The following is a 57,671-nucleotide window of genomic DNA, read 5'->3' as shown; positions in this document are numbered from 1 at the left end:
ACGAGACGGTTTCATGTCCGGTTCGTGATGGTCAGACCATTGGACTTTGGACAGACGAGCGACCCGGGACGTGGAGGCAGGCTCCATCAATCGAGTCCAATTTGACACCCGGGTAGTGCAGAGACAGTCGTTTCCGGCCGTTTTATGCCCGGGTAACCGACATTGTCAGCAGTCGAAACCGCGCTTATTGCGCTTGTCGAATGTTGCCCCGCTGTCTTCCGCCGTTTCTCAGTCAACCGGCTCGTCGGTGGCGTGCGGGCTCTGTGGGAAGGTTCACGCTCATCGCTGGAGGCGTGGCGTCGGTGTCACCAAACAGCCGCGGAATCCCAAGGGGTTCGAGGTAGTCCCGGGCCAACGCCTCCTCCAGTCGATAGAAATCGTCGTTGAAATACCGAAACTCCCGAACGTCGCGCCGAGCATTGATCAGCTTTTCTTCCATGCCGTCATCAATTCGGTAGCGGCAAAACCCCCTGGAGAACTGGCCAACTGCGCTTTCCAGCCTTTTGTGATCAATCTCCACCTGTCCGCCTGTCAGAAAGGAAATGGCCTTCTCGGCTTCTCCGACCGTATTGGAATAGAGAGCATCGTATTGCACCCGGTGAACGCGGTCATTGGCACGCATACCGGGGTCCAGGCACCATTTGCGCACGAAGGCTTTCCAAAACCTCAGCCTCTGCGGCAGGAATCCGGCCCATTTCTCCGGACTGTCCTCAAGCTTGCCGCGGCAGACAATGAACTCGAAGTAAGATTGGATGCTCTCAAGCGGGTGACGGTATTGCACGAGATATCGGGCATCTGACGTAATCTGGCGATCGGACTTGCCGGACAGAAGGCCAGTGTCGTGGTCCTTGATGTAGTTCGTGTCCTCCGTGACCTTTCTTTCGGCCGCATTGTGTACGGATCCAAATACGAACTGGTCGTCGAAATAGGCCTCGAAGATGTTCCGCAGAAAACGGTGCCCCGATCGCGGGAAGCAGGGGTTCACGGTCTTGAGAATTGGGGACATCCGGCCACACGCTCTGGTTTCGGTTCTGGTCATCTTGCTCCAGTGCGTGTTTGCGTCAAGCTGTGCACCATAGGCGTATTGCTTGTGTATCCGCTCAGCCACGCCGGGCCCTGTGACCAAACCAACAGTCAAAACCTATGGACCTTGCCGGAGGGCCTCCAAAACCTGCCTCATGGTGGGGCGGTGGCTTGCGCCAGCCGCACGCCGTCCGTGCGGCTGGGCGCGGCTACAAGGCTGGCGCCACAGTGCGGCCAACCTGTTCGGCGGATTCACCGGGAAATGTGCCGGAAGCGCCAGTGTCGTCCTGCCGCGTCACATCCTTCGGCCTCCGGGTGGTCAGTGCAAAGGCGGCGACTGGGCGCCTATCGATGGTTCGCCTGTGAAACGAACAGGGCTCGCCCTCGACGTAGGGGGGTATGCTCCAAGCGCCCGCGTGGTGTGTACTCGTGTCCTTCGCGCAGGGAACTCCGCATTGCTCATCGCGTCCGCGGGCATTGCTTCCCCGGATGTCTTGGCTCTAGACGGGGCAAATTCCCGCAGGATTCCGTCACGATTCACGATGCGCTGTGGATTTCACGGCATGATAACGGTGGGCTCACGCGTGCCAGATGCCGCTTTCACGGCCGGGCGCAAAAAAGGTGGTGCCAGACGGTCGGATCCCTCCCCTCCTAGGAAAGCCTCCCTTCCGAGGGGCGACCGCTGGCTCGGGGAGATGCCCTCTCCCCGATTTTCAACTCTGCACGGAAGGTCTAGTCATGAAACACTTTATCATCGTAGCACTGCTCGCTTCCTACGCCGGAGATGCCTCGGCCAACGATCAACTCGCCCGCTCGCTCGGCGTCGAACCCGGACAGTTCACAACTGCCGAACTGACCCGCCTGAAGGCGGCGATCGACGAGGACGACGACGTCCGGATCCGGTTCATCACCAGCGATGGCATCGACGCCCGAGTGTCGAGCCAGACCGGCGGGAACTCCAGCGGCCACAATCAGCTTGCCGCGTCACTCGGGGTTGATCCCGATCGCTATACCACTGCGCAGCTGGTCCAGATCCGGCAGGCGGTGAACGACGACCAGTATCCGCAGGTCCGGTTCCTAAAGGCCAATGATCGGCTCAAGGTGGCGACCCTCTCGACCACGAATGTCCGCGCCAACGGTGGACACGTCCAGATGGCCCGGTCGCTCGGCGTGGATCCGTCCCGCTACACCACCGCAGAACTGACACAGATGCGTGGTGATCAGTGGTCGGAAAACTGAGACGCGTACCCACGGGGTGGCCCCGGGGGGGGCTGATGACCCTGCTCCAATCGTCCAGGGTCCAGGAAGGAGCATCTTCGGGTGCTCCTTCTTGTCTGTTTCGGCATGCAGTTCCGGTACTGCCGCCCGCTGACGGCAGACTGGTGCCATGTTCAAGCCACGACAGGCACGCCGTTGGTGCACCAGCACGGCAGGCGCCCTCTCCATCAGAATGGTTCTTTCGCGGCCAAAACCACCGACGGGTCCGGACCGATAGGCCACTCCGCGCTCCTGCGCGGAATGATGTGCATCACGCCCTGTGCGGTGAGCGCAAATCAACGGTCCACATCGTTGCGGCGCAGCAGATCAGCCGGCAGGTTCAGGCATCCTGCACCGACGCGGGTACGGGGCGGCGGCCCATCATATCTGTCGAAACGCAGGTCCAGCCGGTCGTTTGCGGGGTGGGTCCGCGGGTCATCAAGGGCAGCGCGCGCTGCGACCTCGGCGCGGGTCGGTTTTTGTCCCTTCTGCGCAAGGGTTGCCGCGATCCGGCCCACAACAGCGCAGGCGGTACTGGTCCCGCCCATCGGATAGGTGCTGCCGCTGAAAAAACCTGCGCCAAGCAGGCCCGGGCGGGCCGGGCTGAATTCGCAGCCCGCGGAAGCCGTGGGCCGGGCACGCGGCTTCGGCACGAAACCTTCGCTGGAGTAGGACGCCGGCTGGCGGTCGACGAGACTGTGGCCCGCCGCGACGAGAGTCCGTTTGCCCGTCGCAATGTCCGAGATCGTGCCCGCGTTGCCGACCACGGGTGACTTCGGCGCCTCCTGTGGCCAGACGGGACGCGGCGCAGTGAAGTAGGATTGCCGTGCCCCTGTCCGGGCCCGCCCGAGCGGATCGTCTCGCTCGATCCAGACATCGACCGTATCTCCATCTGGCAGGTCGATCGCACTGAATTCGAGGGCCCAGTCGCCGGCCAACTCCGGCTTCCCGCCGCGATGGCCGAAATGCGAACGGCCGAGCGCCGTATGACGCACCGCCAGCAACATCAGCGGCCGTTTTCTCCCGCCAAGGATCGGATGTGTGCAGATGATGTACAACCGCGCGACCACGTCCCCCCCGTCGAGGAGTTCATGCACACCGTAGTCTAGATCCGTGAAGCTCCGCCCGCCTCCACACGGTGGCGTCACCGTGAGCGAGATGGTGGCCTTGTCGTCGGGCTGGCCATCGCCGCGCCTGTGGCGACATCGGGGCAACCATATTTCAAGGAAACTCGGGGTTCCGTCGTCGGGCTGGATGTTCCACACGAGCTCTCGCGGCGTGGCAAGATCCGCATGGGTGAACTGGGCATGAGTCTGTGTGGCGAAACTGTTGCCCGCCGGCAGGGTGATGGCGGAGGCGGTGCCGTTCTTCACCGCGAGATCGAAAAGCGATTCCAGCAATCCCTCGCCATCGTGCCGCCCCGCGATACCGCCGAAACTGTAGTTGAGCATCGGCGGTGGCGTCAGGTTCCACGTGTTCATCCACTGCAAGGTGAGCAGGACGGAGGGCGCCAGCATCCCGCCGTGGGTGGCATCGACAGACGCCTGCGGCAACTCCACCGCCACGATCTGCGACGCCTCCGAGGGCCCGCCGCACAAAGTGTCCAGCACATGAGTTCCGTGCCCGGTTGCCGCAGGTAGCCGGCGCTCGGAGCCCGGACCGTAGGCCATGGCGTCATAGGCCGCATAGAGCCCCCAGTCGTCGACATTGCCGGCCTGGCTATGGTCCTTTCGCATGGCATCGATTTCCCGGCCCGAGGTCAGGCGCCCGAGAAACCGCGGGTCGCCCTTGTCCGGCAGGGCGCTCTGATCCCAGAATTCGACGATCCGCGTTTTTCCGTCCGCGTCAAGGAACCGCGCGTTGGCGAATGCGATCGCGGTGTCCAGCAGGACATGCACTGGCCTGCCTTGTCCGAGCGCCGGACGCGGTGGCACGACGGCCTCCAGCGCGGAAATGATCCCGGAGAGCGGCGGTGCCGGAACCGGCAGGCCGGCCAGCAACATGTCACCCCAACCCTTGTCCTTGAGCGCGTCGTGCATGGCTCTTGCCTCGTCGAAACGGGCGAAACCAGTGGTCAGCAGCTGTTCGTCGGGCAGAAGCATCGGGCCAACCTCCGGAAACACAGCGCCCGAGGCGAGCCTGCTTGTGCCACCCGTGGGCACGCTGTCCTCGCGCGGGGGGAACGCGGCCTTGAATGCAAACATGTCCCGTGAAGAGTTGAAACGGAACACATGGGCCAGCACCGTCCCATCCGCCTCCGCCCCGGAGCCAGACGTTGCCGGAAGCGGATCCGGGGCCAGGATCCAGTGCTGAATCGGGTGCTGCACCCCTTCCAGACCGTTCTGGGATCGAGGGCCTTGCCAGGTCAGGGTCATGGCTCAGGTCCACTCTTCCACGACGCCGTTCCAGAGAACGCCGAGTTCCCTGGACCCATCGGCCGAAATCGGCAGCGGGTTGTCGTCGGCGACCGGCGCGCGGCCGTAGGCCTCGTTCTCGGCCTTCTTGGAGGCATCTCCATCAAAGGCCAGTTCCGCCAGCCAGGGGTTGAAGTCCGGCGAGACCTTGTCCCTTTGCCCGGTTGCATGGAAACCGCGCCCGTCGAAGCTCCATCGCCAGACCGCCGGTATGGCGGATGCCTTTGCCGCGGGGCCGTTGGCCGGGGCACCGTCGGGGGAAGGATCGGTGGCGGCATCGGTGCCGCTGGCGGTGTTGCCCAGTGGCGCCGAACCTGAAAGCACCCGTGCGGCCGCCATCATCCGGGCCGTGAAATAGGTCCCCAACGCCATCCCGAGGTAGGCACCAGCAGCCGAGTCGACGGGGAAATGCACCCCGGCAACCGTGCGGTTGGCGGCAATCCGGAAGGCCAGCCGGCGCAATTGAACCTGCGTTTGCGCGGCCGGCGGTGCCGATGCGCCTGAACTGCCAGACCGCAACACCGCCAGGTGGGACAACACTGTCGCGATCGCAAAGGCCTCCGTTGCGTGGCCACTAGGATAGGCGGAGTGGCCGGGAGTCTGGATCATCGGCTGCACCTGTGGCGAGTATTCGTCGGGGCGGCGACAGGCCATGGCGTTCTTGAACTGCATCTCGATCGCAATCGTCGCGTCGTGCACCGCGCCGAGCATCTCCAGCGTCCTGGCGGTCCGACGCAGGCCGATATCCATGATCGAGCTGAAGAACGGCATGAAATCATCGACCTGGGCAAAGATCTCTCCGGCCCGGTCCACTCGCAGGTCTGCATAGCGGCGCAGCCAGTCCATCTGCGCGGCGAATTGCTCCGGCGTTGGCCGCCGCATGGCAAAGAAGATGTCGGGGGCGCCCGGGGTGCCGGGCATGTTCGAAAGCTGTGCCGGAAGGATCGGCTGGCGTTGGGCAAGCACGGCCCAGTTGTGATCGGCGTCCGGCGATTGCTGTGTCGCACTGAGCGCAAAGACCAGCGGCTGCACCAGTTCCTGCAGGAAGACGATGGATCGCGCCCGTTCCGACCAAAGCTCGATATTGGCGGGGGCTCCAAAGCCGTGCGGGGTCGGGATCCAGGCTGGCGCGCCGGATTGGTACTGCCAGTCTCCCACGATGCCGTCGCGGCTGCTGATCAGCGCCCCCGACGTGTAGGGGGAAAGGGTCTCCCCACCTGCGCCACCAGCGCCACCGGCTCCGCCCGCGCCGCCGGCTCCCCCGGCACCACCCGCTCCACCGGCGCCAAAGGGGCCACCTGCCCCCCCTGCTCCGCCCGCACCGCCGGCACCAAACTGACTTCTGACGATGATCTTTTGCGAAAACACAGGCATATTGCCCTCCGTCCTTGAAATACCGACGAAAACGGGTTGAAAACTTTACCCAACGGAAAGACAGATACCAGAATCACGCTTTTTTTGCTACGTTTCCGAAACTCCGACCCCGGCCGCCTCTCATTTCTCAATGCAAGGCCGGTGTCGGATCGGCACGTACAAGGACGTTTTGGGGTCAATTTTCATGACCACGTCGGCCAGGCTGAGTTTTCGGGTCATGGGCGTTTTCCGCGTCACAGGCCCGCACGGAACCGACCGCACCCCGCATTCGATGAAATCTCGCGGGCTCCTTGCCCTGTTGCTTGAAGCGCACGAGTTTTGCCGGGCACGAAGCTACCTTCAGGATCACCTCTGGAGCGATCGGCAACAGGAACAGGGCGCCAGCAGCCTGCGCCAGGCCCTCAGCGAAATCCGGCGCGCGTTCGGTCCTCACCGCGAGTTGCTGGAGACCGAGGGAAACCTTGTGCGGCTGCGGCGGGACGGTGTTGTAACCGACGCGGAGGATCGACCGCCCGGAGACCTGGACGCCGTCGAGTATCTGGAGGGTCTCGATATTCGCGATCCGGAGTTCGAGCGATGGCTGCGCGACCGGCGCCAACAGCGTGCGGCCGCGTACGAGAGTGATCTGGCTGCACCCGATATCCTCGCGCCTGTAGGTGCATCACGGCCTTGGCTCGTGGTCGAGAAGCCGACAGGTGGCACGGTTGTGGCCGAACACCTTGGGCAAGCCATTGCGCAGGGTGTCAGCGATCGCGGGCCGGTCGAGATGGTCCCGGATGGGCATGCGCCGCCGTCGATCCCTGAAGACAAGGCGGGATGCATCCTGTCGGTGGGCGAGCGCAACGATGCCTTTGGGAACTCGGTGTCGGTGCAGCTGCGGTCGCTCGACAACCGACGGGTATTGTGGACGACAATGGCCCCCCTCGATCCCGAAACCGGCGAAGGGCTGCTGCCGCAGATTGCACCGTTGATCGGCCTGGGGATCGACCGGATCGCGGCAGAATTGGCGGCGCCGCCCAGCCCGGCTCCCGGCCATGGTGCAGCAGCCGCGCCTGCAAGCCTGTTTGCGACCGTCGATGACATGTTGCGAACCCGGGGACGTGACTTCAAGGCGCTCGACACCCGGTTGCAGCTTTGTTTCGAGGAGGAACCGCGCGGCATCGTGTTGGCCTGGAAGGCCCTTCTGCGGTGCCTGGCCTTTGGCGAACGCCGCCGCGAGGATATCGGGTTGCTGCGGGACGAGGCCAAGTCGCTGGTCGCCCGCGCGGTCGAGATGGAACCGCAGAACCCGCAGGTCCTCGCCCTGGCCTCCCATGTCTACACCTTCGTGCTCGACAAGCCCCCGGTGGCGCACGAACTTGCTGCGCGCGCGCTGCGGATTGACCCGGTCAACGTCTATGGCTGGGCGAGCACCGGCTATGCACATCTCTCTGCCGGGCATGTCGAACGCGCCTACGAGGCGCTTCTGCGGGCACGGCGCTTCACCGGCGAGGGACCGCATCGACCGATGATTGACCTTCTCTTCGGGATGTCCGCGATCATTTCCGGACGGATCGCCGAGGGAACAGCGACGCTCGAAACGGTCAACGCGCTGCTTCCCGACTTTCAACCACCGCTGCGATTCCTGTTGGCCGGCTACCTTGCCCAGGGCGATTTTCCCCGGGCGGAGGATGCGAAACTGCGCCTGAGCGTGCTTGAAACCGGTTTCGAGCTCCGGGATTTCGCCGAACCGGACTACCCGACGCCATCGCTGCGCAACAACACGTTGTTGGACCTGAAGAACCTTCCAAGGCTTCTGTAGCGGCCCAGTGCAGACCCTTCAGATGTCCGTCGCGCCGCAGATCATGGCTTCCGACCATCACCGCGCGCCCGGCCGGGATGATCGGGCGCTTTCGATTGCCGTGCAAGGAAGTCCGTCACGACAGCCTGCGCCTCGGACAGGGCGTCGGGCGAAAACTCCAACCTGCTGAACGCGCTCTTTTCGACTTGATCGAATCCATGTGTCGTGCCCCGGAGCAGGTGTACGTCCACCTCTGCACCCCGCGCCGCCATCGATTCGGCAAGGACGTGGCAGGCTTCCTCGTCCACGATCGTGTCCCCCTCCACCAGCAGGAACAGCGCCGGCAAGTCGCCTCGCCACCCCGCCCGCCTGACCTGGCTTGCCACACCGCAATAGGGATAGAGGAGGATCGCACCGGCGAAGCCCTCCAGCGTCGGAGCCGAAAGGCTGTCCGGCCAGCGGCTCAGGTTGTAGGGTGTGCGACCGCGCGCATGCAAGGCGAGCATGTCGAGAATGGCCCAACCGCCATGGGAGGCGCCCATCAGCAGGATACGGTCCGGATCCACGAACTCCAGCTTGCGCGCATCCTCAATGGCGACGGCGATGTCGCCTGCACGCTCGCCGCCGGTCAGGATTTGCCCTGCACAGACCAGCCGCCAACGCTGCGCCGCGTCGTAGCCGCGCGGGCCATGGCTGTCGACGATCAGGGCGGCCCAGCCGCGCTCGACCAGCATCGTCGCCCAGCGATCCAAGTTGTCCTTCGGCCCGTCGCAACCCGACGCGAGGATGGCCGTCGGAAAGGGGCCGGGTCCTGACGGCCGGAAACTCCGGTAGGCCGGTTTCAACATCGCGGAGAGGCTGTCAGGGTCCCGCCGTTCGACCGACGCCCCCTGAACCTCAAGGTAGGTGCTGCACCCAGCCAGCGCCAACAGACAAGCTGCCGGGATACCAACTCTAAAGACCGCCGCGCCCACAGCCCGACACACCGCAGGCATCCCACGGAGCAATTCTGAACGATCGATCATCGCGGCCCGCCCCTGTCCCATACGACTCCAACAACGAATAGCTTGTACTGAACGGGCGGGGAACAAAATGCCGCCACGCTGCCCGAGGACAGTGCAAGGTTTCCCCTATCAGCAGCCGGACTTCCGAATGGAACGGTCGAGACAGCGGAGCTTGCGCGTAGGGACCCAATTCCCTTGTCTCAGGCAATAACGTGATCCCAGGCAGCAGGTTGTTCAAAACCTCAGATTGATGATCGTGTTATCTTGCATTCGCTCCAACCTTTCATGTCATTTTCAACGTTGGGCCGCCATTTTGCTGCCAGAATACCTTGCGAAAGCCTGTGAATGGCAACCTGCAATCCAGAAAAACTTCGCCAATCCGCAACCGACCGCGCCACCATTGTGGCCTGCGCCATCGTCTTTCTTGGCCTATGCGCCATGATCTGGGGGTTTGTAGCAGACGACGCCTACATCGTTGGTCGGTACGCGCGAAACGCTGCCGCCGGACACGGACTTGTCTATAATCTCGGTGAACGAGTATCTGCGCTCACCTCGCCACTCCATGCGCTGCTGGAAACGTCGTTGGCACACTTGGGTGTGGACCCGGTTGAGGGATACCGCGTTCTCGCACCAGTGTTGGTGCTTGGTAGTTGGCTTGCAGTATGCCGTGAAACAAAAATCCACGGTCCTGCGCTGATTGCTTTCACAGCGCTTACGCTCTTCTCGCCGTTCTTCGTGTTCTGGACCGTTGGCGGGCTGGAGACAGCGATGTTGGCGTGTTTCACCATTCTGTTCGTGTCGCGCCTGGTCGTGGTGAATCGCAACGGCACTGCAGAAACCTGTGACTTTGTTTGGCTGGGATTTCTGGCGGCGCTGATGTTCCTGACACGGCACGACAGCGTTCTTGTCTCGGCACCGATCTTGCTCGCAATCTTCCTGATCGAGTTTCACCGTCCAGCACTGTGGATCGGAGCCGCACTTTGCATTGCAATGTCGTCTAGCTGGCTTCTGTTTGCCACACTGTACTATGGCGATATTTTCCCGACGTCCTACTATCTGAAGCTCGCTCGCGGCGGACGCGCGCCGATAGACAGCCTTTCAGCGCTGATCAACTTCGGATTGCTCTCGGGGCTGGTGCCGGTCGCTCTGTTTGTCCGCCCTACTTCGATGAAAACCGCTCCGCCGTTGTCAAAAGCGATCCTTCGTGGCGGTGCAATCAGCGCCATTCTGTTTGCGCTTTATGCCAGTCACGCATCGGGCCAGCACATGATGTTTGGTTTTAGGTTTTTCATGCCATATCTGATGGGTGCGGGGCTTGTTCTGTCACTTTCACTTGTCAATCCGCGCCCGGTTCTGGCGGCACTCCTTGTGGGATGGCAGTTGGCAATGTGTATCGTGGTTACCCAGATCGGTGTAAACCCTGCGCCGCTGTCGCGCCTGCCTGGTCTTGATCGCGCATACATTGAGTACGAGTTCATTGTGCCGTCGAGTTTTCAGGCTTGGAGAAAGATGCTCGAACAGGATGCCGCTGAGATCGCGGAGCACTGGGCGGCACAAGAACTCGACGCCTCCCCAACGATCTATCTTCGAACAGGGGGTACAGCCTATTTCTTACCCGAGTTCTACGTGTTTGAGTCGCTGGTCTCCTACCGGCACGAATGCGGCGTGCCGATCGCAGAAATGATTGACGCGTCTCACTACATGCAGCAGCTCGGCCTTAGTGTCACCGGAAGTATGGTAGAGGATCGCGGTCGCGCTCGCTCCGATGTCGCCGACGACGCGGCATTGCTCTTTCCGACCGTCATCGAGGGAATGGGCCCCAATGTCACAGGGTATCTGTTCGGCGCAAAGCCCACACCATTGATACTGGGTCCGCAAATCGGATCGGCCTGCCATTTCTCGGCCCTAAACCTCGGCAAAGATAGTGACAATGAAGGCGGCGGGTAGCCCTGGCGCCCCACGGCAGCCAAGTAGTTCCTCGAAGAAAAGGAACCAGATGGGTTTCGATGCTTTGGCCGAAACGTCATTTGGTTCTTACGGGTTTGGCACTTGTGCACCCGATCTGCCGGCAACGAGCCAGAGCCAGTTTCTCAAGCGGCTCACTGAACGGAGGACCCGCAGAATTCAAGGTGTACGCCAACTCTCACTTGCTGGCCTGCGTTAGAATTGGGTGGCGCACCCGAGAGGATTCGAACCTCTGGCCTCTGCCTTCGGAGGGCAGCGCTCTATCCAGCTGAGCTACGGGTGCGTGCCGAAGGCGTATATCCGCTCCAACATCGGGCCGCAACATGCAATTGGCCTGTTGGACGCCGGAGCATGGGGCGAAATGGTCATTGCCACGGCGGAGCCTGGTCCGAACGATCTTTCGTCCCGGGAAGCGACACCGGACATGGTCATGGCCCTTGCTCTTGCCAGAGCACACATCCCTCCGACGAAGCAACTGCGTGGCCGCCTACGCCGTCCTCGACTGCAGCCAGCGACAGGCGTTGGGTCGCGTGAAGATCAAACTCCAGATCGCTGTCTTCTCACGAAAAAAGATCGTGGCAGAGTTCCAGCGCCTCGACCAGTTTGTCGACTTCGTCCCGCGTGTTGTACAGCCCGAAGGATGCACGGCAGGTCGCGCTGACGCCAAGGTGATCCATCAGCGGGCCGGCGCAATGGTGCCCCGCGCGCACCGCGACCCCCTTCTTGTCGAGCACGGTCGAGATGTCGTGGGGATGGGCGCCGCCATCCAGCGTGAAGGAGAAGATCGCCCCCTTGCCCGCCGAGCGCCCCTGCACGTTGAGCCAGTTCAACCCGTCGAGCCGGTCCCGAGTGTAGTCTCGCAGCGCCCGTTCATGGGCGGCGATGTTCTCCATCCCGAGGTCCATGAGGTATTCCAACGCCACGCCAAGGCCGATCTGCTGCACGATGTTCGGCGTCCCGGCCTCGAACTTCATCGGCGGATCGGCATATTCCACCGCGTCCTTGTGGACGTGGCGAATCATGTCCCCACCCCCGAAAAAGGGCCGCATTTCGTCCATCCGCTCCCGGCGGATGTGGATGGCGCCCGAACCGGACGGACCGTAGAGCTTGTGCCCGGTGATCGCATAGAAATCGGCGCCGATATCGTCGAGATCGACCGGCCCGTGCACGGTGGCCTGCGAGCCATCGACCACAACCGGCACCCCCCTGGCATGGGCGCCCGCGACAATGGCTTTCACATCGACAACCGTGCCAAGGACGTTGGACATGTGCGTGACCGCCACCAGCTTCGTCTTCGGCCCGATGGCGTCGATCACCGCCTGCGGGTCGAGATCGCCGTTCACGTCGACATCGACCCACTTCAGCACCACGCCCTGGCGTTCCCGCAGGAGATGCCATGGCACGATGTTTGCGTGGTGTTCCATGACGGAAAGCACGATCTCGTCGCCCGCCTGCAGGTGCGGCATGGCCCAACCATAGGCCACGAGGTTCAGCCCTTCCGTGGATCCGGAGGTCATCACGATCTCCTCGACGTCCTTCACGCCGAGAAACCGTGCGATGATCTCCCGGACACCTTCGTATTTCTCGGTGGCGAGATTGGAAAGGTAGTGCAACCCACGGTGAACGTTGGAATATTCTTCTGCGTAGCCACGGGTCACGGCATCGATGACGACCTGCGGCTTCTGCGCCGAGGCACCGTTGTCGAGGTAGACCAGCGGCTTGCCGTTCACCTCCCGCGCGAGGATCGGGAAATCCTTGCGGATATCCTGGACATCATATGGCACATCAGACACCGGTCGGACCTCCTTCCAGCCCGACGCCCAGCACGGCGAGCACAATCGACATGAGGACAATCAACCCCATCATGGTGAACAGAATGCCGACGAAAACCACGCCGGCGTTTCGAAATCCGTGCAACGCGCAGACGAATTGCGTGAGCAGGTAAAAGAACAGGCCGATGGAGGCGAGCCCGATCAGGCTGGCCATGAACGGCATCACGAACAGCGTGACGTTCTGCACCAATTGCAGGCAGACCAGCAGGAACTGAAGCCAGGCCACGATTGCGAGCGCGCCCGGCAAGGTCCCCTGCCCGCCGGCCAACCGACCGACGCCATGCACCGCCAGCACCACCAGCACCAAGAGGATACCCATCACGACCGTCAGCAAGACCGGGCTGAAGAAGAACCCCGGCAGCATCATGCCGCTGGTGTCGTCATAGGCGGCGGTGAGGAAGGCCGGCCCCTGCCCGACGATCACGCTCAGGATCACCACCAGCGCCAACACCTCCCAGAGCACGCCGGGGGCGATCTGGTAGCCGATGATCCGGCGAGCGGCGCCTTTCGGGTCCTTGAAGCTCTCCCGGACGAGGTCTTTGATTGGGAAGGAGAATTGAGTCATCTGGGGTCTTTCAGCCGGGCTGCGGACGTTCTGCCTCGAGAAGCGATATGGCCCAGAGGGCACAGAACGCAACCCCTACGAGCGTGTCGGCCACCATCAGTTGGGGTCCGGGGCCGATCATGGTCTCTACCATGCCGCGAAACAGCATCAGCGGGCTGACCGCAAGCACAGTCCAGAACAGTGCCATCCGGGCCGTGGCGAAACTGCCCTTGCCGCGGAACAGGCGTGCCATCACATGTCCGAGGGCCGCGAGCAGGTAGAACAGCAGCGGCCAGATGAACATCCAGCTGAAAAAGGTGATGCCCACCAGCGCCTCGCGCGGGGGCGCGTCCGCAGCCGTCAGCGGCACAGCCAGCAAACCGGGCAGTTGGCCGACGAAGATGATGAAACACCCCGCCAGCAGGTAGACGAGCGCCCGCGCTTCCGGCCGGTCGTCGCCGGCCATGCTACCCAGCAGGCGCCGCATGACAACACGCGGCGCCCGGTAGGTGTGCAGGATCTCTGTCGTGACGGACAAGGGCTCAGTCCCGCCGCCGCTCCAGCCAGCCCTCAAGCCGGCCCAGAACGTCCGCGGCAATCTCCTCATCCTCGATTTCCTCGATGGCCTCGGCCACGAAGGCAATGACCATGAGATCGGTGGCGAGGTCCCGGGGCACCCCACGGGAGCGAAGGTAGAACAACCCCTCCTCGTCGATGGCGCCAGAGGTCGAACCATGCGAACAGGCAACGTCGTCGGCATAGATCTCCAGTTCCGGCTTTGCCAGGAAGACACTGTCGTCATCCAGAAGCAACGATTGCGAGATCTGGTAGCCGTCGGTTTTCTGCGCCCCGTCCTTCACCAGGATCTTGCCCTGGAACACGCCGGTGGCGCCATTGCGCAGCACCTTCTTGAACACCTGGCGGCTTTCGCAGTTCTCCGCGTCATGGGTGACAAAGACCGTGTCATCGTGCAGGAAATCGCCATCGCCAAGCGCGGCACCGGCCACGTGGGCCACGGCGTCGTTCCCGGTCAGCTCGATCACGCATTCATTGCGCGTCAACACGCCATTGGCCGTCAGCGTGAAGGACTTGAAAGTGCTTTCACGGCCAAGACGGGCGAAGGTGTGCGTGACCGCGCGGCGTTCGTGGTCGCGGCCCTGCGTGCGGACATGATGGAACGCGGCGGTGTCGGCCACTTCCACCTCCATCACCTTGTTGAACCGCGCGGCGGCGGGGCCGTTTTCCAGGATTGTCAGTTCGGCACCGTCCTCGACCTTGATGACGTGGTGCAGCACCGCATCAGAGGTCGTGTTCCGGTGCAGGTAGATCAGGTTGACCGGCTTCTCGGCCTTGCCCGTCGCCCGGATCACCACGCCATCCGTGGCCACGGCGGTGTTGAGCGCCGCGAGCGGCCGTTCCACCGGATCCTGCCCGCGGGTTTCCAGAACCCCGTAAACGTCCTTGGCCCAGTGGATATCGGCGCTGGCAACATCGGCCAGGCGTTCGATCTCCACGCCGCCGACCGCCGGATCGTCGGATGCCTCGGGGTCGAAGACACCATCGACGAAGTAAAGCTTCACCCGGTCGATATCGCCAAAGGACACCTCACCCTCGGCATCGAAAAGCGCGGCTTCGGGCACGTCAGCCTGAACCAGCGTGTCGGGACGGGTGTACTTCCAGTATTCGTCGCGGGCGTGCGGCAAGCCCATCGCCTGCACCCGGGCCAGCGCGGCCTCGCGCGCCTCCCGCAGCCACGCCCCGCTCTCCGGCAGGCTCAGACTGGCCAGCCGTGCCTCCGTGGCCTCCAGTTTCACTTGCGGCAGAGCCATGTCACGCAACCTCCGCAAGGATATCGGCATATCCGTTCGTCTCGACCTCAAGGGCCAGCTCCGGGCCACCAGTCTTCACGATGCGGCCATCGGCCATGATATGCACGACGTCGGGTTTGATGTGATCAAGCAGGCGCTGGTAGTGCGTGATGACCAGGAAACCCCGGCCCGCATCGCGCAAGGCGTTCACACCTTCGGCCACGAGCTTCATCGCGTCCACGTCGAGGCCGGAGTCGGTCTCGTCCAGGATGCACATCTTTGGCTCCAGAAGGGCCATCTGAAGGATTTCGTTGCGCTTCTTCTCGCCACCGGAAAAGCCCACGTTAACCGGGCGCTTCAGCATGTCGGCGTCAATCTTCAGCGATTTCGCCTTCTCGCGGATCAGCTTCAGGAAGTCACCGGCGGAGATTTCCTCCTCGCCGCGTGCCTTGCGCTGCGCATTCACGGCAGTCCGCAGGAAGGTCATGTTGCCGACCCCGGGGATTTCCACCGGGTACTGGAACGCAAGGAACAGGCCGGCGGCGGCGCGTTCTTCCGGCTCCAGATCGAGCAGGTCCTCACCATCGAGCGACGCGGCACCCTCGGTGACCTCGTAGCCGTCACGGCCCGACAGGACGTAGGACAAGGTCGACTTCCCCGAGCCGTTCGGCCCCATGATCGCATGCACCTTCCCGGTTTCGACCGTCAGGTCCACACCCTTGAGGATCTGCTTGTCCTCTTCTTCAAGTTTCACGTGCAGGTTCTTGATTTCCAGCATTTTTCATCCTTGCATGCAAAGCAGGCCGAAACCCTCGCGGGTCCGGCCGTCTGTTTCGATAAAGCGTTTGTTCGGGGTCGGTGTCGGGTCCGGCGTCAGCCGCCGATCGCACCGGTCAGTGAAGCGAGCGCCGTCTCCGGCCCTCCCTGTAGAAACCATTCCGCAATCTGCGGCTGCGAATTCAGGGTAACCTTGTAGAGCACGAACAGGATCAGGGTGGAGGCTGCCACGGTGAACAGCTTTTCGCGCGTGAGCGGACGCCGCTTGCGGCCCTTGGTCTTGCCCTCGGACACGCAGATTCCGTCGGGCACCCACTGCTTGCCCTGCTCGATGCGGTGAATCCTGTCCATGAATGCCTGGTCCGCTGCCATGCCCTTTTCCTCGCTGCAGTATCCTTGCAGCGGAACGTGGCCTCGAAACCGGGCAATATTGGGACAGAAACAGCACGTTAAGAGATCATTACTGCGGTGCCGGAGGCCGAGACCATCAGCATGTTGTTGACCACCTCGTAGTCGAGATCCACGCCGACCACCGCATTCGCCCCGAGCTCTGCGGCCCGCTCCTCAAGCTCCCGCAAGGCCGTGTCCCGCGCCTCGCCAAGGCTTGTTTCATAGGCGTTGGAACGCCCTCCGATGATGTCGGTGATCCCTGCGAAAACGTCCCGGAACACGTTGGCGCCGATGATGGCCTCGCCCACGACGATGCCCTTGTAGTCGGTGATCTGGTGGCCCTGAATGGCAGGCGTGGTCGTCACAATCATGCCATTTCTCCTTCCCAGTAATCCCGGCCATCCTCACGCCGCCCGACATGTTTGAGATGCGCGGACATGAAGTCGGCTCCGGGCGCCACGGCGATGGCGGCGAACTTTCCACTGTCCGGGTATTCGACGACCTCCGGATCCTGGGTGGTCGAGATCCCGATGTATCGCAGGGGTGTGGTGCCGGAGTTGATCAGCTGGTGCGCTGTCTCCGGTCCGCCCTTTGGAGCGCCACACACGGATCCGGCCCGCACCGGATGCTCGGTCTCGCCAAGGCGAAAGGTTCCCTCGCCCTCCAGGATCACGAACATCTCGTCATTGCCGAGGTGATTGTGAAAGGGGAAAGCCCGCTTACCCGGCTGGACCGTGACAAGCATTGCACCAAGCCCGGACAGGCCAAGCGGCCCGCCAAGCGGGGAAACGGTGGCACCAAAGGTTGCGGAGCCCCCTTGCGGCTCCATAGGGAAACCATCGAGCCCGTCGGTATCGATCACCGGTCCGTTCATGTTGTCCTCCTCGGGTTCAGCTGTCCCAGCCCGCGCGCCGGGCCAGGTGCCGCAGGACCAGCGCCAGCAGCCAGCCGGCCACGGCACCGAGCGCCACCCCGAACACCGGATTGCCATTCTGGGTGCCGAAGGTGATGTAGAAGACACCCGTGGCGCCGCCCAGAACGGTCAGCCCGAACGGCAGAAAGGACCAGAAACCGCCCGTATTGCGTTCCGGATCAGCCAACGGAGCCTTCCAGGGAAATCGCCACGAGTTGCTGCGCTTCCATGGCAAACTCCATTGGCAGCGCTTGCAGCACCTCCTTGCAGAAACCGTTCACGACAAGCGCAACGGCCTCTTCCTCGTCCATGCCGCGCTGACGGCAGTAGAACAACTGGTCGTCATCGACCTTGGAGGTCGTTGCCTCATGCTCGCAGCGGCTCGAATTGTTCTTCACCTCGATGTAGGGCACCGTGTGCGCCCCGCAGTCGCTTCCGATCAGCAGGCTGTCGCATTGCGTGTAGTTGCGTGCTTCCTTCGCCTTCGGATGCACCGAGACCAGCCCACGGTAGACGTTCTGCGACTTGCCGGCGCTGATGCCCTTCGACACGATCCGGCTCTTCGAGTTCTTGCCGAGGTGGATCATCTTGGTCCCGGTATCGGCCTGCTGGTGGTTGTTGGTGATGGCGATGGAGTAGAACTCGCCCTGGCTGTCGTCGCCGCGCAGGATACAGGACGGGTACTTCCACGTGATCGCCGAGCCGGTCTCGACCTGGGTCCACATCACTTTCGACCGGGCACCACGGCAATCCGCACGCTTGGTCACGAAATTGTAGATGCCGCCCTTGCCGTTTTCGTCGCCGGGGAACCAGTTCTGGACCGTCGAGTATTTCACCTCGGCATCGTCCAGCAGCACGATCTCCACCACGGCCGCATGCAACTGCGCGGTGTCGCGCTGCGGCGCGGTGCAGCCTTCAAGGTAGCTCACGTAGGCCCCCTTGTCGGCGATGATCAGCGTGCGCTCGAACTGTCCGGTGTTCTCGGCATTGATGCGGAAATAGGTGCTGAGCTCCATCGGGCACCGGACGCCCTCGGGGATGTAGACGAAGGATCCGTCGGAGAAGACCGCGGAATTCAGCGTGGCATAGAAATTGTCGGTCTGCGGCACCACGGAGCCGAGGTATTTCTTCACCAGTTCAGGATGCTCCTGGATCGCCTCGGAGATGGAGCAGAAGATCACGCCTGCCTTGGCAAGCTCTTCCTTGAAGGTCGTGCCAACGGAAACGGAATCGAACACGGCGTCCACGGCGACCTTGCGGCCCTCCTCCGGCGCGTTTTCCGCGCCTTCGACGCCTGCCAGAATGGCTTGTTCCTTCAGCGGAATTCCAAGCTTGGCATAGGTTTCCAGCAGCTTCGGATCAACATCGTCGAGCGACTTCGGCTTTTCCTGCATGGAGGCCGGCTTGGCGTAGTAGTACTGGTCCTGGAAGTCGATCTCGGGGATATTGAGCATCGCCCACTTGGGCAGGTCCATCTGCTCCCAGCGGCGGAACGCCTGCAGGCGCCATTCGAGCATCCACTCCGGCTCGTTGTTGCGCTCCGAGATCAGCCGCACGATGTCCTCGTTCACGCCCTTGGGCGCGTATTCCATCTCGATCTCGGTTTCCCAGCCGTACTTGTAGGTCCCCATGTTCTGGACGGCCTCGACGGTCTCCCGATCCACGCCCTCTCGAACTTCCAGCTCCTGATCTACAACCGTGTCCATGCATCCATCCTGTCATGAGTGTCGCGGCCTGTTCGCCGCGCGGGCCGCGGTCAGGCCGCCCTTGCCTTGTGCTTGTGGTATTGCGCCAGCCAGGTCTCGGCGAAGCGCAACACCTCCTCTTCCGTCGTTTCCGGCCCGATGGACACGCGGATCGCGCAGCCAGCAGCCGTCTCGTCAAATCCCATCGCGCGCAGCACGCGGCTCGCCTTCACCTTGCCCGAGGAGCAGGCCGAACCGGCCGAGATCGCATACCCCGCCAGATCCATCTGCATCACCTGGGTCTCCCCGCGCCACCCCGGTACAACGATGTTGGAGGTGTTGGGGAGTCGCTCCGCCGATTTCCCGACAAAAATAATATCTTGGGCGGAAGATTCCAGCGCTTTTTCTAGAATGTTTCTAAGTTTCTCGACCCGCTCCCAGATTCCGTCAGCCAAATCGCGCTGCGCCGCCTCGGCTGCGGCCCCGAACCCCGCGATTCCAATGAGGTTTTCAGTTCCGGAGCGTCGCCCCATCTCCTGACCGCCTCCCTTGATCCTCGCCGCGACGTCCAGCCCGCGCCTGAGCACCAGCGCACCGATCCCCTTCGGTCCGCCCAGTTTGTGCGCGGAGATCAGGGCCATGTCGCAGCCCGACCAGTTGAACGCCACCGGGATCTTGCCGAAGGCCTGCGTCATGTCGGACACGGCCAGCCCCTCGGGCAGGGACTGGATGATACCGGTTTCCGAGTTCGCCAGCTGCATGGCTGACTGCGACGGCTGCGCGACCTGGACGGCCCCGTCGGCGGAAACGGCAAGGCTTTCCTCGCACCATGCGGAGACTGCGTCGTGCTCGGTCCCCGCGCAGGCGAGACCACGCCCCTCCAGCGCGAGGGCGGCCGCCTCGGTTGCCCCCGACGTAAAGACAATGTCGGCACCATCGGCTCCGAAGGCTGTCGCAACCTGGGCCCGCGCACGCTCCAGCAGCGCCTTGGCCGCACGCCCCTCGCCATGAACAGAGGACGGGTTGCCCACGATATCCATCGCCGCAACCATCGCATCGCGCGCCTCGGGCCGCAGCGGTGCCGTCGCGTTCCAATCCAGGTAGCAGCGCGTCTTCATGTCATGCAGCCCTGTTTTTCTTGTCCGAAGTGCCCTCCGGGCACGCCGCGCGGGCGCCCGAAGGGGGTCCGCGCCCCACCGCGACGCCAAAGGCGGCGCAAATCCTCAGGCGTCTTCGTCGACCACCTGGAACAATGTCGGGACGGCGGGACAGGGCGCAAGGTCATTGGCCACGATATCCGACAGCCGCGACTGGTGCAGAAACACGTAGACATGGGCCGACAGCCCTTCCCACAGCCGGTTGTTCAGCGATTGCGCGCGACTGCCGGAGACCCCGCCCTTCGCGCCGGCCCCCATATGCAGTGCATTCACGGTCTCGTCCACCGCTTCCAGCACTTCGGACACACGAATGCTCTCCGCCGGTCGCGCCAGCCGGTAGCCACCCCCCGGCCCCCGCACGGAATCGACCAGCCCCGCACGCCGCAGCTTGACGAAAAGCTGCTCAAGGTAGGGAAGTGAAATGTCCTGCCGCTCGCTGATCTCGGAAAGCGTCACAAGCTCTCCCTCCTGCGCCAGCGCGAGATCCGTCAGCGCCACCATCGCGTAGCGGCCCTTGGTGCTCAGTTTCATGCTCCGGTCCCCCGAAAGGTTGACGCCACCGGCAGGTGGGCTTAACTGCCTCACGCTGCGGATTTTCCCGCCGCCGCACAAGTTAGAACTGTTCTAGAATATCCGACCCAAATCGTCAATTGGCAGCGGTCGGACCAGAGAGAAGAAAGAGGCTGCATGCCCGAGGTGATCTTCCCCGGACCCGAAGGACGGCTCGAAGGCCGGTACCATCCCCAGAAGGAGAAGGACGCCCCCATCGCGATCATCCTGCACCCGCATCCGCAATTCGGCGGCACGATGAACAACAAGGTGGTCTACAACCTTCACTATACGTTCCACAAAATGGGCTTCACCGTCCTGCGGTTCAATTTCCGTGGCGTCGGACGCAGCCAGGGCGAATACGACCAGGGGGTGGGCGAATTGTCCGATGCCGCATCGGCGCTCGACTACCTGCAATCGATGAACCAGAACGCCAAGCATTGCTGGGTCGCCGGTTTCTCCTTCGGGGCGTGGATCGGCATGCAGTTGCTCATGCGCCGCCCTGAGATCACGGGCTTCATCTCGGTTTCGCCGCCCGCAAACATGTACGACTTCTCCTTTCTTGCGCCATGCCCCTCTTCCGGGCTGATCATCAACGGTGCCGCGGACCGCGTGGCCCCTCCGAAGGACACCCAGACGCTTGTCGGCAAGTTGCACGAACAGAAGGGCATCACCGTCACCCACGAGGAGATGGAAGGCGCGGGCCACTTCTTCGAAGAGCCTCACATGCAGCCGATGCTCGATCACGTGGAGACCTACGTGCGCCGCCGGCTGACCGAAACCAGCCGCTGAGGCGCAACTGATGGGCATTCTCGAGGACCTCGCCGACAAACTGGCAGCGGATGCGATCGACGCAGCCGAGGACCTCGGCAATGATGACATCCTGAACGAGGTGGCCAAACAGCTTGGCGCCACCTCGACCACGATGGAGGAGGCCTACCTCACCTCCATCCGCATTCGCCTCTCCGAGCGCCGCGCGCGCAGGTTCCTCGAAGCGAAGGTCGACAAGGCGAAGGAGGCATCCGGCAAGGCCTAGCCGTCGCTGTTGTCCGGCCTTTGCGCCCGGGCAGCCCGCTGCCGCTTGCGACATTCACTGCGAACGAAGACCCGCGCAGGCGCGCACCGAGGCCATGCCTTTTGGCGCCCCCCGGCACCGGCTCAGTACATGGAACATGTGGGTCGAACCGATTGTCCCCTGCCCACCAGAACCCTTTCGCACAGGAACGGCCAGTCGAGGGCGGGTCCCCCGCGAGACTGATCTGTGAGGCCATCCCGCATTTCTGCCGACTATCCGATAGACGTTCATCGCCCAAAGCTCCGCAACACCGTATGGCCGCTGAAGTACGTCCTTTAATGCTCAGGGGAAAACGGGCTCCCGGCCAGCCAGCACCCAGTCAGAACGCCAAGGGGGCACGACGCGGGTTGGGATGCGGCCTTGCCACGCGTCACGGCGCCCCCTAGACGGGCGACATGACTGAACGCCTCTCCGCCCAATTCGCCTTCCTTCAGGAAATCGACCGCCTCAAGGGGGTCCTCCGCGCCACGCCGATCGGCGACAACTCCCGCAAGGAAAACTCCGCCGAGCATTCCTGGCACATCGCCATGTATGCGCTGGTCCTGGCAGATCAGGCTGGTCCGGAGGTCGACATCGCCCGGGTCATCAAGATGCTGCTGCTGCATGACATCGTCGAGATCGATGCCGGCGACGCCCCGATCCACGCCAGCTATGACGTCGCCGCGCAGGAGGCCAGGGAACAGGCCGCCGCCACGCGACTCTTCGGACTGCTGCCTGACGACCAGGCAACCGAGTTCCGCGCCATCTGGGACGAGTTCGAAGCCGCCGAGAGCCCGGACGCGGTCTTCGCCAAATCCATCGACCGGGTCCAGCCGTTGTTGTTGAACCTTGCCAGCGGCGGCGGAAGCTGGACCGACTACGACGTGACCCTGGACCAGATCGACACGCGCGTCGGCACCAAGGTCAAACGGGGAGCTCCGGCCGTGTGGACCCACGTCCGCGCCCGCGTCGCCGCTTTCTTTTCCAGCTAGGCAAGTCGGCCGGTTTCTCGCGTTCCGGCAGGAACCGGTCCACCACGACGAACGCCGTCAGCACCCAGATCAGCGCAGCGCCCACCTGCACCAGCCGATCCACCATCTTGACGTCGGCATCTTCGCTGAACGGCGCCATCGCCCCACCGAGCAGAATGATTGCCGTCGACAGGGCGCTGCCCGCCAGCCCTGCATCCGCCCTCCCGCTTTCAAACCAGCGACCGAAACCGACGCAAACCAGAAACGTGATTGCGATCAGGACCGGCCAGGCGGTGGCGATCACGATCACCTCGTAGGCAAGGATGGCAACGATCCCGCCGACCAGGTTGGCAAACAACATCCCCTTCGCAACACGTGTTCCGGTTGCCGTGCTTGCCGCCAGTTGCTGCGACAGGATTGCGACGAAGAGCAGCGTGAGCACAGCACCCGCATCAACAAGAAAAAAAACTAGCGCAAACGGCAGGGTAACCAGCGTCATGCGCAGCAACCGCCGGTCGGGGTCGAAGACGGGGCCCGCGGCCGCAGCCAGTTCCGCCGCCACCACAGCCCGCTTTACGGGAGGAAACACCGCAAAGGCAGACCACGCCGTCAGCAGGGCCAGCGCCATGTTGATCGGGAACCAGAACACCATTGCCAGCGCCACATCCATCGACACTGTCGTGAGGTAGGGCATCATCAGTGCCTCCATCAGCGCCAGCACCACCAACAGCGGAGACTTGCCCGCAACGGAGAGGGAGAATCCCCAGACGACCATTGCCGCAACCGCGATCAGGAAGATCACCGGATAGGGCAGCAAGACGGTGAACACGACGAAACCGGCCGTCAGCAGCACAAGGGCCACGATCACGAGAGTAATGCCGGCTCGCGCCGAGGGCGGCGTTGGCGCTTGTAGGAACAGCCCCGCAAAAACCGCTGCCAGAAAGCCGAACGGCCACTGGAACAGCATTGCCAACACGAAGACCGACGCCACGCCCACCGCAAGCCGCATGCCCCGGTGGCGATCCACCGGGGGGGCCTGACCGGTGCCGGCATCCGACACCACGTCCGTCGGCTCGACGTCAGTAGGCATAGGACAGGAAGGACATCAGACGGATATACCAGCTTCCGATGGTGTTCAGGATCGTGTTTTCTCCCGTGTAGACAATGACATCCGCCTGTCCGTTTACCTGGTAGAGCACATCGTCATCCGCAGTGCCGCGCTCATACCCCGGCAAGATGATCCGCAAGGGGAACCGCTGCGGATCACGCATCCAGCCGGAGGTGCGGGGCGCGGCAGCCAGCCCGTCCGCACTGTCGCTGCCGATCGAGGCCGCAGCGGAGAAACTCTCCACCCTGCCTTCGAGAATCCGCCCGGGATGCACGTCGAGCACCACCTCCACCCGATCGCCCGGACGCACGTTGCCCAGGTTGTTTTCTGTCATGTAGGCCTCGATCCAGACATCTTGGGAATCGAGAAAGGTCATCATCGGTTGCCCGGCTGCCGCATAGGCCCCCGCCGCAATACCGAGGTTGGTGACTCCGCCCATGGCGGGCGCCTTGATCTGCGTCCACTCCAGGTTCAACTCCGCTTCGGCGAGGGCTGCCAAGGCCTTCTGCACCGCGGGGTTCTCCTCCCCCTGCGGGCCCAGTTGCTCGCGCGCACGCTCCAGATCGGCTTCCGCACCGGCAAGGGTGCTCTCCGCCTCTGCAAGTTTGGCCCTCGCATCGTCTCCTCGGGCAGCGGCCACGAGCCCTTTCCGCTCCATCTCGAAGGTGCGGGCGGTCTGGAGCCGGGTGTTCTCCAAGTCGGCCTTGGCGCGGCTGACCTTTGCCAGCGCCGCCTCGACCTCTGCGGAACCGGCACCGATCTGCTGCACGGCCTCCTGCAACTCCGCCTTCGCCTTGTTCAGGGCGATCTCGTAGGGCCGGCGGTCGATCCGCGCCAGCACCTCTCCCGCTTCCACCCGCTGCCCGTTGCTTGCATTGATCTCCGTCACTACGCCGGAAACCTGGGGGACAATCTGCGTGACATAGGCCTTCACGCGCGCGTTGTTGGTAAACGGCGTCAGCCGATCGGCCAGCAGGTACCAGACCAACAGCAACACGGACACGAGCCCAAGAATGCGAAAGGTGGTCTTCATCTGCTCTCCCCCGGGACCTGATTGTCCGACCGACGTCCACGAGATAACCACAGCCCGGCAGTGAAATCACGACCCGATTTCAACACGCTCCGCCTGTCCAGCCGCGGACACCCGCCCCCTGCCCGAATGTTGGCGCCGGTAGGGTCGAAATTTCGGTATACATTCGCATACAGTCTGTACGGAGCCTGTTCTTTGCGCTATGAGGCGCGCAAGACAAATTCACTTCATTCCCGGAGAGGCACCCATGACCAAGATCAAGGTGGACAATCCCATCGTCGAGATGGACGGCGATGAAATGACCCGCATCATGTGGGATTTCATCAAGCAGAAACTCATCCTGCCCTATCTGGACCTCGACCTGCTGTACTACGACCTCGGCATCGAGGAACGGGACCGGACCGAAGACCAGATCACCATTGACGCGGCGGAGAAGACCAAAGAGGTCGGCGTCGCGGTGAAATGCGCCACGATCACGCCCGACGAAGCCCGCGTCGAGGAGTTCGGCCTCATGAAGATGTGGCGCTCGCCCAATGGCACGATCCGCAACATCCTCGGCGGCGTCGTGTTCCGCCAGCCGATCATCTGCCGCAACGTGCCGCGCCTCGTGCCGGGCTGGACCAAGCCCATCGTCATCGGCCGCCACGCTTTCGGCGACCAGTACCGCGCCACGGACATGAAGTTCCCCGGCGCGGGCACGCTGAGCATGAAATTCGTCGGCGACGACGGCACCGTGATCGAGGAGGAAGTCTACAAGGCCCCCAACTCCGGCGTTTTCATGGGCATGTACAACCTTGACGAGTCGATCCGCGATTTCGCCCGCGCCTCGTTCAACTATGGTCTGCACATGGGCTGGCCGGTGTACCTGTCGACCAAGAACACCATCCTCAAGCAATACGACGGTCGTTTTCTCGAACTGTTCCAGGAAGTGTTCGATGCCGAGTTCGCGCAGAAGTTCGAAGATGCGAAGATCTGGTACGAGCATCGCCTGATCGACGACATGGTCGCCTGCGCCATGAAGTGGAACGGTGGCTTTGTCTGGGCCTGCAAGAACTACGATGGCGACGTGCAGTCCGACACGGTGGCGCAAGGGTTCGGCTCGCTGGGTTTGATGGCATCGCAGCTGATGACGCCGGATGGCAAGATCGTGGAGGCCGAGGCCGCGCACGGCACCGTCACTCGCCACTACCGCCAGCATCAGGCCGGGCAGCAAACTTCCACCAACTCCACGGCGTCCATCTTCGCATGGACCGGCGGCCTGAAGCACCGCGCCAAGCTCGACGAGAACATCGCACTGATGTCCTTTGCCACGACGCTTGAGAAGGTGGTGATCGAGACCATCGAAAGTGGCGAGATGACCAAGGATCTCGCCTTGCTCGTCGGACCGGATCAGGGCTGGCAGACGACAACCGGCTTCCTGGAGAAGATCGACGAGAACCTGAACCGCGCGCTGGCCGGCTGAGCGGCCACCAGTATTGCCGGGCGCGCGTCGCCCGCGAAACAACACCCCCGGGGCGGACATCACGCGCGCCCGTCCTGGGGTCTTCCATGTCATGCGCAGCGGGGCGTCCGGCAAGCGCAGGGCCGGTCGTCCACGGACCGGCACCGTCCGATCGCAGGTCAATGCCCTGAAAACTTCCCTAGGGGAACGCAGGTTCCGGTGCTACCGTCCGGCTACTGGCCTGATCGGACGCAAGAATGACCTTGGACAACGCACAAACCTGGCTCTACCACCTCGGCGATATTGATACTGCCCGCGCCAGGAAAATCGGCACAACCAACGCGGATCTCGTGGTGAGCGAGTGGGCCTCCTACGCGGCGGGCGAAACGCCGTACACCCTCACCGATCTCAACCGGATGCGCGGAGGCGACAGCAAGAAGATCGTCAGCTATCTCTCTATCGGCGAGGCGGAGACGTACCGCTACTACTGGCAGGACAGCTGGGACGACACCCCGCCAGCCTGGGTGGACGATGCCAATCCAGAATGGATCGACAACGTGAAGGTCCGCTACTGGCAGGCCGATTGGCAGGAGATCGTCTTCGACTATGGCCGCCGTATCGTCGATGGCGGCTTCGACGGGCTCTATCTCGATATCATTTCCGCCTATGAATACTGGGAGGACAAGGCGCCGAACTCCGGTATCGACTACCGCGGCGAGATGGCGGAATTCGTCGCCCGGCTCGATGCGCAGATGGATGCATATCTCGCCAAGGTCGCGCCGGGGCGGGATTTCGTGATCATCGGACAGAACGGGTTGGAACTGATCGAGGACGCGACCTATCTCGACGCGATCGACGGCGTCGCGAAGGAGGATCTGCGGTTCTACTATGAATACGGTCGGGCGCAGGATTTCGCGCCGGTCGCGGAGGACGAGTACGACTACCACCTCCGCCTGCTGAAACAGGCAGAGGCCTCCGGCAAGGCGGGTTTTGTTGTCGAATACGTGCCGGACCGGGACGTCGCTGGAGCCGCGTCCCGCCTGAGGGAGGAGGCCAAGGCGCTCGGCATGGCCGATCTGCCGCTTTACGTGGCCGCGACGCGGGACCTGACAGAGATCACCGAACAGCCGAAGTCCATCGATGTGGGCTACCTGCCGGTTCTCAAGACCCCGGCCACGGCAACGCCGGTCACGCCCCCGCCCCCGCCCTACAGCGAGATCACGGGGACCCCGCGGGATGACACGCTGCGTGGGACCAACGACTGGGACAAAGTGGTCGGCCTGCGTGGCGATGACACGATCCACGGCCGCAAGGGCGCGGACCTGCTGATGGGCGGTGGGGGGCTGGACACGATCTTCGGGGGGCGCGGCGCCGACACGCTGCTTGGGCAGGGCAAGGCCGACGCACTCGACGGTGGCCGGGGCGATGACAGGCTCCGCGGCGGGCGCGGGCCGGACGAGATCAGGGGCGGCCCCGGGGCCGACGTGGTGATTGGCGGCCGTGGCGGCGATTCGATGCGCGGCGGCCCTGGACCGGATCGCTTTGTCCTGACCGGCCGGTCCGGCGAGGACGAGATTTTCGGATTCAATCCTGCGGTAGACACCCTCGATATCGGGCGCAATACCGAGCCGGAGCTGCTTGGCACCCGCGACGGTTTGTACGTCGTCCTTGGCAATGACAACGGCGTTCTGCTGCATGGTGTCAGCCGAGCGGATTTCGATACGGACGTGTTTGTCTGACTAGAATTTCCCCGGCAGAGGACTGCACTGTCAGACGCCACTCCGGTGCATTTGATACCTCACGAAATCAGTCATATCCCCCAGCGGATGCACCTCATCCTGAGCCAATGGCGCAACACGGCGGCTCGACCTTGGGAGTTGGCGCGACCCAAAAGGGACGCGAGGGGCCGCCAGCGGTGCGTCCCGGTAGCAGGTCTCTGGGGCTGGAGGCGACCTTTGCACAGGGCGCCAGGATCATCGTGGGCGGCAACATCAGGATGCGACCCGCGGAAAACTGGGGGCGGTTCAGTTCGACACCCTCCGGTCAAGAAACTGCCCGACGGTTTTCGGGCCTTGTTGTTCTCAGCCGCCGTTCCCTCGCGCCTCAGACGAAGGGCAGAAGCTCCAGCGAGCCGTCCCGGTCAAACCGCACAACCTGCCCCGGCGCGGGCGTTTTCCATCCCTCCTCATCGCGTTCCAGCGGCTCGCTTACCACCGCGAAGCCGCCCCTTGTCTCCGACCTGCGGTAGAACAGCGACGGCACCTGCTCGTCCGACGAGAAACGCACCGCGTAGAGCGACGAGCCATCGCTCCAGGCGGCGGAGAACCGCATGTGCGGCGCGGCGCCATAGGCCCGCGACAGCCCCTCGACCCGCGCCACGGCCCGCGCCATCGCCGAGACCGGCTCCGTATCCAGCCCCTCCGCCAGCGCCAGCAGGAACAAGACCTCGCTGTCGGTGGCGCCCTTGCGATAGGGATACAGATCGTCGGGGATCAGCATGTCGGCCCGCTTGCGGAACCCCTCGAAACCACCGGCCTGGCCATTGTGCATGAAGCTCCAGCGGCCCACGGCAAAGGGATGGCAATTGTTGCGGCTGGTCGCGGTGCCGGTGGAGGCCCGCACATGCGCGAGGAACAACCCCGAGCGCACCTGCTCACAGATTGCCCGCAGGTTCGGGTCCGACCAGGCGGGATAGATGTCGCGGTAGAGCCCCGGCTCGGGACGCGCGTCATACCAGGCCAGCCCGAAGCCGTCGCCATTCGTCGTTGTCGGGCATTTCGCTGCCTCCAGGCTCTGCGCGACCAGCGAATGGCCGGGACGCGACACCACATCCTCAAGAAAGATCGGTTCCCCGACATAGGCCGCCCAACGACACATTTCCCGCTCCTTGCCTGCTGCCCGGCTCCTCTACCGAACTTTCGGGCGAAGTCCAGTGCCGCAGGCGGCGCGAGACACTGGGGCCGCAACCGGGTGGGCGCACGCTGCGCTGCTGGAACCCACATGCCTGCACCGGCGACCTTCTCGGAAACCGCGTGTTTCATCCGCATCGCAACCGCCATGGCATTCGCACCACCCTTGCCGTGAGGTCATAACCTGCGCGCCCAAAACCACCTGCCCTGCACCGGCAAGGGCCGCCTCGCCCTGCCCCGGCTACCGCGCGGATCATCGGCATCGCCACCCGGCATCGCCCCCGCATCACCCTTGCCGCGAGGACGTAACTTGCGCGCCTCAAGTCCACCTGCTTTGCCCGGCAGGAGCGCCCGCCCTGGCCGGCAACCGCCGGAGTCATCCGCATCGCCGATGGGCATGACCGTCTCCATGCCATCCGCTCCACCGTAGCCGCCTGGGCAACAGGACGCTGGACCTCCTGCACGCGGTCTGCAATCTGCGCGGCATGACCGAGTCGCACACCGAAAGCCCCGCCAACATCAACCACAGCCGCATCGAGGACCTTCAGGGCCTTTCGATGGGCGTGTTCTTTTGCGGGCTCGGGCTCGTTTTCCTGACCCACCTGGGGTTCCTGACCGGGCAGACCGCAGGGTTGGCGCTGATCATCTCCTACCTGTCGGGCTGGAGCTTCGGCCCGGTTTTCTTCGTGATCAACCTCCCCTTCTACTGGCTGGCCTGGACACGCATGGGCGCAAGTTTCACCTTCCGCTCGCTGTGCTGCGTGACGGCGCTGTCCCTGCTGGTCGAATGGCTGCCCGCCAACCTCGCGCTGGCCGAGATCACGCCCTGGCTCGGCATGGTCGTCTTCGGCGCGCTGACCGGCACCGGCCTGCTGATCCTGTTCCGTCACAAGGGCAGCCTCGGCGGGCTCGGCGTCACGGCGCTGTTCCTGCAGGACAGGTTCGGTTTTCGCGCAGGCTACGTGCAGCTGATCTTCGACGCCGTCCTGTTCACGGCCGCGTTCTTCCTCTTTCCGGCAAGCGTCGTTGCTTATTCCCTGCTCGGCGCCGTCGTGCTCAATATCGTCATCGCCTTCAATCACCGCCGCGACCGCTACGTCGCCACCTGACCAAGGCCTGCTCATGCCCGCACATATCCTCGCCCTGATCGGCGCGATCATCGCCGAAGTGATCGGAACAGCGTCGCTTCAAGCCAGCCAGCAATTCACCCGTCCGCTGCCCTCGGCGCTGGTAGTCCTGGGCTATGGCGCTGCGTTCTACCTGCTGTCGCTGGCGCTGAACGTGATCCCGGTCGGCATCGCCTATGCCATCTGGTCCGGGCTCGGGACGGTGCTGATTGCCCTGCTCGGTGTCGCGGTCTTCGGACAGCGGCTCGACCTGCCCGCAGTCCTTGGGTTGGCGCTGATCATCGCCGGCGTGGTGATCATCCAGGTGTTCTCCAGCACATCAACCCATTGAAACCGATGGAATTCCGTCCCGAACCGTGGCATCACTGACCCAGGGCATTTTGCCCAGCCACGGAGAGCCGCCATGGTCGCCACGTCCATCACCAGATCGGCCGAGATTCCCGACCGGCTCCGGATCGAACGCTGCCGCAGCTTGCCGAACCTTGGCCCGCGCCTGCTGTTCTTCTCCGGCGGGTCAGCGCTGAACGGGATCTCCCGCGCGCTCAAGAGCTACACGTTCAACTCCGCCCACCTGATCACGCCCTTTGATTCCGGCGGGTCGTCACAGGTGCTTCGGCAGGCCTTCGACATGCCGGCGGTTGGCGACCTGCGATCCCGATTGATGGCGTTGGCGGATGAAACCACGCTCGGGCAGCCCGATATCTACCGCCTTTTCCACCACCGCCTTCCCGCCGACGTGCCGCCGGCGGAGCTGGCCGAGGAATTCGCCTCGCTGCTGCAGGGCGCCCATCCGTACATTCGCGCAATCGCGCAACCGATGCGCGGCCTGATCCTGAGCAACCTGCGCGCCTTTGCCCGCAACAAGCCCGGCGATTTCGACCTAGCCCACGCCAGCATCGGCAACCTGATCATCGCCGGCGGCTACATGCTCAACGATCATGCGCTGGAACCGGTGTTGTTCCTGATGTCGAAAATGGTCGAGGTGCGGGGCACGGTTCGCGCTGTGGTGGACGCAAACCTTCATGTCGGCGCCGACCTTTCGGACGGACGCCGGGTCATCGGGCAACGACAACTGACCGGCAAGGAAGAGCCGCCGATCGACAGCCCAATTGCCCGCCTGTTCCTCAGCGACGGCACGCGGGAACTCCCGCCCGGCGACGTGCGGCTGCCCAAGCGCAACCGAAAGCTGATCGAGCAGGCCGACCTCATCTGCTACCCGCCCGGAAGCCTCTACACCTCTGTCATCGCCAACCTTCTGCCCGCCGGTGCGGGCAATGCGGTGGCACTGCGGGAGGTGCCGAAGGTCTATGTGCCAAGCCTCGGCCACGACCCCGAATGCCCGGGCATGCGACTGACGGACCAGGTCGACGCCCTTCTTTCGGCCTTGCGCCGCGATGCCGGCAACGATTGCCCGGCCGAGCGCCTGATCACCATGGTCCTGACCGATGCCGCCGCGCTCGACGCCGGCGCCGCGGTCGAGATTGCCGAACGGCATGGAGTCCCCTGCATTCCGGTCGATCTCTGCGCGCCTGACGCGGCGGACGTCTATGACCCGGAACGACTGTGCGATGCGCTGGTGTCGCTGAGCTGACCCTCCGCCGGGCCATGTTTCGCGGAAGGATCGCCGACCCGCATCGTCAGGGTGGACGCACCTTTTCCGCCAGCGGCCGCCTCGTGGCTGGCAGGTGCATCGGTGCGTGGCCGCACCGGCGGTTCGACCCACGGCAATCCGGTCAGCCATCCGGGGGGGGGCCGACACGTATCTCCGTCGCCTCCGGCAGAGCGTGGGGGGCAGAATGCTTCCGCCTGCCCCTCGCGGACCGCAATGACTTCCCGGCCTTGGGGTGGATTTTCGGAGAAAGTTCAAATTTGGAAGAATTTGTCTTTTCACATCCGTCTAACTGATATATCAATTTTTCCGAATCCGATATATCAGTTTTGCCGGAAGCAATCCGACGCTGCTGCGGGGATCGAGGGGAGACGACATGCAACACAACCTGGCACAGTTTCCCGGGCCGCTGTCCACGGCCACGACCGTTACCGAACTCCTCCAGAACACCACGCTGGACCCCCAAAAGAACCTTCCATTCCAGATTTTCGATATCCTGCGCGATCTGATCGTCTCGGTGGCTCTGCGGCCCGGGCAACGGATTTCGGAAAAGGAGATCGCCAGCGCGCTCGACGCCAGCAAGACACCGGTCCGCGAGGCGCTGATCCGCCTCGACGAGATCCGACTTGTAAAAATTGTTCCGCAAAGCGGCACCTATGTCACCAGGATCTCGATGAAACGGCACCGGACGGCCTGCTTCATCCGCCTGCAACTTGAACTCGGTGCGGTCCGGGCAGCGGCGATGCTGCCACCGCTCGACCGTGACCTGCACGTGTTCGACACCATCGTGTCCGGGCAAACCCAGGCGCTCGCGGCGGGCGACCTGGATCGCTTCTTCATCCTCGACGAGGCCTTTCACCGACAGATCTTTGCCGCGCCGGGTCTGGAGGATGTCTGGGCAACCGCACGCCGCAGCCAGTTCGACGTCAACAGGGCTCGCCACATCAAGCGGCTCTACAGGATTCTGCGCGGGGGCGACGTCCTGCGCGAGCATTCCGCAATCGTCGAGGCGATCCGCGCCGGCAACCCCGACCGCGCCGAGGCCGCACTGCGCGAGCATATCGGCAACCTCGACCGGGAAATCCGGGACCTTTTCGACGACGACAGGTTGCTCGGCTTCATCGAGGGGCCCGAGGCGCCCTGACGGAGACCCGAACACCGCTTCATCCCGACCGGTCGGGCGGGACATTCCCACACCCATCGCAGACATACCCAGGGAGGATTCCATGCGATATTCGAGACTGACCGCCATTGCGCTGGCGACATCGGCACTGACGGCCGTGGCGCCGGCAACGGCGGAGGAAAGCCACAAGATCGTCGACGCGCCGCTCGAGCTGACAATCCACATGCATTGGGACCGCGCGCGTGGCTACGACGAGGCCTATCCCGTGGAGCGGGTGGCGCGGGAGTTGACCAACATCCACCTCATCGACCGGACGGCTGGCAAGAACACGACCGAAACCCGCGAAGCGATGAACCTGCTGCTCGCCAGTGGCGATCTGCCCGACATCGTCGGCGCGCAGAACTTCAAGCAACAGGTGAACGAGTTCGGGCCGCAGGGCGCCTTCATGCCGCTCAACGACCTGATCGAGGCGCACGCGCCCCACATCAAGGCCTTCTTCGACGAGCGCCCCGAGTTGCGGGCCGCAATCTCCGCGTATGACGGCAACATGTACTACATCCCCTACCTGCCGGATGGGAAATACGGTCGCGCCTACTTCATCCGACAGGACTGGCTGGACAAGCTGGGGCTGGAGCAGCCGCAGAACGTGGACGAGCTTTACGACGTGCTGGTCGCCTTCCGCGACCGGGACCCCAATGGCAATGGCGAGAAGGACGAGGTGCCGTTCTTTGCCCGCAACTGGGAAGAACTGATCCGCCTGGTCACACTGTGGGATGGCCGGTCCTCCGGCTCTGACACGCCGCATGACTTCCTCGTGACCGACGGAAAGATCGTGCATCCCTATGCACAGGAAGGCTACCGCAACGGCCTGAAGAATGTGGCGAAATGGTATGCGGAAGGCCTGATCGACCCGGAAGTCTTCACGCGCGGCACCTCCGCGCGGGAGTACCTGTTGTCGGAGAACCTGGGCGGACTGACCCATGACTGGTTCGCCTCCACCTCCGGGTACAACGCCGCGCTCTCGGACGACATCGAGGGGTTCAACTTCGTGCCCTTCCTGCCGCCGGAATCAATCAGCGGTGTCCGGATGGAGGAACACCGCCGGATCCCCGTCAAGCCCGATGGCTGGGCGATCAGCACCGCCAATGACCACCCGGTGGAGACGATCAAGTACTTCGATTTCTGGTTCACCGAAGAAGGCCGCCTGCTGTCCAACTTCGGTGTCGAGGGCGAAACCTGGGACATGATCAACGGCGAGCCGGTCTTCAAACCCGAGGTGCTGAACAGCGACCGGCCGGTCAATAGCCAGCTTTGGGAAGTGGGCGCGCAGATCAAGAAAGGCTACTGGCAGGACTACCGCTACGAATGGCAGTGGACGGCGCAGGCCGCGCGCGAAGGCATCGAACTGTACGACACCCACGATTTGCTGGTCGACCAGTTCCTCGGCGTGGCGTTCAACAAGGACGAGCAGGCCGTCTATGACAAGCACTGGCCGTCGATCCGTCAGTACATGCTCGAACGCCAGCAGGCATGGGTTCTGGGCACGGGCGACATCGAGGCCGACTGGGACGACTACATCTCGACCCTGAACAAGATGGGCTATGACAAGGTCATCGCAGTCATGAACGAAGCCTATTCCCGTCAGTACGGCGGCTGATCGAACCATGTCGATGCCCCTGCCCCGTCGGGCGGTGGGGGCATCGGCCCGCACATCCGAGACCCACGCAACCGCCCAGAGAGGCACCGAGGGAGATACCACATTGAAAGTCCTGATTTCCGGAACCGGCTTCGCCGGACAAGGCCACGCAGACGCATTCCGGGGCGCCGGGGCCGAGATCGTCGGCATGGTTGGCCGGACACCGCATGTCGTGTCCGAAGTCGCCGAGAAGATGGGTATTCCCCATGCCGGAACCGACTGGCAGCAGGCACTGGCCACGTGTAAGCCAGACATCGTCTCCATCGCGACCCCGGGCGGTGCGCATTACACGCCCATCCGGCAGGCGCTTGAGGCCGGCTGCCACGTGTTCGTGGACAAGCCGATGACCGACAGTGGCGAGACAGCGGTCGAACTGGCCGCGCTGGCGCACAAGAAGGGCGTCAAGACCGCCTACGCGGCGAGCTTTCGCTACACGCCAAGCGTCCTGCATGCCCGGCAACTGGTGGCAGCCGGCGCCATCGGCGAGCCGACCGAGGTCGAGTGCATCTCGCATTTCAATCTGGAGCGGGACATTCCCTTCGGCTGGTCACACCGCAAGGAAGACGGCGGCGGGCGGCTGAACAATAATTTCACACACACGCTGTCGATCGTGACCTCCGTCATCGGCGACCGGATCCTCTCGATCATCGGAGAGGTGCGCGATGACCTCGGCAAGGCGCCCATCGTCGAAGGCGTCCACAACTTCGCCACGCGGCGCAGCTTCATCCCCGAGGACCTGACCGACCCCACGCTCGAATGGGGCGAAAGCAATGTCGAATGGTCCTACACCGTGATGGCGCAACTCGAAAGCGCGCTTGCCGGCAAGCCCGTCTCGGTGCTGTTCAAACATGGTGGCCTCGTGCCACGGTTCGACGACGACCACATCGTTTTCTATGGCCGCGACGGTGCGATCTACATCAAGGGACACTATGGCAGCGGGCAGTTGTACCATTATGGCAAGGACCGCAGTTGGACCGCCCTGCCCCTTCCGCAGGAGATTGCCGACAGCATCCCGCAGGTTGACGGCGAGACGGAGAAATGCTGGCACTATCTTGCGCGCGAGTTCGTCCGGGATATCCGGGGCGAGACTGTCGAGCCCTACCCGACCTTCCGCCAAGGCAGCCAGTATCAGCAACTCATCGACCTGATCCGGAAGAACGACAACTGGACCGACGTGTCCAGACTCGCCTGAGAAAGAGCCCCCGGGGATACCGGGTGCAGGAGGTGGCCGGACGCCCAATGAAAAGGAGATCCGACGGATGAAAATCACCGATGCCAAGGTCTTTGTAGGCGGCCCGGGAAAGAACTACGTCACCTTGAAGATCGAGACCGATCAGGGCGTCTATGGCCTGGGCGACGCGACGATCAACGGCCGCGAAACCATGACGGCCACCTATCTGCGCGACTACCTGGTTCCGAACCTGATCGGGCGCGACCCGCGCAACAGCGAAGACATCTGGCAGTTCTTCTACCGTGGTGCCTATTTCCGGCGGGGTCCGATCGCGATGGCGGCCTTTGGCGCGATCGATGTCGCGCTGTGGGACATCAAGGGCAAGCTCGCGAACATGCCGCTCTACCAGCTGTTCGGAGGCAAGAGCCGAGAGGGGGCGCTTGTCTATGCCCACGCCACCGGGGCGGACCTTGAGGATCTGATGGATTCCGTCGCCTGGTACGTGGAACAGGGCTACAAGGCCGTCCGTGTGCAATGCGGCATTCCCGGCATGCCGTCGGCAAGCTACGGCGTCGCCGACAGCAAGGGTGACAACCGGAATTATATAACCGATTTCAGCGGTATACGCCCAAAGGAAGAGATCTGGGACAGTGAACGCTACATGCGCTACATGCCCGGCGCACTGGCAGAGATCCGGGCCCGCTTCGGCCCGGAGCTGAAGATCCTGCACGACGTCCACCACCGGTTGCTGCCCCGCGAGGCCGCAGAGTTCGCAAAGGAGGTCGAGCCCGTCCGCCTGTACTGGCTCGAAGACCCGACTCCGGCCGACGATCAGGACGCGTTGAAGCTTATCCGCCAGCATTCCACCGTTCCGCTGGCCATCGGCGAGGTCTTCAACTCGATCTGGGAATGCAACAAGCTGATCGAGAACGAGCTGATCGATTTCATCCGCGTGCCCGTCACCCATGTCGGCGGCATCACCCATGCGCGGCGCATCGTCGACCTTGCCGGGCTGCATAATGTGCGCACCGGGTTCCACGGCGCGCCCAGCCATTCGCCGCTGTGCATGGCCGCGCAGGCGCATCTGAACGCCTGGGCGCCCAATTTCGGGATCCAGGAATACCTCGTTCTGGGCACGCCGGAATGCGATGCCCTGTTCCCATCGGAACACCGGATGGACCAGGGATTGTTCCATGTCAGCGACGCGCCCGGCCTTGGGGTCGACTTCGACGAGACAGAGGCCGCGCGCTACAGTTACGAACCCGGCAGCCTGCCCGTTGCGCGACTGGAGGACGGGACGCTCTGGAACTACTGACCGCCCGCGGCGGACACAGGTCTGCGCGGGCGTCGGGGCACCCGCACGACGCCACGCCCGACACCGCGAAACGCACGCATTGGGCCGGAGTCTCGTTGCCGACCCGCCGTTGCTTCCCGGAAGAACCGCGCGCCCCGCACCGGGGCGCCAGCCTCCGGCTATTGCGTATGCGCGCCGCCCTCCCGGGAGCCATCATCCGGTGCCGTCAATGGCCAGAGCCCGGCGGCCGCACCTTCGGAGACGAAGATGGCCACGTGGTACAACAACCGTGAGAGCCCGGCGTCCCAGATCACATTCCCGTTGCTGTCGAACTGGTTGACCCATGCCGGCTTGCCGTCGCGTGCGAAAAAGCGGCCGAAGATCAGGTCGGCGATGTCCCGCACCTTCTGCGCCGCACCTTCGTCGCCGGTCGTGCGGGCGATGGCGGCAAAGTACTTTCCGGCCTCCGTGAGCGGCCAGAGCAGATGGCTGGCCTCCAGAACCCGTCCATCGGCCCGCAGCGCATCATGGAGCGCGCCGGCCATGGGCCCCTGCTCGACCCAGCCATGGGTCGCGGCGAAATCGGTCATTGGGCCCACCAGGCTTCGCGGCGATGAATCGCCGGTCAATTCGGAATAGCGGAGGAGCAACCACGCCCATTCGTATTGATGTCCCGGTTCGCGCCGGTCCCCCGGCGGCGTGTCGATCGGAGAAAGGTCATGCCCGACGAACTCGCGCACCGCGCCGGTTGCAGGGTCCACGAAAAAACGCGCCCCGGCCGCGACAAGCACCCTTGCCCGGTCGGCCCAGACGGCATCGCCGGTCAACTCCAGACATTGGAGGACCGCTTCGAGCATGTGCATATGCGGGTTCTGTGCACGCAGATCCCCCGGTTGCGGGCCTCGCGCCGCCATGGCGTCATCCTCCCACAGCGCCGCGTTCGCCCGGTCGGTCAGCACCGTCTCGACAAAAGACCAGCACTGATTGACCTGTTCTTGTGACACGGCAGTTGGATCGGCATGGCGAAGTGTGACCAGTGCCAGCAGAACGAACGTCTGGTCGTAGGTCCGCCTCAGCGTTGCCTCGTCTGTACCGATCCAGGAGCCGTCCGGGTTGACCGCATATCGGCACCCGCCGTCCTCGTCCTGCAAGTATCGGGTGACGAACCCGGCAACCCGCCGCGCGGCCACCGTCAGACGGGCGTTGCCGGTCAGCGTCCCGAGATGCGCCAACATGAAGGCCGTCCGCGCCTGGGCCAGTGTCGTGGCAGGGTCGCCCTTGTCGGGCAGTTCCTCGACCACGGGAGCCGAGTCCGTGCCCGGTGGCAGCGCGACCTCCAGCCATGCCGGCAGAAACCTGTCCGCGAACCGTGCCGCACATTCACAACCGTCCACCCTGCCGACCTCCGCCTCGCTTGCCATCTGTCCCGCCTTCCTCTGGTTGATCCGTCTTGCACCTGCCGGCTGTCGATCCGCCGCCACCCATCAGCCACCCGCACCGCCGGGACACCGACGCCGGATCCAGAAAGACTCACCCCGGATCCTGATCGTCTTTCCCCTACGGGACCTGTCGTGTCCGGTCTGATACACCTGTTTCGGGCGCAATCCAGCGAAAAATTGTAAATTTTTGTCATAGGCTCACTCGAAGCCTCCGCGTTCAATCCATTGTTGAAAGGCAGGAAATTCGGGTCGAGCGTGGCTTTAATGCGATATGACGCACCCTTACCGATGATTAAGCACTTGTGAAAAAGCAAGGAATGTGGAGCGTACAAGTCATTGAGCGCACCTGCGGAGGAGCATGGCCTTTGCGCTCGACCATCCAAATGGGAGGATGACACCTTGTCAATATTTATCAAATCGCGCGCCGTCGTGGCCGCTCTTGCTGTTTCCGTCACCGCGACGCTTCCGGCCGCGGCCGCAGACATGACCCTTCGTGGAGCCAGCCTGTTCGACGAGAACCACGCCTATACCAAGACGCTGATGAAGTTCGGCGAGCTTGTGAACGAGTATTCCGGGCAGGATATCGAGTTCGACCTGCGGTTGAACAGCGAGCTGGGCATCGAGCCAGACTATGTGAACTTCCTCACCCAGGGCGTGGCCATCGACTACGCGATCATCGCACCGTCGAACCTGGCGCGTTTCGCCGACGCCTTGCCACTGATGGACATGCCTTTCGCCTTCCGTGACCTCGACCACTGGAACGCCGTGCTGTCCAGCGACGTCTTCGCCCCGCTCGAAGAGGAACTTCGCGAAAAGGCCGATCTCGTGATCGTCGGATATGCCGGTGGCGGCACCCGCAACCTGATCTCCAACAAGAAGATCTCGAACATGGCCGAACTTGAAGGCCACAAGATGCGTGTGATGGGCGCACCGATCCAGGCCAAGGTCTTTGACGCGATCTCCGCCGCCCCGTCGGCCATCGCCTATTCCGAGGTCTACAACGCCATTCAGACCGGCGTCGTTGACGGGCTGGAAAACGAATCCGCCAGCCTGGCGCAGTACAAGTTCTACGAAGTTGCGCCGCACGTGACGCTGACCAAGCACTCGATCACCGTCCGCCCGATCGTCTTCTCCGGCAAGTCCTTCGACAAGCTCTCGCCCGAGTTGCAGGAGGCCGTCATGAAGGCAGGCAAGGAAGCCGGCGCCTTCGGCCGCGAATTCGAGGCCGCGCAGGACGCCGAGAAGCTGGCCGAAATGAAAGAGGCCGGCAACATCGAAGTGCACGAGTTCGAAGGGCGCGAAAAGCTGCTCGAACTGGTTGTGCCGGTTCAGGATGCCTATGCTGCGGAACTCGGCGCACAGGACCTGCTGGACGCCGTCCGGGCCAAGTAATCCGCTGTCGGACCATCGGTCCCCGGGGCGCCAGGACGGCGGCCCGGGGCAACCACCCCCACGAAAAGACCAACAATGAAACTCATCGAACGGGCGCTCGAGCTCTGTATCACGTTTCTCCGGGTCACGATTGGCGTGCTTGTCGGCCTTCTGACAATCCCGGTCGGGATGCAGGTCATTTCCCGATATACAGGTGTGCTGCCGGTCTATCTCTGGACCGAGGAACTCGCGACTTTCATCTTTGTATGGATCGTGATGCTGGGCTCGATGCTCGCTGTCTGGGACCGCACCCACTTCGATGTCCACGTTCTTCCCGAAGCCGTCTCGCCGCGGGGGCGCCTGTTGCAGCAGGGCTTCGTCCATCTCGCCGTGACCGCCTTCGCGGTTCTCTTCATCTGGTACGGCATCGGCTACACGCAGTTCGGTTCGATCCAGAATTCGGTGATGCTGCGCATGAACATGGCGCTGACCTATGTCACGGTGCCGGTTGCCGGCGTCGGCTGGGCGCTGTTCTCCCTGCGCCACCTTGCCTGTGAAATCGCCATCTACCGACAGCACCGCAGGAGCGCCCAATGATCGTCTCGACCGGTATCGCCTGCGCCATTCTTGTCGGCGGATTCATCCTGCTCGTCATGCTGCGCGTGCCCGTGGCCTTTGCCCTTGGCATCGCCACCATCCCCGTCGTTATGATGGATCTGCGCCTGACACCTTTCCTCATCATGGACCGGATGTTCCAGTCCTATAATTCCTTCATACTCCTGGCCGTGCCGTTCTTCCTCCTCGCCGCCAACCTGATGAACTCGGGCAAGATCACCGACAGGCTGATCGAGCTGGCGCGGGTGCTGACGGGCTGGATGCCCGGTGGGCTCGGCCATGTGAACGTTGCCGTTTCGATGCTGTTTGCCGGCATCTCCGGTTCGTCCACCGCCGATGCCGCCGGTTGCGGCAAAATCCTTATCCCGGCAATGACCAGACAGGGCTACGACGCCCGCTTCGCCGTTGCGATTACCGCCTGCTCCTCGGTCATGGGCGTGATCATCCCGCCGTCGATCCTGATGATCGTCTGGGGCGGGGTCATGTCGATCTCCGTCGGAGCACTGTTCCTGGCCGGCGCCATCCCCGGCATCATGATCGCAGTCGCGCTCATGGGCACCGTCTTCGTCTATGCCAAGGTCTATGATTATCCCACCGCGGGTCGGCCGACCCTGTGCGAGTTCTGGGCGGCCTTCAAGGGTGCCGGTCTCGCCGTGCTCACACCGGTATTCGTCATCGGCGGCATCGTCGGCGGCATCGTCACACCGACCGAAAGCGCGATCATCGCGGCGGGGTATTCGCTGATCCTGGGCATGTTCGTCTACCGGACGATCACGGTGAAGGACTTCGCCCATGTGCTCTACGACACGGGCCGTTTCGCCTCGATCTCGCTCTTTGCCATCGGCACGGCATCTATTTTCGGCTGGTTGCTGGCATTCTACGATGTGCCGCGCCTGATCGTGGATGCGCTGACCAGCCTCAATGTCGGCCCCTTCACCACGGCCCTCATCATCGCCGCCCTGTTCCTGTTTTTCGGCCTCTTCATCGACGCGATCCCGACGATCATCATCCTGGGAACCGTGCTCTACCCGGTGGCCTCGGCGGCGGAGATCCACCCGGTCTCCTTCGCCATCATTGGCATCGTCTCGCTGGCCTTCGGCCTTGTGACGCCGCCCTACGGGCTTTGCCTGTTGATCTCGGCGGCTATCGCCGAGTTGAACGTGGTGCAGGTGTTGCGGGATGTGGCGATCATCCTGCTCCCGATGATGGTGATCCTGCTGCTGCTCATCACCTTCCCGGAAATCGCGCTCTGGCTGCCGCAGACTTTGATGCCACAATCGGTGCAATAGATCGGTGGCCCGGGGTCGCTGCCCCGCGCCGCTCCGCCGAAGCGCCAATCGTGGTCCCGCGCGCGCATCGTGGCACGACGTCCGAACTGGGCACAGTTCGGAGCAGCGGAGCGGTTTCCGCTTCTATCCCGGTTGCTGGGGCGCAACGTTCCCGAATTCGGGATTTCTCACTCTGAAGACGGCGTCGACGATTGCAACCACGGGTGCAGCCGGGACCTTGCCGCCCGCCGGGCCAGATCCCGTGCGCGATGCGGCGCCGACAACCTCAATGCATGGGATACAAGTTTCCCGCTCCTTGAAATCGGTTGCAATCAGTCCCTCAGACTTCAATACTCTCCCGGCCCAATGACCGCCGCCGAACGGCCGTCGACCTCAGGAGATCGGAGAGCAGGCCATGCCGGTCACGCTAAAGGATGTCGCCGAACGGGCCGGGGTTTCCCGCTCTGCCGTCTCCCGCACCTTCACTGATGGCGCCTCGGTCTCCGACAAGATGCGCCGCAAGGTCGAGAAAGCCGCCGCCGAGCTGGGCTACAGCCCCAACGCGCTGGCCAGCAGCCTGACCACCGGCCGCACGAAGCTGATCGGCCTGGTGTCGAACAACTTCCACAACCCGATCTTCCTTGAGGTCTTTGGCCTGTTCACCCGCGGCCTTCAGGACCGGGGCCTGCGACCGCTGCTGGTGAACCTCTCCGACGAGACAGAGCCCGGCAATTCCGTTCGGATGCTGCGCCAGTATTCCGTGGATGGCGTGGTCGTCGCGTCCTCGACCCTGCCCCCGACCTTCGCCGAGGCCTTTCGCGATGCCGGCATTCCGGTCGTCCACAGCTTCGGGCGCCATTCCAGCGCCCCGCGGGTCCACGTCGTGGGGATCGACAACGTGGAATGCGGTCGCATGGCGGCGCGTGAGTTGTTGGCGCGGGGCTATCGCAATGTCGGTTTTCTCGGTGGCCCCGAAACCGCCACCTCGACCCAGGACCGCCTTGCCGGATTCGCCAGCGAGCTCGCGTCACAGCCCGACATGACAATGCACCATTCCTTCGCCGACGCCTATTCCTTCGAGGCTGGTCGCGCCGAGATGCAACGCCTTCTGGCCAGCGGCGCATCGACGGCCGAAGCCTATTTCTGTGGCGACGACGTGCTCTCCATCGGCGCGCTGAGCGCATTGAAGGATGCAGGCCGCAGGGTGCCCGGGGACGTCGGCCTGATCGGGTTGAACGACATGGAAATGGCAGGATGGGCAAACATCGCCCTCACAACGATACGCCAGCCAATCCGGCAGATCATCCGCTCTTCGATCGAGTTGGTCGGGGCCATGCTGGAAGAACCGGACCGCTATCCGGAAGCGCGCCTCTTTCCCTGCTCGGTGGTGGAGCGCAGCACCCTGCGCCCGCCGGTATAGCCAGGTCGCCGTCGGTGCGGACCTACACGGCCGGCATTTCTCCGGCGACCATCAGCGGCTGAAACCCGCCGTAAATCAAACGCTTGCCGTCGAATGGCATATCTCCCATGGCCTCTCCGATCGCTGGGTCGGACATCATCTTTGACCAGGCAGCATCCCGCGTGTCCTTGTCCGGCCAGACGGTCCAGGAGAACACGACGGTTTCGTCCTCCTTCGCCTGCACGGCCTTGAGGTAGGATGTCAGTTCCCCGTCGGGCACGTCGTCGCCCCAGCATTCCCACAGGGCAATTGCGCCGAGATCCTTGAAGATCGGCCAGGCGTTGGCGGCATGCGTCTTGTAGGCTTCCCGGTTGGCGGTGGGAACGGCGGCGAGAAATCCGTCGACATAGGGCATTGGGCAACTCCGGACGTTGATTTGAAAAGCAGGATGCGAATGTCCCCACGCTATCACATTCGGCCGAAGGAGGCATCTTCGCGGTCCCGGTGGCGCCACGGGCCGGGGCGTTCGCACCCTCTGCCCAACCGCAAGCGGCAGATGGACGTGACACTGCGGCCTGCGCATCCCGGCCGCCACGCCACGTACGTTCCCACGCGGCCCCGGTCGCACCGCCACCCGGGCGGGCAATCCGCGGGTCGTGGACCGGACGGCAAAGCTCTGGTCGGTCACCGGCGCGCCCTCGATCAGCATTCCGCAGCCCTGTCCGAACGCACAGCGGGGCTCGATATCACCTCGAAGAGGCACGCGTCATTGCGCCGGACAAGCGATACTATCAGAGAGTTGGCTCCACGGGTCGCCGTCGCCCGACTCGATATGGGATTACTGGCCAACACGGGGGCGAATTGACGACGCACCCAATCTGATCCGGCGGCGCGTGATTTTCGACCGGGACCGATATCCATTCCCCCTGCAGCGCCACCAGATTTTAACCGCCACCCCGTGCCACCCTGATCCCCCATGCGCAGTCTCGGCGATCCGTGCGAGGCTTTATCACTTCGAAGAGTAGTAGATCGCGTTCGTGGAGACATGAGAGCGGCGTCTTTCCCTGCCGGGAGACAGAGGCAGCCTCGGGATCGTCCTGTTCCGTGTCGACACCGAATTGCGCCCACACGGATCGCGCAGTCGTCCAGTCCGATCTACGACCGAATCGGCATTGCAACCGGTTGCAAAAATGTTATCGTCCGACAACACGAACTGCACCCCGGCGGGATTTGCTCGACGGCCTGCGGAGAGGAGTGTGGCGAATGACTGACACGTCGAACCGTTCTCCCTTGGAGCAGTATGCCCCTACCGGGCCAAAACCAATTCAAATCGAGATCGGCTGCAAAGAGCGTGCCGCGCGGCCATGGGCAGAACGGGCGGCGCATAGGTTCCGGGGCGATCGTCGAGCCCACCGACGATGCCAGACTCCAAGGCACCTCATAGTCGCGCCCATGGCGACCGGCCTGCGCCATGCCGGGTTGCGACTTGGCCCGCCATCCCCCCCGGGGATGGGTCATGCCCACACGGACTGCAAAACCGCCCTCCCCCTGCAAACGGACAGGTGAGTCATGACCCAGCTTCTCGACGGCATTCGCAAGAACAGGTTCGTGGTCTTCGGACGCGCGGGCATGGACATGTTCGCCGATCCACCGGGCACCAAAGCCGAGGTCGCTGAAACCTTCCGCTCCGGTCTTGGCGGATCCTCTGCCAATATCTGCGCGGGGCTGTGCAAGCTGGGCGGAGCCTCCGCGTTGGTGACCTCGGTGTCCAACGATTGTGTCGGCCGGTTCTGTATCAACCAGCTTCGCGGCTACGGGGTCGAAACACGATACCTGCGCGTTCTGGACGGCGAGCACCGCATCTCTCTGGCGGTCTACGAGAGCACGATGGAGGATTTCCAGCTCTGCATCTACCGCAACAACGCCGTCGACTTTCAGGTCACGACGGAAGACGTCGACCGGGTCGACTACGCGGCCTTTGGCGCCCTGATCACCGCCGGAACCGTCTTCGCGGCCGAACCCTCCCGCAGTTCCACATTCCGGGCGTTCGAAAATGCCCGGAAGGCGGGCATTCCGGTGATCTTCGACATCGACTACCGCCCCTATTCCTGGCCATCCCCCGAGATCGCCGCAGAGGTCCTGTCGCGGGCGGGGGCGGAAAGCGACCTGATCGTCGGCAATGACGAAGAATTCGGGTTCATGGCCGGTGACATCGGGAAAGGACTCGACAAGGCGCGCGAACTCGCTGAACGCCCTGGCCGCATCGTGATCTACAAGATGGGCCAAGACGGCGCCATCACGTTCACCGAAGGACGGGAAATCCGGACCGGAATCTATCCCGTCACCGCCGTGAAACCCAATGGGGCGGGCGACAGCTTCATGGCGGGCCTGCTCGCGGGGCTCGCCGAAGGACGGGGCCTACGCGCGGCGGTCCAGCGCGGCTCGGCCTGTGCCGCCATCGTTGTGTCAAACCCCGGCTGCGCTCCGGCCATGCCGACCACCGCCGAACTCGAAGAGTTTCTCCGCAATCACCCCGGCCCGACCCGGGCGGACTGAAAGGCCCAACCATGCACATCCCCCCGTTCGACAACCGGAACGCGCCCATCGTCGACGCCGACAACCCGACGGTTCCGCTGAACTATTTCAATATCGTCAAACTGAAGGCCGGCGAGGCCTTTGAATACCGGGTTCCAGGCTATGAAACCTGCATCGTGCCCGCCACCGGCACGGTGGATGTCGAGGTCGAAGGGGTCGCCTTCCCGCGTCTCGGCAACCGAGGCGTCGATGTCTGGGATGGCGAGCCGGAAGGCGTCTATGTCCCGGTCGGCGCGAAGGCGCAGATGGTCTGCGTGTCCGCGACGGCCGAGGTTTTCGTCGCCGGGGCACGATATGACACGGTGCTGGAGCCCTTCGATGTGCGCGGGGACGGCATCGACCCTGTCCAGTACGGCTCGGACGACACCAAGACCCACCGCAAGATCAAGCACATTCTCGGGCAGAAGCAGCACGGCAAGGTCGGACGCCTGCTGGTCTCCGAACTGTTCACGGTCGGCCAGGGCGGGTGGTCGGGGTTTCCCTCGCACAAGCACGATACCGACCGCCTGCCTGATGAAACCCGCCATGACGAGACCTACAACTTCCGTTTCCGCCCGCGCCATGGCTCCGGTGTGCAGATGCTCCAGCGGGTGGATAACGAGCCCGGCGACGCCTACCATATCGTCGATGGTTCCACGATCCTGCTCGACCGGGGCTACCATCCCTGCGCCGCGCTTCCGGGATACGAGATGTACTACTTCACCATTCTGGGCGGGCTGAGCCAACGTTCGCTGGTGCAGTTCTTTCAGCCGACACATGCCGATCAGTTGGAGACGATCCCCGGGATCAAGGACATGGTGGCGAAGTTCAAATGACTCTGGCAACGCTTGCAGAAGTTCTGCAACCGGCCCTGAAGCACGGCCATGCGGTCGGTGGGCTCGTCACGCAGGGCTGGGAGGACATGCGCGCCTACGTGGCCGCCGCCGAGGCCGAACAGGTGCCGGTCATCCTGCAAGCCGGCCCGTCCTGTCGCGAACACACGCCGCTGCCCATCCTTGGGCGCATGTTCCGGCATCTGGCGGAGGCCGCTTCGGTTCCGGTCGTGGCGCATCTCGATCACGGGTACACGTTCGAGGAATGCCGGATGGCGCTCGACTGCGGGTTCACCTCGTTGATGTATGACGGCTCCCGGAAGCCGCTTGCCCGCAACATCGACGAAACCGCCGCCGTCGTCGAACTGGCCCATGGCGCGGGGATTTCCTGCGAGGGCGAGGTCGGGTTCGTCGGCTATTTCGACGGCGCTTCCTCTGCCGGAACTGATCCTGCGGAAGCTGCGCTTTTCGCGCAGAGCACCAGTGTCGATGCAATGGCAATCTCCGTCGGCAATGTTCACCTTCAGACGCAGTGCGGCGCAGGGCTGGACGAGCAACGGATCCGGCAGATCGAGGCGGTCACAAACCTGCCACTGGTGATCCACGGTGGATCCGGCGTGCCGGCGGCACAGCGCCGGACACTCGCCGCCCGTTCGGCCATCTGCAAGGTCAATATCGGCACCGAGTTGCGCATGGCCTTCGGCAAGGCCCTGCGGGCAGCGGTGGACCGTGACCGCGCCCGCTTCGATCGCCTGGAGATCCTGAAGGAAACGCATGACCCGCTCGTCGCGGCAACACGAGCGGTGCTGCGCACCCTGAGCAAGCCACAGGAGAGTTAGCGGCTTTTCCCGCCTGAAGGGGTGGCCGGGGCAGGATGGACCGTGTCTGCGTCAGCACCGGCCCGTTGCTCCCGGAAGCGCCGCGTGAGGAGCCGCCGGAGCTTGCGCCGGGACGTTCGATGCCGTACCGCGCGACCCGGCAGACCGTTGACGCCGCAGCAATCTCCGCCCCAGCGATGGCGTCCCCTGACGCTGATCCCAAGCGGTTCCCGGCACGGGCGGCGCCCCGCGACCCGTCCGGCCACGACGGTGATCGCCCCCCCAGCCCCGCGGCTCTGCGACCACTCCCGGTGGCCGAAGGCGCCTTTGCGCTCAATCGTCCGCTCCCGCAGCCTTAAGGATCAACGCGTCATCAGCGCTAGCGACACGACATTCTGCACCAACCGAACCGCCCCGGCAGAGATACCCGCCGCCCGTTGCCCGAGCGATGTCCGGGGCCAGTTGCAACCGGATGTCGCACCCGGTGTCGGAGGGATGGGCAATACTGGGCCTTTCGGCATATAGACGGCCTGAGTTTTACAAATATAGACAAATGCCACGTGTACCTGTAGGCCACGACCCACAGCGGGACCGAAATGCCCCGCCCTCCGGCAAAGCGAATGAACAACGCCTTGGCGCAACAGGTGCTGCCAGAGGTCCGTGCTGACATCTGACGCCAGTGGGAACGCCACCCCGGCAAGTCCCGGGAAACCTGCGGAGCAAGTCCGCACAACCAGAAACGCAATTCGGCAGCTCCGCAGGGAAGCGGCGCGAACCACCAAGGAGAAGCAAATTGGGAACGTTGACCGGCAAGAAAGTCTTCATCACCGGAGCCGAACAGGGCATCGGGTATCACACCGCCAAGTGCCTGATCGACGCCGGGTGCGATATCTACATTCACTACTTTAACGGCGTTGAGGGGCCGGAGAAACTCGTCGAGCTGGCGACCTCTCTGGGGCAACGCGCAGCATTCGGGCCGGCGGACCTCACCAAGGGAGAGGAAGCAGAAAAGATCGTGGCCGACGCCGTCGCGTTTCTCGGGGGAATGGATGTTTTGATCAACAACGTTGGCGGGATCATCGCGCGGAAGTGGCTGGGTGAGATCGATCCCGACTACTGGCAGACCGTGATCGACGTCAACATGACGACGATGCTCAACGTGACCCAGGCCGCCCTGCCGCACCTGAAGGCCGCAGAGGACGGCGCAAGCGTCGTCAACCTCGCCTCCCTGGCCGGTCGTTCCGGCGGCCATTCCGGGTCGCTGAGCTACTCCATGACCAAGGGCGCGGTGTTGACATGGACACGGTCATTGTCCGCCGAACTGGGTGAATTCGGCATTCGTGTCAATGCCGTCGCTCCGGGTCTGATCCTGGGGACACGGTTTCACAACCAGCACACCACTCGGGAATCCGCCGAAGAGACGGTCAAGGGTATCCCGCTGGGACGCGCGGGAACGCCGGAGGACGTCGCCAGAACCATCACGTTCCTTGCCTCGGAATATGATGGCTTCATCAGCGGGGCCACGATCGACGTGAATGGTGGCATCTACCGTATGTAACCCGACAGATTGTGCCGCCAGCGCGGCACCATCCCACAGGAGGAAACATGATCAAATCTCCGATCATCCACCCACAGCTTCTTGCCGCGCTGGCAAGGGCCGGTCACAAGTCGCGCATCCTTGTTGCCGATGCCAATTATGCGTTCGTGACCAACGCATCGCCGCAGGCCGAGATCGTGTATCTGAACTTCGCGCCGGGGATGATTTCCAGCGCGGCGATTCTTGATGGGCTGTGCAAGCTTATCAATGTCGAACAGGCGACAATGATGGCGTGGCCCGCCGATTTCGAGAACTCCGCTCATGCGGAATACACCGGGATCCTTCCTCCCCGCACACCACTCGAACTGGTCGACAGGGAGGCGTTCTACGCAGCCGTCAAAGCGCCCGATACGCTATTGGTTGTCGCGAGCGGCGAGACCCGGAGGTTTGCGAATATCCTTCTGACCGTCGGCCCGGTTATCTCCTGAAGTTGCAGGCAGGCGCACTTGCAGATCGTCAACAGGCTCGGACAGGGGTGCCCATGGCGTGGGCGTGTTAAAAACGACAAATTTTGGCAAATACCCGGTCTGCGCCGGTGAACCGTGTTTGGCGTTGCGAGGATGCGCCGCAATCGCCGGGCGTCCCGGGAGTTGCTTCCTTTCGCTCAATGAACATCCCGCTGATCTGCTACCGTTTTGAGGACGGGTTTGGAGCGATCAGTCGCAAAGATTCACCAGCCGACACGACCGACTGTGCCGTTGGCTTTCCCCCAACATGCCGCCGGCGGCGCGACTCGGCGGCGCCCCGGTTTCTCACGCATCCGGCCGATTGCGAATGGCTGGGACAGGCGGACGTGACGGGGCGCGCAATCAACGGCGCCCCTGCCCCGGCCACCAATAAACTAGCGTGTGAACGACTGCACGTTGCCGGCATCAACGTTCAGGATGTTGCCGGTCGACTTGGCGGATGCCTCCGAGACCAGGAAATACGCCGCCTCGGCGATGTCTTCCGGCAGGACGGAGCGCTTGAGAAGCGACCGTTGACGGTACATCTCCTCCAAACCCTCCTTGTCGGTGCTGTAGGTGTCGGCACGCTGTTCCAGCCAGTCACCGGACCAGATCCGCGAGCCGCGCAACACCGCATCAGGGTTGACGACATTGACGCGAATACCCTCCGGCGCGCCTTCGAGCGCAAGGCATCGGGCCAGATGGATCTCGCTGGCCTTGGCCGTGCAATAGGCCGAGGCATTGGGCGAGGCCGCGAGCCCGTTCTTGGAGGCCACGAAGACCACCGCGCCGCCGATCCCCTGCGCTTTCATCAGCCGGAACCCCGCGCGAGACACGAGGAAATACCCTGTCGACAGGATCGACATGTTGTGGTTCCAGAGATCCAGGCTGGTGTCCTCGATCGGTGCGGAGGAGGCAATGCCGGCGTTCGACACCAGCAAGTCCACCCCGCCGAAGTCCCGCGCGGCAGCGGCGAAGGCCGCGTCCACCGCGCTCTCGTCGGTCACGTCGAGGGCAACGGCCCGAACCACGTCGGCAGAGTGCCGCGCCGCCAGTGCTGCGCGGGTCTCCTCCAACGCATCCTCGGCAATATCGGTCAGCACGACACAGGCGCCTTCCCGCAAAAACCGTTCAGCGGTGGCCGATCCAATGCCCCCGGCGGCCCCGGTCACGAGCGCCACCCGCCCGGCAAGCGGCTTGGGCTTCGGCATGCGCTGCAACTTGGCTTCTTCAAGCAGCCAATACTCGATGTCGAAGGCCTCCTGCTCTGGCAGGCCGCGATACTCCGACACCGCCGAGGCACCACGCATCACGTTGATCGCATTGACATAGAACTCGCCGGAGATCCGCGCCGTCGCCTTGTCCTTCGCGAAGGTGATCATGCCCACGCCCGGCACAAGGTAGACCACCGCATTGGGATCGCGCATGGCCGGACTGTCGTCGCGTTTGCATCGGTCGTAGTAGGCGGCGTAGTTGTCGCGATAGGCGGCAACGGATGCCGCCAGACCGTCCAGCAGCGCGGCCACATCCGGTTTCGCGGGATCGAAATCCACCACCAGCGGACAAATCTTCGTGCGCAGGAAGTGGTCCGGGCAGCTTGTCCCGAGCGCGGCGAGCGCCGGCATCTCCCTGGCGTTCACGAAGTCCAGCACCGCGGGCTGATCGTCGAAATGCCCCACCATGTGCTGGGCGCCGGAGACCATGCCGCGAATGGCTGGCATCAGTTCCGAGGCGACGGCAGCGCGCGCCTGTGCATCGAGGGACGCGTGGACCGCACCGCCGAACGCCGGCTTCCCAGCCGTCCGCTCGTCGAACCAGGCGATGGCGCGATTGATCGTTTCGATGGTCAGCTCGTAGCAATCCAGTGCCGTGTCGGCCCAGGTGAAAAGCCCGTGTGATTCGAGAATGACGCCCTTCGCGTCCGGATTCTTCAGGCAGAAATCCTCCAGCCAGAGGCCCAGTTCGTAGCCCGGCCGCTTCCACGGCAACCAGCCGATATCGTCGCCGAAGATCTCCTGCGTGAGCGCTTTCGATTCGGCGGAGGCGGCGATGGCGATGATCGCGTCGGGGTGGACATGATCGACATGCGGGCGCGGAACATAGGCATGCAGCGGCGTGTCGATGGAGGCGGCGCGCGGGTTCAGGTTGAACGTGCAATGGGGCAGATAGCCCACCATCTCGTCCTCGTGCTCAGGCCCGCGGTAGAGTCCTTTCAACGCCTCCAGCTTGTCCATGTAGAGCGTCGAGAACCCGGCCCGATCAATGGAGCCAAGATCACCACCGGACCCCTTGACCCAAAGGACCTGCGTCTCCCTGCCCGTCAGCGGATCGGTCTCGGCAATCTTGGCGGAGGTGTTGCCGCCGCCATAGTTGGTCACACGCTTGTCGGAACCGAGCAGGTTTGATCGGTAGATGAGCAGGTCCGACTCGCTCATCGAGGCGGCACGGCTGGCATCCCAGCGGCTGTCCAGACGGCCGTTTTCCATATCTTTCGTCATGGTTTTGCTCCTCCCCAGAGCGCACGTAATCTGTCAAATCTGTGCACAGGCTGATAATCTATCCACTCAAAGTCAATCACAAATGATCATTATCCGCTCGAATTGAGCATCAGTGGCCGCTTGATGATCGAAAATGATTGACACTGAGCAGAAACCAGACCAACGTCGACACCAGGGAGAACGAAATGCACGAGTCGGAACGCCACAGGGTTATCCTATCCGCCGTCGAAGACAGGCCGGTGGTCACTGTGGCAGATCTGTGCGCGCTGACCGGAGCCTCCGAGGCAACCGTCCGGCGCGACATCGCAGCATTGCACATGCAAAAGAAGCTGCGCCGGGTGCGCGGTGGCGCCGAAGCCATTGCCCCGCCGAAATTCGTCGGGCTGGCCGGGCACCCCTTCACCATCAACCAGACCCGCAAGATGGCCGAGAAACAAGCGATCGCGCTCGCCGCTGCGGAACTCTGCCAGGATGGCGATTCGATCATCATCAACGGCGGAACAACGACCTTCCAGATGGTGCACCCGCTGGCCAATCAACGCCTTCAGGTCTTCACCAACAGTTTTCCGATCGCCGAGCACCTGCTCAAGAATTCAAAGAACACGGTGATGGTGCCGGGCGGTGTCATCTATCGCGAACAGAACATCATCCTGTCGCCATTCGACAATGACGTCTCCGCCAATTTCTACGCCCGGCGCATGTTCATGGGCATTCACGGGATCGGCCGGCTCGGCCTGATGGAAAATGACCCGCTGCTGATCCAGGCCGAACAGAAACTGATCGGCCAGGCTGATGAACTGGTCGTCCTGGCGGATTCGACGAAGTTCCAGAACCGCTCCAGCCTCGTGCTCTGCGCGCTGGACCGGATCGACATGGTGATCACGGATGACGGAATCGACGACGACAGCGCCGCGATGCTGGAGGCCTCTGGCGTTCGGCTGATCGTCGCGTCCGTCGATGCGAAACGCAAGACAACCTCGCAGGCCGGATAGAGGCCGGGCTGCGGGCAGGACATCAACGCTCAAGGGAGGAAACCACAATGAGCATTTTCAGGAAGGCCCTGACCACGGCCACGATTGCCGCGACCATGGTCGCGGGTACCGCACAGGCCGACGACATGCGTATCGCGCTTGTCGTCAAGGCACTCGGGATCGGCTTCTTCGAGGCCGCCGCGAAGGGCGCCGAGGAGGCCGCCGAGGAACTTGGTGGCGTCGAGATCATCTATACCGGTCCGACCGACACCACCGCCGAGGGCCAGATCGAAGTGATCAACTCGCTGATCGCGCAGCAGGTCGACGCGATCGCGGTTTCTGCCAATGACACCGACGCGCTGGTGCCGACCCTCCAGAAAGCGATGAAGCGCGGGATTACCGTGATATCCTGGGATTCCGGCGTTGCCGAGGAGGGCCGCCAGCTGCACCTCAACCCGTCGTCCAACCCGCTGATCGGCAACATGATCATCAAGCTCGCCGCCGATCACCTGCCCGATGGCGGCGACGTTGCCGTATTGTCGGCCACCACGACCTCGACCAACCAGAACATCTGGATCGAGGAAATGACGAAGGTCCTGCCGAACTACCCCGGCATCAACGTCGTCGCGACAGTCTATGGCGATGACCTCGCCGACAAATCCTACCGCGAGGCCACCGGCCTGATGCAGACGCACCCGGACCTGAAGGCGATCATCGCGCCGACCTCCGTGGGCATCGTGGCCGCCGCCCAGGCCGTGGTCGATGCCGACAAGGTTGGCCAGGTGAACGTGACCGGCCTCGGCCTGCCCTCCGAGATGGCCGGTGCCATCGAATCCGGGGCCTCCAAGTCCTTCGCGATCTGGAACCCGATCGACCTTGGCTATTCCGCCACGATGCTGGCCCACAGCCTTGCCTCCGGGGCCGCCGAAGCCGCGCCGGGTGCCGAGATCCCGATGGGGCGCATGGGCACGCTGACGTTGGACGAGAACACCAACGGCGCCATGGCTGACCCGTTCGTCTACGACAGCTCCAACATCGACGAGTTCAAGAGCATCTTCTGATCCCGCTCCAAGCGAACGGCACCGGCGTATTCCGCGCCGGTGCACCATCAGGACACACTCAGGCTGGGATATGAAATGTACGTCAGCCCCGATGTCAGCCCCGACGTCACCCCGGACGTCCGCAAGGCAGCAGACGCCCTCATGACAGACCCGATCCTTTCCCTCGACGGCATTACCAAGATCTTCCCGGGCGTGCGTGCGCTCTCCGATGTCAGGCTCGATCTCTATCCCGGCCAGGTCACTGCGCTCGTGGGGGAGAACGGTGCCGGCAAGTCGACCATCGTCAAGGTGCTCACCGGCATCTACCAGCCCGAAGAGGGCACGATACGCGTCGACGGTCAGGAGACCCATTTCCCCACCGCCCAGCACGCCGCCGATGCCGGCATTACCGCCATCCATCAGGAAACCGTGCTCTTCGACGAGCTGTCCGTGGCGGAGAACATCTACATCGGCCACGCCCCGCGCGGGAAATACGGGCTGATCGACACCGCCAGAATGCGCCGGGACGCCAAGGAACTTCTGGACCGCGTGGGTGCCGAGATCGACCCCGCCGTACCGCTCAAGGACCTCGGCATTGCCAACAAGCACCTCGTGGCGATCTCCCGCGCGCTGTCCATCGATGCCCGCGTCGTGATCATGGACGAACCGACCGCCGCGCTCAGCCAGAAGGAGATCGAGGAGCTTTACGAGTTGGTCGATCGCCTGAAGGCCGAGGGCAAGGCGATCCTTTTCATCAGCCACAAGTTCGACGAGATCTTCCGCATCGCGGACCGCTATACCGTGTTCCGCGACGGCCAGTATGTCGGCGCGGGCGCCATGGCCGATATCACCGAAGATGACCTCGTCCGGCTGATGGTCGGCCGCTCGGTCGACAATATCTTCCCTGAGCGGGAGGCCTCGCCCGGCGAGGAACTGCTTCAGGTCTCCGGATACAGCCACCCGACCGAGTTCGAAGACATCTCCTTCACCCTCCGCAAGGGCGAAATCCTGGGGTTCTACGGCCTCGTCGGGGCCGGTCGCTCCGAGGTCATGCAGGCGCTGTTCGGGATCACGAAACCCTCGGCCGGGTCGCTCGTAGTCGACGGGCAACCGCGCCAGATCCGCTCTGCCGCCGAAGCCGTCGAGGCAGGTATCGTCTATGTGCCGGAAGATCGCGGCAAACAGGGCGCAATCATCGGCCTCCCGATCTTCCAGAACGTCACCCTGCCCTCTCTCGACCGCACGTCGAAGAACGGGTTCACCAGGCTGGCCGAAGAGTTCGCACTGGCACGGAAATACACCGAGCGGCTCGACCTGCGGGCAGCATCCCTCGACCAGGATGTCGGCAACCTCTCCGGCGGCAACCAGCAGAAGGTGGTGATCGCCAAATGGCTCGCCACCGAACCCAAGATCATCATCCTCGACGAGCCGACCAAGGGAATCGACATCGGCTCCAAGGCCGCCGTCCACGCCTTCACCGCCGAACTGGCGGCACAGGGTCTGGCTGTCATCATGGTTTCCTCCGAGATCCCCGAAATCGTCGGCATGTCCGACCGGGTGATCGTCATGCGCGAAGGGCGCATGGTTGCCGAACTGGAAGGCGACGAGGTGACCCCGGAAACGCTCGTCCGGCACGCAGCCGGCATCTCGGAGGGCTCGGCATGATGTCCCAATTGATCAAGTCGCGCGAAGCCATCCTGCTGGCGGCGATCCTCGGATTGCTGGCGCTCATCGCCTCGCGGTTTCCGGCCTATGTGGAGCCGGGCAACCTCGTCAACGTGTTCAACGACACCTCGACACTGATCATCCTCGCCATGGGGCAGATGTGCGTGATCCTCACCCGCTGCATCGACCTCTCGGTGGCGGCCAACGTGGCGCTCACCGGCATGGTCGTGGCCACGCTCAACACGCTGATGCCGGGGCTGCCCGTCGTCGCCATCCTTGTCATCGCGCTGGTGCTCGGTGCCTGCCTGGGGGCCGTGAACGGATTGCTGGTCTGGAAGCTGCAGATCCCGGCAATCGTCGTCACGCTTGGGACGATGACCATCTTCCGCGGCATCGTCTTCCTGATCTCCGACGGCAAGTGGATCAACGCTCACGAGATGAGCGCTGGCTTCAAGGACTTCCCGCGCATGGAGATCGCCGGCCTGCCGATGCTCTCCTGGATCGCCATCCTCGTGGTCGTCTGCTTCGTGGTGGTGATCAACCGCACCCCGCTCGGCCGCTCCTTCTTTGCCGTTGGCGGCAACCCGAACGCGGCGGTCTATACCGGGATCGATGTCGGCCGGACGCAGTTTCTCGCCTTCACCATCTCCGGCATGATGGCCGGGCTGACAGGCTACCTCTGGGTGTCGCGCTTCGCCGTGGCTTATGTGGACATCGCCGGCGGCTTCGAACTCGAGGTCGTCGCGGCCTGTGTCATCGGCGGCATCTCCATCGCCGGCGGGGTCGGCTCGGTGGCGGGTACGCTCCTTGGTGCTCTCTTCCTCGGCGTCATCAAGAACGCCCTGCCGGTCATCAACATCTCGCCCTTCTGGCAACTCGCGATCTCGGGCAGCGCGATCATTGTCGCCGTCGCCTTCAACGCACAGTCCAGCCGGACCAAGGGCCGGGTCATCCTCAAATCCGCGGAGCAAACGGCATGACCGATGTCAGCAACCACCATGTGCCCGATCGCCTGACGACGCCGCTGCAGCGCACGCTCAGAAGCTGGGAATCGCTCCTGCTTGCCGTCGCCGTCGCGATCTTCCTGCTCAACACCTTCGCCTCGCCCTACTTCCTCAACGCCTGGAACCTGAGCGATGCGACCTTCAACTTCACCGAAAAGGCGATGATCGCCTTCGCCATGGCGCTGGTCATCATCTCCGGTGAGATCGACCTTTCGGTCGCCTCGATCATCGCGCTGGTCTCGACAGCCATGGGCGCTGCAGCCGAGGTGGGCGTGGGTACGCCCGGCATCGTGCTGATCGGCCTTGGCGTCGGATTGGCCTGCGGCGCCTTCAATGGCGCGCTGGTCACAGGGCTGGGGCTGCCGTCGATCGTCGTGACGATCGGCACCATGAGCCTCTTTCGCGGGATCTCCTATATTGTCCTCGGCGATCAGGCCTACATGAACTACCCCGACAGCTTCGCCTGGTTCGGACAGGGCTACGTGTTCTGGGTCATCACGGTGGAGCTTGTCTTTTTCCTCGCCTTCGCTGTGATTTATGGGGTGCTCTTGCACAAGACCAACTTCGGCCGGGCGGTCTATTCCATCGGCAACAATCCGGTCGGGGCGATGTTCTCCGGCATCCGGGTCAAGCGTGTGAAGTTCATCCTGTTCCTGCTGACCGGCCTGATGGCCGCCGTCGCCTCGGTCTGCCTGACCTCCCGGCTCGGGTCCACCCGCCCCTCCATCGCCTTCGGAATGGAGCTGGAGGTGGTCACCATGGTCGTGCTGGGCGGGGTCAACATCCTCGGCGGTTCGGGCTCGATCCCCGGCGTGGTGATCGCGGCTTTCGTGATGGGGCTCGTCACCTTCGGGCTCGGCCTGTTGAACGTGCCGGGCATCGTGATGTCGATCTTCATCGGTCTGCTGCTGATCGGGGTCATCGCCCTGCCCCGTCTCTGGAACCAGTTCCGCCAGGCGAGGCGCTGACATGGAGAAATATGCCTTCCGAATGCGCCTCAACCCCGGCTGCCGCGAGGAGTACCAGCGCCGCCACGATGCAATCTGGCCCGAGCTGGCAGAGCTGCTGCGCGGGGCCGGAATCTCGGATTATTCGATCCATCTCGACCCTGAAACCGACCTGCTCTTC

General features: G+C 63.4%; 52 protein-coding genes and 1 tRNA gene (1 of these 53 running past the window's edge). 30 read left to right on the top strand and 23 right to left on the bottom strand.

Annotated elements, in window-relative coordinates; all coding sequences use genetic code 11:
• Nucleotides 1-232: 232 nt before the first annotated feature.
• The gene (locus CLV78_RS03355) at nt 233-1,006 is read right to left on the bottom strand and encodes a hypothetical protein (protein ID WP_106203326.1); all 774 of its coding nucleotides are present in this window, start codon (nt 1,004-1,006) and stop codon (nt 233-235) included.
• A 755-nt stretch (nt 1,007-1,761) separates the two neighbouring features.
• On the opposite strand from CLV78_RS03355, the gene CLV78_RS03350 reads away from it, so the two are divergent.
• The gene (locus tag CLV78_RS03350) at nt 1,762-2,262 is read left to right on the top strand and encodes a hypothetical protein (protein ID WP_106203325.1); all 501 of its coding nucleotides are present in this window, start codon (nt 1,762-1,764) and stop codon (nt 2,260-2,262) included.
• A gap of 314 nt (nt 2,263-2,576) precedes the next feature.
• Here CLV78_RS03350 and CLV78_RS03345 read toward each other — a convergent pair whose 3' ends face one another.
• Nucleotides 2,577-4,655 carry a S8/S53 family peptidase gene (locus tag CLV78_RS03345; protein ID WP_106203324.1) on the bottom strand — a complete coding sequence of 693 codons (2,079 nt, stop codon included), beginning with the start codon at nt 4,653-4,655 and terminating at the stop codon, nt 2,577-2,579.
• A gap of 3 nt (nt 4,656-4,658) precedes the next feature.
• Entirely contained in the window at nt 4,659-6,068 is a 1,410-nt protein-coding gene (locus CLV78_RS03340) for a phosphatase PAP2 family protein (protein WP_106203323.1), read from the bottom strand.
• A 184-nt stretch (nt 6,069-6,252) separates the two neighbouring features.
• Here CLV78_RS03340 and CLV78_RS03335 point away from each other — a divergent pair, with 184 nt between their 5' ends.
• A complete protein-coding gene (locus CLV78_RS03335) occupies nt 6,253-7,869 on the top strand; it encodes an AfsR/SARP family transcriptional regulator (protein ID WP_146136625.1) in 1,617 nt (538 codons plus the stop codon).
• Between the two features lie 41 nt (nt 7,870-7,910).
• On the opposite strand, the gene CLV78_RS03330 is transcribed toward CLV78_RS03335, so the two are convergent.
• A complete protein-coding gene (locus tag CLV78_RS03330) occupies nt 7,911-8,777 on the bottom strand; it encodes a dienelactone hydrolase family protein (protein WP_211300931.1) in 867 nt (288 codons plus the stop codon).
• A 420-nt stretch (nt 8,778-9,197) separates the two neighbouring features.
• On the opposite strand from CLV78_RS03330, the gene CLV78_RS03325 reads away from it, so the two are divergent.
• Nucleotides 9,198-10,799 carry a hypothetical protein gene (locus CLV78_RS03325; protein WP_106203320.1) on the top strand — a complete coding sequence of 534 codons (1,602 nt, stop codon included), beginning with the start codon at nt 9,198-9,200 and terminating at the stop codon, nt 10,797-10,799.
• A 224-nt stretch (nt 10,800-11,023) separates the two neighbouring features.
• Here the strand turns inward: CLV78_RS03325 and CLV78_RS03320 are convergent.
• The 13 genes from CLV78_RS03320 to iscR all read right to left on the bottom strand — a co-directional run bounded on the left by CLV78_RS03320 (nt 11,024) and on the right by iscR (nt 20,454).
• A tRNA-Arg gene (locus tag CLV78_RS03320) sits at nt 11,024-11,100 on the bottom strand.
• Between the two features lie 277 nt (nt 11,101-11,377).
• The gene (locus CLV78_RS03315) at nt 11,378-12,610 is read right to left on the bottom strand and encodes a cysteine desulfurase (protein WP_245924816.1); all 1,233 of its coding nucleotides are present in this window, start codon (nt 12,608-12,610) and stop codon (nt 11,378-11,380) included.
• The gene (locus tag CLV78_RS03310; RefSeq protein WP_106203319.1) at nt 12,603-13,214 is read right to left on the bottom strand and encodes a YIP1 family protein; all 612 of its coding nucleotides are present in this window, start codon (nt 13,212-13,214) and stop codon (nt 12,603-12,605) included. The genes CLV78_RS03315 and CLV78_RS03310 overlap by 8 nt, the downstream gene beginning before the upstream one ends.
• A gap of 10 nt (nt 13,215-13,224) precedes the next feature.
• On the bottom strand, nt 13,225-13,731 hold the full coding sequence (locus CLV78_RS03305; RefSeq protein WP_106203750.1) for a hypothetical protein: 507 nt from the start codon (nt 13,729-13,731) through the stop codon (nt 13,225-13,227).
• Between the two features lie 4 nt (nt 13,732-13,735).
• Entirely contained in the window at nt 13,736-15,022 is a 1,287-nt protein-coding gene (gene sufD, locus CLV78_RS03300; RefSeq protein ID WP_106203318.1) for a Fe-S cluster assembly protein SufD, read from the bottom strand.
• A 1-nt stretch (nt 15,023) separates the two neighbouring features.
• A complete protein-coding gene (gene sufC / locus CLV78_RS03295) occupies nt 15,024-15,779 on the bottom strand; it encodes a Fe-S cluster assembly ATPase SufC (RefSeq protein WP_106203317.1) in 756 nt (251 codons plus the stop codon).
• Between the two features lie 95 nt (nt 15,780-15,874).
• Nucleotides 15,875-16,150, bottom strand: a complete 276-nt coding sequence (locus CLV78_RS03290) for a hypothetical protein (RefSeq protein WP_106203316.1) — start codon at nt 16,148-16,150, stop codon at nt 15,875-15,877.
• Between the two features lie 77 nt (nt 16,151-16,227).
• The gene (locus tag CLV78_RS03285; protein WP_106203315.1) at nt 16,228-16,539 is read right to left on the bottom strand and encodes a heavy metal-binding domain-containing protein; all 312 of its coding nucleotides are present in this window, start codon (nt 16,537-16,539) and stop codon (nt 16,228-16,230) included.
• A complete protein-coding gene (locus tag CLV78_RS03280) occupies nt 16,536-17,042 on the bottom strand; it encodes a cupin domain-containing protein (protein WP_106203314.1) in 507 nt (168 codons plus the stop codon). The genes CLV78_RS03285 and CLV78_RS03280 overlap by 4 nt, the downstream gene beginning before the upstream one ends.
• Before the next feature lie 16 nt (nt 17,043-17,058).
• Nucleotides 17,059-17,268, bottom strand: coding sequence for a hypothetical protein (locus tag CLV78_RS03275; protein ID WP_106203313.1), 210 nt, complete (start codon nt 17,266-17,268; stop codon nt 17,059-17,061).
• Nucleotides 17,261-18,787 (bottom strand): Fe-S cluster assembly protein SufB, encoded by a 1,527-nt coding sequence (sufB, locus tag CLV78_RS03270; protein WP_106203312.1) that lies wholly within the window; start codon nt 18,785-18,787, stop codon nt 17,261-17,263. The genes CLV78_RS03275 and sufB overlap by 8 nt, the downstream gene beginning before the upstream one ends.
• A 50-nt stretch (nt 18,788-18,837) precedes the next feature.
• Nucleotides 18,838-19,884, bottom strand: a complete 1,047-nt coding sequence (locus CLV78_RS03265) for a cysteine desulfurase family protein (RefSeq protein ID WP_106203311.1) — start codon at nt 19,882-19,884, stop codon at nt 18,838-18,840.
• A gap of 105 nt (nt 19,885-19,989) precedes the next feature.
• Nucleotides 19,990-20,454 (bottom strand): Fe-S cluster assembly transcriptional regulator IscR, encoded by a 465-nt coding sequence (gene iscR, locus CLV78_RS03260; RefSeq protein ID WP_106203310.1) that lies wholly within the window; start codon nt 20,452-20,454, stop codon nt 19,990-19,992.
• A gap of 156 nt (nt 20,455-20,610) precedes the next feature.
• On the opposite strand from iscR, the gene CLV78_RS03255 reads away from it, so the two are divergent.
• The 3 genes from CLV78_RS03255 (at nt 20,611) to CLV78_RS03245 (ending at nt 22,518) form a co-directional block, all read left to right on the top strand.
• Entirely contained in the window at nt 20,611-21,264 is a 654-nt protein-coding gene (locus tag CLV78_RS03255; RefSeq protein ID WP_106203309.1) for an alpha/beta hydrolase, read from the top strand.
• 10 nt (nt 21,265-21,274) lie between these two features.
• Nucleotides 21,275-21,508 (top strand): hypothetical protein, encoded by a 234-nt coding sequence (locus CLV78_RS03250; protein WP_106203308.1) that lies wholly within the window; start codon nt 21,275-21,277, stop codon nt 21,506-21,508.
• Between the two features lie 434 nt (nt 21,509-21,942).
• Nucleotides 21,943-22,518 carry an HD domain-containing protein gene (locus CLV78_RS03245; RefSeq protein ID WP_106203307.1) on the top strand — a complete coding sequence of 192 codons (576 nt, stop codon included), beginning with the start codon at nt 21,943-21,945 and terminating at the stop codon, nt 22,516-22,518.
• Here CLV78_RS03245 and CLV78_RS03240 read toward each other — a convergent pair.
• The gene (locus CLV78_RS03240; RefSeq protein WP_106203306.1) at nt 22,451-23,587 is read right to left on the bottom strand and encodes a DUF2955 domain-containing protein; all 1,137 of its coding nucleotides are present in this window, start codon (nt 23,585-23,587) and stop codon (nt 22,451-22,453) included. The two genes, CLV78_RS03245 and CLV78_RS03240, sit on opposite strands and share 68 nt — an antisense overlap.
• Nucleotides 23,577-24,638, bottom strand: coding sequence for an HlyD family secretion protein (locus CLV78_RS03235; protein ID WP_106203305.1), 1,062 nt, complete (start codon nt 24,636-24,638; stop codon nt 23,577-23,579). The genes CLV78_RS03240 and CLV78_RS03235 overlap by 11 nt, the downstream gene beginning before the upstream one ends.
• Nucleotides 24,639-24,882: 244 nt before the next feature.
• On the opposite strand from CLV78_RS03235, the gene CLV78_RS03230 reads away from it, so the two are divergent.
• A complete protein-coding gene (locus CLV78_RS03230; protein ID WP_106203304.1) occupies nt 24,883-26,097 on the top strand; it encodes an NADP-dependent isocitrate dehydrogenase in 1,215 nt (404 codons plus the stop codon).
• Between the two features lie 236 nt (nt 26,098-26,333).
• A complete protein-coding gene (locus tag CLV78_RS03225; RefSeq protein WP_106203303.1) occupies nt 26,334-27,815 on the top strand; it encodes an endo alpha-1,4 polygalactosaminidase in 1,482 nt (493 codons plus the stop codon).
• 364 nt (nt 27,816-28,179) lie between these two features.
• Here the strand turns inward: CLV78_RS03225 and CLV78_RS03220 are convergent, their stop codons facing one another.
• On the bottom strand, nt 28,180-28,953 hold the full coding sequence (locus CLV78_RS03220) for a class II glutamine amidotransferase (protein ID WP_106203302.1): 774 nt from the start codon (nt 28,951-28,953) through the stop codon (nt 28,180-28,182).
• Between the two features lie 517 nt (nt 28,954-29,470).
• On the opposite strand from CLV78_RS03220, the gene CLV78_RS03215 reads away from it, so the two are divergent.
• The 7 genes from CLV78_RS03215 to manD all read left to right on the top strand — a co-directional run bounded on the left by CLV78_RS03215 (nt 29,471) and on the right by manD (nt 37,026).
• On the top strand, nt 29,471-30,094 hold the full coding sequence (locus CLV78_RS03215; protein ID WP_106203301.1) for a YitT family protein: 624 nt from the start codon (nt 29,471-29,473) through the stop codon (nt 30,092-30,094).
• A gap of 13 nt (nt 30,095-30,107) precedes the next feature.
• Nucleotides 30,108-30,443 (top strand): DMT family transporter, encoded by a 336-nt coding sequence (locus tag CLV78_RS03210; RefSeq protein ID WP_106203300.1) that lies wholly within the window; start codon nt 30,108-30,110, stop codon nt 30,441-30,443.
• A gap of 72 nt (nt 30,444-30,515) precedes the next feature.
• Nucleotides 30,516-31,703, top strand: a complete 1,188-nt coding sequence (locus CLV78_RS03205) for a GAK system CofD-like protein (protein WP_106203299.1) — start codon at nt 30,516-30,518, stop codon at nt 31,701-31,703.
• A gap of 394 nt (nt 31,704-32,097) precedes the next feature.
• The gene (locus tag CLV78_RS03200; RefSeq protein WP_106203298.1) at nt 32,098-32,865 is read left to right on the top strand and encodes a GntR family transcriptional regulator; all 768 of its coding nucleotides are present in this window, start codon (nt 32,098-32,100) and stop codon (nt 32,863-32,865) included.
• An 82-nt stretch (nt 32,866-32,947) separates the two neighbouring features.
• Entirely contained in the window at nt 32,948-34,501 is a 1,554-nt protein-coding gene (locus CLV78_RS03195; RefSeq protein ID WP_106203297.1) for an extracellular solute-binding protein, read from the top strand.
• Between the two features lie 103 nt (nt 34,502-34,604).
• Nucleotides 34,605-35,732 (top strand): Gfo/Idh/MocA family protein, encoded by a 1,128-nt coding sequence (locus tag CLV78_RS03190; protein ID WP_245924815.1) that lies wholly within the window; start codon nt 34,605-34,607, stop codon nt 35,730-35,732.
• 67 nt (nt 35,733-35,799) lie between these two features.
• Complete coding sequence (gene manD / locus CLV78_RS03185; RefSeq protein ID WP_106203296.1) at nt 35,800-37,026, top strand: D-mannonate dehydratase ManD; 1,227 nt, start codon at nt 35,800-35,802, stop codon at nt 37,024-37,026.
• Between the two features lie 158 nt (nt 37,027-37,184).
• Here manD and CLV78_RS03180 read toward each other — a convergent pair whose 3' ends face one another.
• A complete protein-coding gene (locus CLV78_RS03180) occupies nt 37,185-38,426 on the bottom strand; it encodes an AGE family epimerase/isomerase (RefSeq protein ID WP_106203295.1) in 1,242 nt (413 codons plus the stop codon).
• A 417-nt stretch (nt 38,427-38,843) separates the two neighbouring features.
• Here CLV78_RS03180 and CLV78_RS03175 point away from each other — a divergent pair, with 417 nt between their 5' ends.
• From CLV78_RS03175 to CLV78_RS03160, 4 genes are all read left to right on the top strand, one after another.
• Complete coding sequence (locus CLV78_RS03175) at nt 38,844-39,836, top strand: TRAP transporter substrate-binding protein (protein ID WP_106203294.1); 993 nt, start codon at nt 38,844-38,846, stop codon at nt 39,834-39,836.
• A gap of 75 nt (nt 39,837-39,911) precedes the next feature.
• Nucleotides 39,912-40,412 (top strand): TRAP transporter small permease, encoded by a 501-nt coding sequence (locus CLV78_RS03170; RefSeq protein WP_106203293.1) that lies wholly within the window; start codon nt 39,912-39,914, stop codon nt 40,410-40,412.
• Nucleotides 40,409-41,719, top strand: a complete 1,311-nt coding sequence (locus tag CLV78_RS03165; RefSeq protein WP_106203292.1) for a TRAP transporter large permease — start codon at nt 40,409-40,411, stop codon at nt 41,717-41,719. The genes CLV78_RS03170 and CLV78_RS03165 overlap by 4 nt, the downstream gene beginning before the upstream one ends.
• A 394-nt stretch (nt 41,720-42,113) precedes the next feature.
• Nucleotides 42,114-43,118, top strand: coding sequence for a LacI family DNA-binding transcriptional regulator (locus CLV78_RS03160; protein ID WP_106203291.1), 1,005 nt, complete (start codon nt 42,114-42,116; stop codon nt 43,116-43,118).
• Between the two features lie 22 nt (nt 43,119-43,140).
• Here CLV78_RS03160 and CLV78_RS03155 read toward each other — a convergent pair whose 3' ends face one another.
• The gene (locus CLV78_RS03155; RefSeq protein ID WP_106203290.1) at nt 43,141-43,512 is read right to left on the bottom strand and encodes a DUF1428 domain-containing protein; all 372 of its coding nucleotides are present in this window, start codon (nt 43,510-43,512) and stop codon (nt 43,141-43,143) included.
• Nucleotides 43,513-44,666: 1,154 nt separating this feature from the next.
• Between CLV78_RS03155 and iolC the strand changes: the two genes are divergently transcribed.
• The 5 genes from iolC (at nt 44,667) to CLV78_RS03130 (ending at nt 49,347) form a co-directional block, all read left to right on the top strand.
• Nucleotides 44,667-45,653, top strand: a complete 987-nt coding sequence (gene iolC / locus CLV78_RS03150; protein WP_106203289.1) for a 5-dehydro-2-deoxygluconokinase — start codon at nt 44,667-44,669, stop codon at nt 45,651-45,653.
• Nucleotides 45,654-45,664: 11 nt separating this feature from the next.
• Complete coding sequence (locus tag CLV78_RS03145; RefSeq protein WP_106203288.1) at nt 45,665-46,507, top strand: 5-deoxy-glucuronate isomerase; 843 nt, start codon at nt 45,665-45,667, stop codon at nt 46,505-46,507.
• Entirely contained in the window at nt 46,504-47,343 is an 840-nt protein-coding gene (locus tag CLV78_RS03140) for a class II fructose-bisphosphate aldolase (protein ID WP_106203287.1), read from the top strand. The genes CLV78_RS03145 and CLV78_RS03140 overlap by 4 nt, the downstream gene beginning before the upstream one ends.
• Nucleotides 47,344-48,115: 772 nt before the next feature.
• Nucleotides 48,116-48,880 (top strand): SDR family NAD(P)-dependent oxidoreductase, encoded by a 765-nt coding sequence (locus tag CLV78_RS03135; protein WP_106203286.1) that lies wholly within the window; start codon nt 48,116-48,118, stop codon nt 48,878-48,880.
• Between the two features lie 47 nt (nt 48,881-48,927).
• A complete protein-coding gene (locus tag CLV78_RS03130; protein ID WP_106203285.1) occupies nt 48,928-49,347 on the top strand; it encodes an RbsD/FucU family protein in 420 nt (139 codons plus the stop codon).
• Nucleotides 49,348-49,760: 413 nt separating this feature from the next.
• On the opposite strand, the gene CLV78_RS03125 is transcribed toward CLV78_RS03130, so the two are convergent.
• The gene (locus tag CLV78_RS03125; protein ID WP_106203284.1) at nt 49,761-51,863 is read right to left on the bottom strand and encodes a bifunctional rhamnulose-1-phosphate aldolase/short-chain dehydrogenase; all 2,103 of its coding nucleotides are present in this window, start codon (nt 51,861-51,863) and stop codon (nt 49,761-49,763) included.
• Nucleotides 51,864-52,048: 185 nt separating this feature from the next.
• Between CLV78_RS03125 and CLV78_RS03120 the strand changes: the two genes are divergently transcribed.
• From CLV78_RS03120 to rhaM, 6 genes are all read left to right on the top strand, one after another.
• Complete coding sequence (locus tag CLV78_RS03120) at nt 52,049-52,855, top strand: DeoR/GlpR family DNA-binding transcription regulator (protein WP_106203283.1); 807 nt, start codon at nt 52,049-52,051, stop codon at nt 52,853-52,855.
• A 47-nt stretch (nt 52,856-52,902) separates the two neighbouring features.
• The gene (gene rhaS, locus CLV78_RS03115; protein WP_106203282.1) at nt 52,903-53,895 is read left to right on the top strand and encodes a rhamnose ABC transporter substrate-binding protein; all 993 of its coding nucleotides are present in this window, start codon (nt 52,903-52,905) and stop codon (nt 53,893-53,895) included.
• 141 nt (nt 53,896-54,036) lie between these two features.
• Nucleotides 54,037-55,539, top strand: a complete 1,503-nt coding sequence (locus CLV78_RS03110; RefSeq protein ID WP_106203748.1) for a sugar ABC transporter ATP-binding protein — start codon at nt 54,037-54,039, stop codon at nt 55,537-55,539.
• Entirely contained in the window at nt 55,539-56,519 is a 981-nt protein-coding gene (locus CLV78_RS03105; protein WP_106203747.1) for an ABC transporter permease, read from the top strand. Before CLV78_RS03110 ends, CLV78_RS03105 begins: the two co-directional genes overlap by 1 nt.
• On the top strand, nt 56,516-57,511 hold the full coding sequence (locus CLV78_RS03100) for an ABC transporter permease (protein ID WP_106203281.1): 996 nt from the start codon (nt 56,516-56,518) through the stop codon (nt 57,509-57,511). Before CLV78_RS03105 ends, CLV78_RS03100 begins: the two co-directional genes overlap by 4 nt.
• Nucleotide 57,512: 1 nt before the next feature.
• Nucleotides 57,513-57,671, top strand: the 5' portion of a protein-coding gene (gene rhaM, locus CLV78_RS03095; protein WP_106203280.1) for an L-rhamnose mutarotase. It continues 156 nt past the right edge of the window; 159 of the gene's 315 nt are visible here — the first part of the coding sequence; it begins with the start codon at nt 57,513-57,515; its stop codon lies beyond the right edge, outside the window.

This window comes from Aliiruegeria haliotis (genome assembly GCF_003003255.1).
In the GTDB taxonomy this organism is placed as follows: domain Bacteria; phylum Pseudomonadota; class Alphaproteobacteria; order Rhodobacterales; family Rhodobacteraceae; genus Tropicimonas; species Tropicimonas haliotis.
This window is presented reverse-complemented; position numbering and strand designations above follow the sequence as displayed.

Excerpts from the sequence above, each read along its gene's own strand:
- CLV78_RS03355 (WP_106203326.1), bottom strand. The coding sequence starts at position 1,006 with ATGTCCCCAATTCTCAAGACCGTGAACCCCTGCTTCCCGCGATCGGGG.
- CLV78_RS03350 (WP_106203325.1), top strand. The coding sequence starts at position 1,762 with ATGAAACACTTTATCATCGTAGCACTGCTCGCTTCCTACGCCGGAGAT.
- CLV78_RS03345 (WP_106203324.1), bottom strand. The coding sequence starts at position 4,655 with ATGACCCTGACCTGGCAAGGCCCTCGATCCCAGAACGGTCTGGAAGGG.
- CLV78_RS03340 (WP_106203323.1), bottom strand. The coding sequence starts at position 6,068 with ATGCCTGTGTTTTCGCAAAAGATCATCGTCAGAAGTCAGTTTGGTGCC.
- CLV78_RS03335 (WP_146136625.1), top strand. The coding sequence starts at position 6,253 with ATGACCACGTCGGCCAGGCTGAGTTTTCGGGTCATGGGCGTTTTCCGC.
- CLV78_RS03325 (WP_106203320.1), top strand. The coding sequence starts at position 9,198 with ATGGCAACCTGCAATCCAGAAAAACTTCGCCAATCCGCAACCGACCGC.
- CLV78_RS03310 (WP_106203319.1), bottom strand. The coding sequence starts at position 13,214 with ATGACTCAATTCTCCTTCCCAATCAAAGACCTCGTCCGGGAGAGCTTC.
- sufD (WP_106203318.1), bottom strand. The coding sequence starts at position 15,022 with ATGGCTCTGCCGCAAGTGAAACTGGAGGCCACGGAGGCACGGCTGGCC.
- sufC (WP_106203317.1), bottom strand. The coding sequence starts at position 15,779 with ATGCTGGAAATCAAGAACCTGCACGTGAAACTTGAAGAAGAGGACAAG.
- CLV78_RS03290 (WP_106203316.1), bottom strand. The coding sequence starts at position 16,150 with ATGGCAGCGGACCAGGCATTCATGGACAGGATTCACCGCATCGAGCAG.
- CLV78_RS03285 (WP_106203315.1), bottom strand. The coding sequence starts at position 16,539 with ATGATTGTGACGACCACGCCTGCCATTCAGGGCCACCAGATCACCGAC.
- CLV78_RS03280 (WP_106203314.1), bottom strand. The coding sequence starts at position 17,042 with ATGAACGGACCGGTGATCGATACCGACGGGCTCGATGGTTTCCCTATG.
- sufB (WP_106203312.1), bottom strand. The coding sequence starts at position 18,787 with ATGGACACGGTTGTAGATCAGGAGCTGGAAGTTCGAGAGGGCGTGGAT.
- CLV78_RS03265 (WP_106203311.1), bottom strand. The coding sequence starts at position 19,884 with ATGAAGACGCGCTGCTACCTGGATTGGAACGCGACGGCACCGCTGCGG.
- iscR (WP_106203310.1), bottom strand. The coding sequence starts at position 20,454 with ATGAAACTGAGCACCAAGGGCCGCTACGCGATGGTGGCGCTGACGGAT.
- CLV78_RS03255 (WP_106203309.1), top strand. The coding sequence starts at position 20,611 with ATGCCCGAGGTGATCTTCCCCGGACCCGAAGGACGGCTCGAAGGCCGG.
- CLV78_RS03250 (WP_106203308.1), top strand. The coding sequence starts at position 21,275 with ATGGGCATTCTCGAGGACCTCGCCGACAAACTGGCAGCGGATGCGATC.
- CLV78_RS03245 (WP_106203307.1), top strand. The coding sequence starts at position 21,943 with ATGACTGAACGCCTCTCCGCCCAATTCGCCTTCCTTCAGGAAATCGAC.
- CLV78_RS03240 (WP_106203306.1), bottom strand. The coding sequence starts at position 23,587 with ATGCCTACTGACGTCGAGCCGACGGACGTGGTGTCGGATGCCGGCACC.
- CLV78_RS03235 (WP_106203305.1), bottom strand. The coding sequence starts at position 24,638 with ATGAAGACCACCTTTCGCATTCTTGGGCTCGTGTCCGTGTTGCTGTTG.
- CLV78_RS03230 (WP_106203304.1), top strand. The coding sequence starts at position 24,883 with ATGACCAAGATCAAGGTGGACAATCCCATCGTCGAGATGGACGGCGAT.
- CLV78_RS03225 (WP_106203303.1), top strand. The coding sequence starts at position 26,334 with ATGACCTTGGACAACGCACAAACCTGGCTCTACCACCTCGGCGATATT.
- CLV78_RS03220 (WP_106203302.1), bottom strand. The coding sequence starts at position 28,953 with ATGTGTCGTTGGGCGGCCTATGTCGGGGAACCGATCTTTCTTGAGGAT.
- CLV78_RS03215 (WP_106203301.1), top strand. The coding sequence starts at position 29,471 with ATGACCGAGTCGCACACCGAAAGCCCCGCCAACATCAACCACAGCCGC.
- CLV78_RS03210 (WP_106203300.1), top strand. The coding sequence starts at position 30,108 with ATGCCCGCACATATCCTCGCCCTGATCGGCGCGATCATCGCCGAAGTG.
- CLV78_RS03205 (WP_106203299.1), top strand. The coding sequence starts at position 30,516 with ATGGTCGCCACGTCCATCACCAGATCGGCCGAGATTCCCGACCGGCTC.
- CLV78_RS03200 (WP_106203298.1), top strand. The coding sequence starts at position 32,098 with ATGCAACACAACCTGGCACAGTTTCCCGGGCCGCTGTCCACGGCCACG.
- CLV78_RS03195 (WP_106203297.1), top strand. The coding sequence starts at position 32,948 with ATGCGATATTCGAGACTGACCGCCATTGCGCTGGCGACATCGGCACTG.
- manD (WP_106203296.1), top strand. The coding sequence starts at position 35,800 with ATGAAAATCACCGATGCCAAGGTCTTTGTAGGCGGCCCGGGAAAGAAC.
- CLV78_RS03180 (WP_106203295.1), bottom strand. The coding sequence starts at position 38,426 with ATGGCAAGCGAGGCGGAGGTCGGCAGGGTGGACGGTTGTGAATGTGCG.
- CLV78_RS03170 (WP_106203293.1), top strand. The coding sequence starts at position 39,912 with ATGAAACTCATCGAACGGGCGCTCGAGCTCTGTATCACGTTTCTCCGG.
- CLV78_RS03165 (WP_106203292.1), top strand. The coding sequence starts at position 40,409 with ATGATCGTCTCGACCGGTATCGCCTGCGCCATTCTTGTCGGCGGATTC.
- CLV78_RS03160 (WP_106203291.1), top strand. The coding sequence starts at position 42,114 with ATGCCGGTCACGCTAAAGGATGTCGCCGAACGGGCCGGGGTTTCCCGC.
- CLV78_RS03155 (WP_106203290.1), bottom strand. The coding sequence starts at position 43,512 with ATGCCCTATGTCGACGGATTTCTCGCCGCCGTTCCCACCGCCAACCGG.
- iolC (WP_106203289.1), top strand. The coding sequence starts at position 44,667 with ATGACCCAGCTTCTCGACGGCATTCGCAAGAACAGGTTCGTGGTCTTC.
- CLV78_RS03145 (WP_106203288.1), top strand. The coding sequence starts at position 45,665 with ATGCACATCCCCCCGTTCGACAACCGGAACGCGCCCATCGTCGACGCC.
- CLV78_RS03140 (WP_106203287.1), top strand. The coding sequence starts at position 46,504 with ATGACTCTGGCAACGCTTGCAGAAGTTCTGCAACCGGCCCTGAAGCAC.
- CLV78_RS03130 (WP_106203285.1), top strand. The coding sequence starts at position 48,928 with ATGATCAAATCTCCGATCATCCACCCACAGCTTCTTGCCGCGCTGGCA.
- CLV78_RS03125 (WP_106203284.1), bottom strand. The coding sequence starts at position 51,863 with ATGACGAAAGATATGGAAAACGGCCGTCTGGACAGCCGCTGGGATGCC.
- CLV78_RS03120 (WP_106203283.1), top strand. The coding sequence starts at position 52,049 with ATGCACGAGTCGGAACGCCACAGGGTTATCCTATCCGCCGTCGAAGAC.
- rhaS (WP_106203282.1), top strand. The coding sequence starts at position 52,903 with ATGAGCATTTTCAGGAAGGCCCTGACCACGGCCACGATTGCCGCGACC.
- CLV78_RS03110 (WP_106203748.1), top strand. The coding sequence starts at position 54,037 with ATGACAGACCCGATCCTTTCCCTCGACGGCATTACCAAGATCTTCCCG.
- CLV78_RS03105 (WP_106203747.1), top strand. The coding sequence starts at position 55,539 with ATGTCCCAATTGATCAAGTCGCGCGAAGCCATCCTGCTGGCGGCGATC.
- CLV78_RS03100 (WP_106203281.1), top strand. The coding sequence starts at position 56,516 with ATGACCGATGTCAGCAACCACCATGTGCCCGATCGCCTGACGACGCCG.